Origin of the sequence: Desulfovibrio sp. TomC, assembly GCF_000801335.2 — a bacterium.
Classification (GTDB): domain Bacteria; phylum Desulfobacterota; class Desulfovibrionia; order Desulfovibrionales; family Desulfovibrionaceae; genus Solidesulfovibrio.
In genome coordinates, this window is record NZ_JSEH01000002.1 from 1 (window position 1) to 57,671 (window position 57,671).

Annotated in this window: 44 protein-coding genes and 3 pseudogenes (1 of these 47 running past the window's edge); 19 read left to right on the forward strand and 28 right to left on the reverse strand. The window is 55.6% G+C overall.

Annotation, left to right across the window (positions count from 1 at the left end; genetic code table 11):
• Positions 1 to 287 precede the first annotated feature (287 nt).
• The 7 genes from NY78_RS01740 to NY78_RS01765 all read right to left on the reverse strand — a co-directional run bounded on the left by NY78_RS01740 (position 288) and on the right by NY78_RS01765 (position 8,136).
• Positions 288 to 1,067 (reverse strand): hypothetical protein, encoded by a 780-nt coding sequence (locus NY78_RS01740; RefSeq protein ID WP_156180835.1) that lies wholly within the window; start codon positions 1,065 to 1,067, stop codon positions 288 to 290.
• A complete protein-coding gene (locus NY78_RS24435) occupies positions 1,068 to 1,703 on the reverse strand; it encodes a hypothetical protein (RefSeq protein ID WP_156180837.1) in 636 nt (211 codons plus the stop codon).
• Positions 1,704 to 1,881: 178 nt separating this feature from the next.
• Positions 1,882 to 2,088, reverse strand: coding sequence for a hypothetical protein (locus NY78_RS24440; protein ID WP_156180839.1), 207 nt, complete (start codon positions 2,086 to 2,088; stop codon positions 1,882 to 1,884).
• A gap of 80 nt (positions 2,089 to 2,168) precedes the next feature.
• Positions 2,169 to 4,568 (reverse strand): EcoAI/FtnUII family type I restriction enzme subunit R, encoded by a 2,400-nt coding sequence (gene hsdR / locus NY78_RS01745; RefSeq protein WP_197084187.1) that lies wholly within the window; start codon positions 4,566 to 4,568, stop codon positions 2,169 to 2,171.
• On the reverse strand, positions 4,568 to 6,202 hold the full coding sequence (locus NY78_RS23425; protein WP_082139846.1) for a restriction endonuclease subunit S: 1,635 nt from the start codon (positions 6,200 to 6,202) through the stop codon (positions 4,568 to 4,570). The genes hsdR and NY78_RS23425 overlap by 1 nt, the downstream gene beginning before the upstream one ends.
• Positions 6,202 to 6,627 (reverse strand): nucleotidyltransferase substrate binding protein, encoded by a 426-nt coding sequence (locus tag NY78_RS01760; RefSeq protein WP_043630904.1) that lies wholly within the window; start codon positions 6,625 to 6,627, stop codon positions 6,202 to 6,204. Before NY78_RS01760 ends, NY78_RS23425 begins: the two co-directional genes overlap by 1 nt.
• Before the next feature lie 3 nt (positions 6,628 to 6,630).
• The gene (locus tag NY78_RS01765; RefSeq protein WP_043630906.1) at positions 6,631 to 8,136 is read right to left on the reverse strand and encodes a class I SAM-dependent DNA methyltransferase; all 1,506 of its coding nucleotides are present in this window, start codon (positions 8,134 to 8,136) and stop codon (positions 6,631 to 6,633) included.
• Between the two features lie 397 nt (positions 8,137 to 8,533).
• Between NY78_RS01765 and istA the strand changes: the two are divergent.
• The 8 genes and pseudogenes from istA to NY78_RS01795 all read left to right on the forward strand — a co-directional run.
• Positions 8,534 to 9,640 (forward strand): annotated as a pseudogene (gene istA, locus NY78_RS01770) (IS21 family transposase); the annotation flags it as partial.
• A 13-nt stretch (positions 9,641 to 9,653) separates the two neighbouring features.
• The gene (gene istB, locus NY78_RS01775) at positions 9,654 to 10,430 is read left to right on the forward strand and encodes an IS21-like element helper ATPase IstB (protein ID WP_043630908.1); all 777 of its coding nucleotides are present in this window, start codon (positions 9,654 to 9,656) and stop codon (positions 10,428 to 10,430) included.
• 393 nt (positions 10,431 to 10,823) lie between these two features.
• The gene (locus tag NY78_RS23430; RefSeq protein WP_156180840.1) at positions 10,824 to 11,942 is read left to right on the forward strand and encodes a C1 family peptidase; all 1,119 of its coding nucleotides are present in this window, start codon (positions 10,824 to 10,826) and stop codon (positions 11,940 to 11,942) included.
• 24 nt (positions 11,943 to 11,966) lie between these two features.
• A complete protein-coding gene (locus NY78_RS24445) occupies positions 11,967 to 13,010 on the forward strand; it encodes a hypothetical protein (RefSeq protein ID WP_156180841.1) in 1,044 nt (347 codons plus the stop codon).
• Positions 13,011 to 13,572: 562 nt separating this feature from the next.
• Positions 13,573 to 14,583: a helix-turn-helix transcriptional regulator gene (locus NY78_RS23435; RefSeq protein WP_156180842.1), complete on the forward strand. Its 1,011-nt coding sequence runs from the start codon at positions 13,573 to 13,575 to the stop codon at positions 14,581 to 14,583.
• A 449-nt stretch (positions 14,584 to 15,032) separates the two neighbouring features.
• Positions 15,033 to 15,419 carry a hypothetical protein gene (locus NY78_RS01785; protein ID WP_043630915.1) on the forward strand — a complete coding sequence of 129 codons (387 nt, stop codon included), beginning with the start codon at positions 15,033 to 15,035 and terminating at the stop codon, positions 15,417 to 15,419.
• Between the two features lie 2 nt (positions 15,420 to 15,421).
• Complete coding sequence (locus NY78_RS01790) at positions 15,422 to 16,441, forward strand: hypothetical protein (RefSeq protein ID WP_047959980.1); 1,020 nt, start codon at positions 15,422 to 15,424, stop codon at positions 16,439 to 16,441.
• Between the two features lie 19 nt (positions 16,442 to 16,460).
• Positions 16,461 to 17,927 carry a hypothetical protein gene (locus NY78_RS01795; RefSeq protein ID WP_156180843.1) on the forward strand — a complete coding sequence of 489 codons (1,467 nt, stop codon included), beginning with the start codon at positions 16,461 to 16,463 and terminating at the stop codon, positions 17,925 to 17,927.
• A 622-nt stretch (positions 17,928 to 18,549) separates the two neighbouring features.
• Here NY78_RS01795 and NY78_RS24450 read toward each other — a convergent pair.
• Positions 18,550 to 18,990: a transposase gene (locus tag NY78_RS24450; RefSeq protein ID WP_082139849.1), complete on the reverse strand. Its 441-nt coding sequence runs from the start codon at positions 18,988 to 18,990 to the stop codon at positions 18,550 to 18,552.
• Between the two features lie 107 nt (positions 18,991 to 19,097).
• Between NY78_RS24450 and NY78_RS24455 the strand changes: the two genes are divergently transcribed.
• From NY78_RS24455 to NY78_RS01815, 3 genes are all read left to right on the forward strand, one after another.
• A complete protein-coding gene (locus tag NY78_RS24455; protein ID WP_156180844.1) occupies positions 19,098 to 20,087 on the forward strand; it encodes a hypothetical protein in 990 nt (329 codons plus the stop codon).
• Positions 20,088 to 20,290: 203 nt separating this feature from the next.
• Complete coding sequence (locus tag NY78_RS25370; protein ID WP_269430847.1) at positions 20,291 to 20,569, forward strand: lysozyme inhibitor LprI family protein; 279 nt, start codon at positions 20,291 to 20,293, stop codon at positions 20,567 to 20,569.
• A gap of 34 nt (positions 20,570 to 20,603) precedes the next feature.
• The gene (locus tag NY78_RS01815) at positions 20,604 to 20,918 is read left to right on the forward strand and encodes a hypothetical protein (protein WP_043630921.1); all 315 of its coding nucleotides are present in this window, start codon (positions 20,604 to 20,606) and stop codon (positions 20,916 to 20,918) included.
• A gap of 332 nt (positions 20,919 to 21,250) precedes the next feature.
• Here the strand turns inward: NY78_RS01815 and NY78_RS25155 are convergent, their stop codons facing one another.
• On the reverse strand, positions 21,251 to 21,538 hold the full coding sequence (locus NY78_RS25155; protein ID WP_197084188.1) for a hypothetical protein: 288 nt from the start codon (positions 21,536 to 21,538) through the stop codon (positions 21,251 to 21,253).
• Between NY78_RS25155 and NY78_RS22955 the strand changes: the two genes are divergently transcribed.
• From NY78_RS22955 to NY78_RS01835, 5 genes are all read left to right on the forward strand, one after another.
• Positions 21,488 to 23,128 (forward strand): site-specific integrase, encoded by a 1,641-nt coding sequence (locus NY78_RS22955; protein ID WP_082139851.1) that lies wholly within the window; start codon positions 21,488 to 21,490, stop codon positions 23,126 to 23,128. The genes NY78_RS25155 and NY78_RS22955 overlap by 51 nt on opposite strands.
• 604 nt (positions 23,129 to 23,732) lie before the next feature.
• Positions 23,733 to 24,311: a hypothetical protein gene (locus NY78_RS24460; RefSeq protein ID WP_156180845.1), complete on the forward strand. Its 579-nt coding sequence runs from the start codon at positions 23,733 to 23,735 to the stop codon at positions 24,309 to 24,311.
• Between the two features lie 169 nt (positions 24,312 to 24,480).
• Positions 24,481 to 24,957, forward strand: coding sequence for a KilA-N domain-containing protein (locus tag NY78_RS01825; RefSeq protein ID WP_043630923.1), 477 nt, complete (start codon positions 24,481 to 24,483; stop codon positions 24,955 to 24,957).
• A 74-nt stretch (positions 24,958 to 25,031) separates the two neighbouring features.
• Complete coding sequence (locus NY78_RS24465) at positions 25,032 to 26,117, forward strand: HNH endonuclease (RefSeq protein ID WP_156180846.1); 1,086 nt, start codon at positions 25,032 to 25,034, stop codon at positions 26,115 to 26,117.
• Positions 26,118 to 26,682: 565 nt separating this feature from the next.
• Positions 26,683 to 27,051, forward strand: coding sequence for a hypothetical protein (locus NY78_RS01835; protein WP_043630926.1), 369 nt, complete (start codon positions 26,683 to 26,685; stop codon positions 27,049 to 27,051).
• A 160-nt stretch (positions 27,052 to 27,211) separates the two neighbouring features.
• Here NY78_RS01835 and NY78_RS01840 read toward each other — a convergent pair whose 3' ends face one another.
• Together NY78_RS01840 and NY78_RS01845 are read right to left on the reverse strand one after the other, a co-directional pair.
• Positions 27,212 to 28,573 carry a hypothetical protein gene (locus tag NY78_RS01840; RefSeq protein ID WP_043630928.1) on the reverse strand — a complete coding sequence of 454 codons (1,362 nt, stop codon included), beginning with the start codon at positions 28,571 to 28,573 and terminating at the stop codon, positions 27,212 to 27,214.
• A gap of 314 nt (positions 28,574 to 28,887) precedes the next feature.
• Positions 28,888 to 29,454, reverse strand: a complete 567-nt coding sequence (locus NY78_RS01845) for a recombinase family protein (protein WP_043630929.1) — start codon at positions 29,452 to 29,454, stop codon at positions 28,888 to 28,890.
• Positions 29,455 to 30,397: 943 nt separating this feature from the next.
• Here NY78_RS01845 and NY78_RS25850 point away from each other — a divergent pair.
• A pseudogene (locus tag NY78_RS25850) lies at positions 30,398 to 30,589 on the forward strand (hypothetical protein); the annotation flags it as partial.
• A gap of 48 nt (positions 30,590 to 30,637) precedes the next feature.
• Here the strand turns inward: NY78_RS25850 and NY78_RS23450 are convergent.
• From NY78_RS23450 to NY78_RS01895, 9 genes and pseudogenes are all read right to left on the reverse strand, one after another.
• Positions 30,638 to 30,802: pseudogene (locus tag NY78_RS23450) on the reverse strand (transposase); the annotation flags it as partial.
• A 161-nt stretch (positions 30,803 to 30,963) separates the two neighbouring features.
• The gene (locus NY78_RS01855) at positions 30,964 to 31,713 is read right to left on the reverse strand and encodes a hypothetical protein (protein WP_043630931.1); all 750 of its coding nucleotides are present in this window, start codon (positions 31,711 to 31,713) and stop codon (positions 30,964 to 30,966) included.
• A 99-nt stretch (positions 31,714 to 31,812) separates the two neighbouring features.
• A complete protein-coding gene (locus NY78_RS01860; RefSeq protein WP_043630932.1) occupies positions 31,813 to 33,813 on the reverse strand; it encodes a CHASE2 domain-containing protein in 2,001 nt (666 codons plus the stop codon).
• A 6-nt stretch (positions 33,814 to 33,819) separates the two neighbouring features.
• The gene (locus tag NY78_RS01865; RefSeq protein WP_043630933.1) at positions 33,820 to 37,281 is read right to left on the reverse strand and encodes a tetratricopeptide repeat protein; all 3,462 of its coding nucleotides are present in this window, start codon (positions 37,279 to 37,281) and stop codon (positions 33,820 to 33,822) included.
• A gap of 294 nt (positions 37,282 to 37,575) precedes the next feature.
• A complete protein-coding gene (locus NY78_RS01870) occupies positions 37,576 to 40,029 on the reverse strand; it encodes a S8 family serine peptidase (protein ID WP_197084189.1) in 2,454 nt (817 codons plus the stop codon).
• Positions 40,030 to 40,391: 362 nt separating this feature from the next.
• Entirely contained in the window at positions 40,392 to 41,150 is a 759-nt protein-coding gene (locus NY78_RS01875) for a hypothetical protein (RefSeq protein WP_043630936.1), read from the reverse strand.
• Between the two features lie 15 nt (positions 41,151 to 41,165).
• Complete coding sequence (locus tag NY78_RS24470; protein WP_156180847.1) at positions 41,166 to 42,215, reverse strand: hypothetical protein; 1,050 nt, start codon at positions 42,213 to 42,215, stop codon at positions 41,166 to 41,168.
• 12 nt (positions 42,216 to 42,227) lie between these two features.
• A complete protein-coding gene (locus tag NY78_RS01890; RefSeq protein WP_043630941.1) occupies positions 42,228 to 42,863 on the reverse strand; it encodes a DUF2491 family protein in 636 nt (211 codons plus the stop codon).
• Between the two features lie 65 nt (positions 42,864 to 42,928).
• Positions 42,929 to 43,336: a hypothetical protein gene (locus NY78_RS01895; RefSeq protein WP_043630942.1), complete on the reverse strand. Its 408-nt coding sequence runs from the start codon at positions 43,334 to 43,336 to the stop codon at positions 42,929 to 42,931.
• Positions 43,337 to 43,612: 276 nt separating this feature from the next.
• Here NY78_RS01895 and NY78_RS01900 point away from each other — a divergent pair, with 276 nt between their 5' ends.
• Both NY78_RS01900 and NY78_RS01905 read left to right on the forward strand, forming a co-directional pair.
• Positions 43,613 to 44,107: a hypothetical protein gene (locus tag NY78_RS01900; protein WP_043630944.1), complete on the forward strand. Its 495-nt coding sequence runs from the start codon at positions 43,613 to 43,615 to the stop codon at positions 44,105 to 44,107.
• Positions 44,108 to 45,063: 956 nt separating this feature from the next.
• Positions 45,064 to 47,328 (forward strand): multicopper oxidase family protein, encoded by a 2,265-nt coding sequence (locus NY78_RS01905; RefSeq protein WP_197084190.1) that lies wholly within the window; start codon positions 45,064 to 45,066, stop codon positions 47,326 to 47,328.
• Between the two features lie 514 nt (positions 47,329 to 47,842).
• Here NY78_RS01905 and NY78_RS01910 read toward each other — a convergent pair.
• The 8 genes from NY78_RS01910 to NY78_RS01945 form a co-directional block, all read right to left on the reverse strand.
• Positions 47,843 to 48,382 (reverse strand): nitrous oxide reductase accessory protein NosL, encoded by a 540-nt coding sequence (locus NY78_RS01910; protein ID WP_053062111.1) that lies wholly within the window; start codon positions 48,380 to 48,382, stop codon positions 47,843 to 47,845.
• A 219-nt stretch (positions 48,383 to 48,601) separates the two neighbouring features.
• Complete coding sequence (locus tag NY78_RS01915; protein ID WP_047959982.1) at positions 48,602 to 52,507, reverse strand: efflux RND transporter permease subunit; 3,906 nt, start codon at positions 52,505 to 52,507, stop codon at positions 48,602 to 48,604.
• 23 nt (positions 52,508 to 52,530) lie between these two features.
• Entirely contained in the window at positions 52,531 to 54,180 is a 1,650-nt protein-coding gene (locus tag NY78_RS01920; RefSeq protein ID WP_043630945.1) for an efflux RND transporter periplasmic adaptor subunit, read from the reverse strand.
• A gap of 6 nt (positions 54,181 to 54,186) precedes the next feature.
• Positions 54,187 to 55,182 (reverse strand): hypothetical protein, encoded by a 996-nt coding sequence (locus NY78_RS01925; RefSeq protein ID WP_043630947.1) that lies wholly within the window; start codon positions 55,180 to 55,182, stop codon positions 54,187 to 54,189.
• A complete protein-coding gene (locus NY78_RS01930) occupies positions 55,172 to 55,861 on the reverse strand; it encodes an ABC transporter ATP-binding protein (protein ID WP_043630949.1) in 690 nt (229 codons plus the stop codon). Before NY78_RS01930 ends, NY78_RS01925 begins: the two co-directional genes overlap by 11 nt.
• A 4-nt stretch (positions 55,862 to 55,865) precedes the next feature.
• Positions 55,866 to 57,002 (reverse strand): ABC transporter permease, encoded by a 1,137-nt coding sequence (locus NY78_RS01935; RefSeq protein WP_043630950.1) that lies wholly within the window; start codon positions 57,000 to 57,002, stop codon positions 55,866 to 55,868.
• Complete coding sequence (locus NY78_RS01940) at positions 56,999 to 57,313, reverse strand: hypothetical protein (protein ID WP_043630952.1); 315 nt, start codon at positions 57,311 to 57,313, stop codon at positions 56,999 to 57,001. The genes NY78_RS01935 and NY78_RS01940 overlap by 4 nt, the downstream gene beginning before the upstream one ends.
• On the reverse strand, positions 57,313 to 57,671 hold the 3' portion of the coding sequence (locus tag NY78_RS01945; protein WP_043630953.1) for a nitrous oxide reductase accessory protein NosL. The gene runs 130 nt beyond the window's last position; 359 of the gene's 489 nt are visible here — the last part of the coding sequence; the start codon falls outside the window, past its right edge; the stop codon is at positions 57,313 to 57,315. The genes NY78_RS01940 and NY78_RS01945 overlap by 1 nt, the downstream gene beginning before the upstream one ends.

Below are 57,671 nucleotides of genomic sequence, written 5' to 3' on the forward strand. Positions count from 1 at the left end.
GAAATCGTTTACCTTGACCAGAAGAACGTAAGCCTTCACCTAACCAAAGCAGTTAACTTATTGAAAAAGACTTCATTTCGTTGTTTTGCTATTGACAAAATATTTTCAAATGAGTTTACAAAGATCAGCATATTGTCTCGCTGAGAAACATATCCATTCATAAATGGTCTAAGCGAGTTTTTGTGTGCTATACGCCCCCACTTTTCGGTATGACGTACTTCGTTAAGATCAAATATTACATACCCATAAAACATAGCTTCCGGCGATACTCTTAGTTTTTTGGAAGTTTATTTGTACTTACCATCCTCCAAAGCCAAGTGCAGCACCTTTGAATTCTTAATATCGAACATATAGTTACTAATTTGCGTCACTGGATCGTTGCTAAGTGTAAGCGGTCGCTTAAAATCGACAATATGAATTTCAGAATATCCAGACTCTGAAAGGACATTCGCGTTGTCAGTGTAAGCCATGTTGTAAAAAACTATATCCGGCTCCTTCGAAACATCTGTTCCAGTCAGAACTTCATGTTTGTTTATAGGAATATCGCTTGCTATCCAGTCAACCATAGACAATCTATCGTCGATCAGCCAGAGATTATGATTAGAGCCAAAGTCAGCAGGAGAGCCTTGCTGGCGCATAGGAAATATTAGGTTGTGAATGAAATCTTCTTTTGCTGCCTTCTCTCCGGAAAACACTGTAAGTGCTTTCTCATACAATTTAAGCACGTGTTTTCTATACAGAACATATGAAATCACATGGGACTGATTAAGCAGTGCGAAACGCTTAACTTCTTCGTCGAATTCTCTCCTAAAAGAGTCAAAATCAATGGCACACTCTGTCTCAACTCTTGATATTAGAGCCTCAATCTCTTCCCGAGAATCATCGAGGTGCTCATAAAGCTTTTCACGGAATTTCTTTTTTATTTCACTCTCGCCGGATGACACGAGATCCTTGATATCTTCATCTGAAAATGGAACTACCCTTAGTTCAGGATTTTTATCTAAGACTCTTGAGACTGACGCAATCGTCTCTCTTTGGGCATCCTCCAATGAAGAAGTCAAATACAATTAAATAATATTTCTTATCGCTTCATCAATTTCCTCTAGTGAGATATCCTTCACGTCGTCAAGATGCAGCCTTCCGTCATTTTTTTCTGGTATTAAAAAAATATTTCGCTCTGCAGATATATTGTCAGTAAGATACTTCGAGGCAACTAGCCCCATATACCAATACCGATTTCCGCTTTCATCCAGTAGCTGCCTTTTGGGGATAATGTTTGAAACAGGACTCTTATGCTCACTCACAACTCTCTCAGATGCACAATAATAAACCCTATGGCGGTCATGTTGGTAATTCTTAACATGAAACAGGCTAAAATCATGCTGACCCAGAGTGAACGTCTCTGTGTCGCTGACGTAGTTTGCACAGTAACAAACATTGAATTCGCTTTCACCACTGTCCGTGAATGAGACAGTAAATGTACTAGGCCATCCGTTTAATATGAAATAAGGAAAAAATTCTTCAACAATCTCCTTGACCACCGTTGTCGCCAATTTATTGTAATATTTTTTATACTCTGGCCTTATACCAGAAACTTCAACAACTTTAGATGTTTCTCCATTTTTTTTCGCATATATCGGTTTTGTGTGTAATTCTGCTGGCACCAAAAGAAATGTGCCTTTTTTTGAACACACCGTTGTCATTATACGTACTATTAATAGTCACGGTAGAAAAAGCATTCAGCCAAAACAGCCTGCCGACACCCTTGCCTCCACGACTACATTTATGCCTTGTATCTATCGTTTTAAACGCATTAAAGTTTTCTTCGTTGAATCCTACACCGTTATCCTCAACCCGGAACCCAACAATTGGCCTTTCTCTTTACTTGTCCGTTATAAGCTCACATTGATCATCGCCTTCGCGTATCAGAGTGATTTTTATAAGTTGCTTTTCATTCTTTGCACTTGACACCGCATGAAGAGAATTTGACACAGCTTCTAAAACAGGCAATGCCCATTGGCTTGCAGGTTTCCAACTAAGATTTGCTATTCTGCCATCAATGTCTTGTAGAAGCTGTAGCTGTTCCATTGATCCTTCCTGGCCGTGGAAACGTTTGTCAACTAACTTTACAATTCTAGCACACAAACAACAAGTTTTGTTTGCCAGTATTACCTTTGTACGGTGGAATATAAGTGTTCCTGAAACCCAACAAACACCTCTCGTATCCCTCCCACACTCCCCAGCTCCGCCACTGCATCACTCATCGAATGGTATTTCAATTCAATAAACCCAGGCAGCTTTTCCTGGTCCAGCTCACTCACCCCTAGGGCCACGTAATGGTCAAGGACAAAGGCCAGGAATTGCCGCTCCTTGGATGAATACTTCGAGAAGATGTGGTCCTTTCTGCTCTCCACACGTTCGGCTCGACTCATGGGAGCAAGTGTGAAAGCGATGTAGGCGAGAACGTCGAACAGGTCGCTGTCCTCGGCATCAATCATCTTACTGACCTCGGCAAGCTGTTCACCACCGAAGCCTTTCTCCTCAAGACCTTGAAGCAGTCGCTTCCGGGTATCCGGTTTGCTCCAGATGGCCCGCAGCTCGTCCTCGTCCTTGAAGAGTTCGGGCAGTTGCCCGTACAGGCTTTCAATGAACTGGGCTGCCGAGAGGGGTTTTCCGTCAGGACTCCAGAAGGTGGTGGCGGTCATGTGCTGGATCATCCGCTCTTTGCCATCCGCCAGCTTGATCTTCGTCTTCACCCTTTTGCCGCATATGCACGGAATCCGACCGCACTCAGGACAGGGTTCAGGCTCTCGGACACACTCGCATGGGAGCTTGCCGCATACGGGACATTCCTTGGGTGGCTTGCCCGGTGGACGAGGTTCAGGCTCGATGGGGTCGCCGTCCCACTCAGGGTCATTGAAATGCTCATATGCCTTCACGAAGTCGTAAATGGTGAAGTAGTCCTTGCCCTCGAAGAGGCGGGTACCGCGACCAACGATCTGCTTGAACTCAATGATGGAATTGATCGGACGCATCAGGACGATATTCCTGACATTGCGAGCATCTACCCCGGTGGAAAGCTTTTGGGAGGTGGTCAGTATGGTGGGGATGGTCTTGTCATTGTCCTGAAATACCCGCAGCCAGCGTTCCCCCTCCGACCCGTCATTGGCGGTCACGCGGATACAATAGTCGGGATCGCTGCTCTGCTTAGTCTGATTGACGCAGTCCCTGACCGCCAGGGCGTGTTCCTGAGTCGCACAAAAAACGAGCGTCTTTTGGGTCTGGTCGATCATATCCATGAAGAGCTTGACCCGGTAGCGCTCCCGCTCGGCGATCTCGATGACCCGATTGAAATCGCTCTCGGTGTAGCGCCTGCCTTCCTCGATGTCCCCTTCAATGACATTATCGTCAGCGGTGTATACGTACTCATCCAGGGTGGTGGCGATTTGCCTGACCTTAAACGGAGTCAGGTAGCCATCGTTGATCCCCTCTTTGAGTGAGTACACGTACACGGGGTCGCCAAAGTACGCATAGGTATCAACGTTCCCTTTGCGCTTGGGAGTCGCCGTCAGACCGAGCTGCACCGCTGGCGAAAAATAGGTCAATATCTCGCGCCAGTTGCTTTCGTCATTGGCCCCACCGCGATGACACTCGTCGATGATGATAAAATCGAAGAAATCGGGAGGATAATCCCCAAAGTTCGGGGCAGGATTGCCTGCCGCGTCCCGACCCGCCATGAAGGTCTGGAAGATCGTGAAGAAAATGCTGCCGTTTTTGGGAACCATCCCTTTCTTGCGAATCGCGTCAGGGGAGATGCGGACCAAGGCGTCTTCGGGAAATGCCGAGAAAGCATTGTATGCTTGGCTGGCGAGGATGTTTCGATCCGCCAGGAACAGGATGCGAGGTCTGCGACTCGGTTCTCCCCCGCATTTCCAGTCCTTGAGGTTCCAGCGACTTTGGAAGAGCTTCCAGGCGAGTTGGAAGGCGATGAAAGTTTTGCCTGTGCCGGTGGCGAGGGTGAGGAGGATGCGATCCCTACCTGCCGCTATGGCTTCCAGGGCTTGATTGATGGCATTGTGCTGGTAGTATCTGGCTTCCCAGCTTCCGCCTTTATCCTCGAAGGGGATGGCTGCGAACCGATCCCGCCACGTATTCTTTTGGGCAAAGGTGGATTGCCAGAGCTGGTCCGGGGTCGGGTAGGAGTCGACATAGCCTTCGGCCCCGGTGTGCATGTCTATCTGGTAGATTCCCTTCCCATTGGTGGAGTAGGCGAACCGGGCTTGCAGCATGGTCGCGTAGCGTTTGGCCTGTCCCACTCCTTCCGTGTCTGGAAGGCTGACCCGCTTGGCTTCGATAACGGCGAGCTTCTGCCCTCGGAACACCAGCACGTAATCGGCGATATCCTGCTTACTGCGCTTGCCACCCCCGATGAGCCGACCGTTGGTGATCTTTTCCCGCCTGATCCGGCTTCCTTCGACAACACCCCATCCCGCCGCCGCAAGAACTGGATCAATCAGCTCCGCCCGGGTTTCCGCTTCGTTCAGGTCATGGGGTATGGGGGAGGACATCAGTGCTCCAGGGCGTCCGGGTTGAAGTCAGTGGGGAGCTCGCCGGAAAAGGCTTTTTGGAGGAGGGATTGCTTAAGCTCATTAAGGGCTGATAGCTTGCTCTGGCAAACTTCTGCAATCGACAGTATGCTTTCACGAACTGCCAACGACTTGTCCACAAAGACTATTTGTTCATCTAGCCTGGGGAAAGGAAGCGTAAAGTCATTTATTTGTTTTGTACTTAAATTAGGTTGAGCTGATCCAGCAGATATTTTGAGGCTTTCTTCTTGCTTAGTCAGCAAGAATAAAAATAAGTAGTCAATGCTAAGTCCTATTTTGGGGACAAACCTCCCTACACGTTGATTCAGCAAGTACGTTTGGCCTGTACGATTAAAACCGACCTTGCCAGTTGTGGCCCCTGACATTGCAATAAGTAAATCACCATCATTTACTTCGTACTTTCTTAAGTCTTCCTTATAGTCTTTAGGGTCAGCAAAAACTGGTCGATTGTCACAAACTAACTCGTCCTGAATACTGGAAATCCGAAGGACTGGCATTCCTGACTGCTTAAACAAATTGCTTTTAAAAACAAACCCATTTTGCAGCTTACAGATTTCACCAAGTCTGCAGGTCTTCCAAGCACTTCCGGCTCGAAAAAAAGCATCTGTCAAATAGCTCTCGAACAACTCCCTGGCATTCGCAATATTCTTCTCAGTGTTGGCGATGGCGGCGTCGATGCGCTCAAAGGCATCGTCCAAGATGGCGACGATACGTTTTTGTTCTGTGATGGATGGTAAAAGAATCTGCAAATTAGCAATAAATTCTTCCGGTATGCGTTTATGACCGACCGCTCCAGTCATAATCCTCGCCCCAATCGTCCTGATTATTTTTTGAGACAAATAGTAAAAAATGTACTCTGGCAGAACATCGCTTTTAGATCTCAATACAATATATTCGCTTGATCCAAAGCCGATCCCGTTAGTAAGTCCCCGGGCAACTCCAACTTTTCCATTTTCGAAACAAGGAGTTATCTTTGCCAATAGTACATCATGGTCTGCAAAGTATGTATAGCTCTTGTATGCGTCGGCTAACGCTTTTTCAGAACCAAGAATTAAATCTTTAGTGTAAATTCCAAGACTATTCATGGGGACAAAAGAAACTGAATCGGAGTCTTGAAGTTTTTTCTTTGCCTCCTTCTTTGGCGGATTGATGATGCACACATCACCCATTGAAACGATAGGCCAAGAAGCCACAAAACATCCTTTAATCTCTCCAGAAAATCCGAGTTTTACACTTTCATCGCATGAATCCTGCCCGCTACTTTCAACAAATTCCCCAGAAATATTGTCTTCATCACGTTGATAAAAAACAACACCAATTCGAGCAATGTGGTCGCGAAATTTAGCGTAAGTAATATCCCTAAACACTGTCAGGTCAATCGTATAGGGTAGATCAAGCGCATCAAGCTCGTCCAGAATCTGATTCACCTCCCTCTGGGAGATGTCCTCTCCAAAAAGACTCAGGTCGATATCCGAGCCGGGCTTGTAGTTGCCTTTGGCCCGCGAACCATACAGCACTGCCTGTTTTACAACAGGATGCTTTTCGAAGACGGAATTAATCAGCTGAATCGTTTGCTCAGTGAGCCCGTAGCGCATTATTCACTCTCGGATTGTTCGTAGAACGCATTAAATTTTTTGGCCATCTTCAGAAAAGCAGGGTGGTGCTCGTCAAGGATTCTCTCGACAATCTCCTGGGCTCTTTCAAGATCGTAGGTATGGGACGAGAGGTTCCTGTCCTTGATCATCGTCATCCACGTCTCGCCGTCTTCAAGCAGACCATTTTTAAACGCCTCGCGGACAGCACCCCTTGAACCGACGATATCGCTGACCCCTTGATATTCGAGGTAGTCCTTCAAGACATTCCAGGCCAGTTCATGAGTAAATTCAAAGGACTGGATCACTCCCTGTGCTTCCAAGGTGGAAAGCTCCCGCTCCTCGGCCAGCTTGACAGCGTCGGTCAGTGTCTGGAGCGCCTTCAGGTAGTTATTGAAGCGCTGCTTCCAACGGATGTCTTCCGACATGGCTCAGCCTCCTTGCGTCGCTCCAAGAAGTGAACGGATGGAACTCAACAATTCGGCGCTCTCCGCATCCAGCGTGGCAATCTCGTCCAGAATTTCCACGGGATCGCGCAGGGGAGCTTCCTCAGGAGCATTGGGGTTCTTTACCGAGAGGTCAAACGTCGCCCTGTCAATGTCCTTCACGTCCTTGGTCCAGGACTTCTCGGAATCCGCAAAGGTCGCTTGCAGGGTCACGAACTCTGCCAAGTCGTCGTCATTAAGGGCGGTGGTCTTGCCCATCTTCCTGCCGGGATCGAGCGTGTAGTACCAGACCTTCCGCGTCGGCGCTCCCTTCTGAAAGAAGAGCACTACCGTCTTCACTCCCGCCCCGAGGAACGTGCCTCCGGGACAGTCCAGGATGGTGAACAGGTTGCAGCTTTGAAGCAATTCCTGACGTAAGGCACGAGAAGCATTGTCCAAATTGGACAGAAAAGTGTTCTTGATGACCACCGCCGCTCTGCCGCCCGCCTTCAGGTATTTGATGAAATGCTGGAGAAAGAGAAAGGCGGTCTCACCGGTCTTTATCGGGAAGTTCTGCTGAATTTCCCCACGCTCCTTGCCACCAAAGGGCGGATTGGCCAGGATGATGTCGTAGCGGTCCTTCTCCTGCACATCGGCGAGATTTTCCGCCAGGGTGTTGGTGTGGATGATGTTGGGGGCTTCGATCCCGTGCAGGATCATATTCATGATGGCGATGACGTAAGCAAGGCTCTTCTTTTCCTTCCCGAAGAAGGTGGAAGTCTGGAGCGCACGAAGCTGATCCACCGTTAAAGTCGATCCATTCCCGTTCTCACTCTCTTTCCCGTCCGGCCCATAGCGCAAGTAGTCAAACGCCTCGCACAAAAAGCCCGCCGACCCACATGCGCCATCATAAATGGTCTCACCGATCTTGGGCTTGATGACCCTGACCATGGCCCGGATGAGAGGGCGGGGAGTATAGTACTCGCCGCCGTTTCTCCCGGCATTCCCCATGTTCTTGATCTTGGCTTCGTACAGGTGGGAAAGCTCGTGCTTTTCCTTCTGGGAGCGAAAGTGAAGCTGATCCACCAGCTCCAAGGCATCCCGTAAGGAATAGCCGCTCTGGAACTTGCTTTTTATCTCACCGAAGATCTCGCCGATCTTGTATTCGATGGTGTCCGGTGAGGTGGCCCGCTGCTTGAATCCTCTGAGGTAGGGGAACAACTCGTCATTGACATAAGCAATGAGGTCGTCGCCAGTCAGAGCGTTATCGTGGTCGAAGCTGCCATCCTGCTTCTTGGGGGCTGCCCACTTGGACCAGCGATGCGCCTTGTCGATGATGTAGGAGTAGTCCTTGCCAAGAAGCTCTGCTTCCATGGCACGTTCAGCTTCCAGGTCATCGAGGTATCTCAGGAAGAGCATCCACGAGGACTGCTCGGTATAATCCAGCTCCGACGAGCACCCGGCTTCTTTCCAGAGCACGTCGTCGATATTTTTAAACGTCTGCTCGAACATGTCGCCCTTGGCTGGGTAAGCGCCGTCTTGTCGGCGTTGCTCCCCAAGCTGTCTTGGAAGGTTCGCAATCCCGACTTTTTATGTCGCGATCTATATGACTTACTACCGTTTCTAAGTACCCTGGCCCTGACAGGTTTACAAGGGCTGACGCGGTTCCCCAGGCTATTTGTCCAAGACTTTCAATTTTACGAAGCCCCATTCCCTTCCAGAATGGGGCTCCTTCCTTCCTATCTCAGTTGACCATCCCCAGGATCATCCCGCCGACACGCTGCAGCCGATACCCACTCTCCGCCATCACCAAGAGCACTGAGCCAACTTGGTGTAAGCGTTGATGGCGTGGTAAATGGCCATGCCCTACGCCTGCGGCCACCCCCACTCAACACCAGCCTCAACTGTGCAGGTGGATTTTAGTGCCGGCCCCGAGATTACTGACGCTTTTACGGGTGAAGTCACCAAGACGCATTTCTTCGTGATGACACTGGCTTGGAGCCGGCATCAGTACGCGGAGATCGTTCGTGACCAAAAGATCGAGACGTGGCTTGGCTGTCACCGCCGGGCTTTCGAGTTTTTCGGCGGCGTCCCGGCCAGGGTCATCATCGACAATCCCAAATGCGCCATCACCAAGGCCTGCTACCACGATCCCGAGGTGCAGCGATCCTATGCCGCCTTCGCCGAGGGTTGCGGCTTTCTGGTTTCACCTTGCCCACCACGCGATCCACAGGAAAAAGGCCGAGTGGAATCCGGCGTCAAGTATATCAAGAACAACTTCATGCCGTTACGTGACTTCCGGAGCTTGCGGGACGCCAATGAGCAGTTGCGAGACTGAGTCATGGGAATAGCTGGCAACCGCATCCATGGGACCACCAAGGAGCAACCTTTGGCGCTGTTTGCCGAGACGGAAAAACACATTCTACGTCCCCTGCCGGACGTGCCGTTGGAGCTGGCCGTCTGGGCCAAGGTGAAGCTGCACGGCAACTGCCACGTCGAGTTCCGCCGCTGCTACTACTCCGCCCCGCACCGTCTGGTGCGTCAAACCCTGTGGCTGCGCGCCACGGAAACAACCGTCCAGATCTTCCACGACAACGAACTGGTCGTCATCCACTCTCGGCTGTCACGGCCGGGAAGCAAAGCCACTGTCCAGGAGCATCAGCCGCCTGAAGCCCAAGCCTACATCATGCACGATCCGCAATGGTGTCTGGCCCAGGCCGAGAAGGTCGGTCTGGCCTGTCGGGAGTGCATCGACGCGCTGTTTGCCCACAAGGTCCTGGACAATCTCCGGGCCGCCCAAGGAACACTTCAGCTCAAGAAGAAGTATGGGGCCAAACGCCTGGAAGCCGCCTGCCGCCGCGCCTTGGACCATCACGATCCCCGCTACAACACTGTCAAACGCATCCTGGAAAAAGGTCTGGATGTCCTGCCGCGTCCCGTTTTCCATGAGGAGGTGAAAGAGGTCTACAGAGGAAAGTCGAAATATTGCCGTGAACTGCGAGGAATACTGCAATGAAAAGGAGGAACTCATGAACCCTATGCCAGCGCTCGAACCCGCGCTCAAGCAACTCCGTCTCTCCGGTATCCTGGATTCCATGGAGGTCCGCAACAAACAAGCCATCGAGGACGGCCTGTCACACGTGGAGTTCCTGGCCATGCTGATCCAGGACGAGGTGGCCCGCCGGGAACAGAAGAAGTTCTCACTGCGCGTCCGCCGGGCCGGTTTTCGTAGCGAAAAGACCTTGGAAAGTTTCGACTTCAGCTACAATCCGTCCGTCAACAAAGCGCTGATCCTGGACTTGGCCACCTGCCGCTTTCTGGAGGAAAAGGCCCCGGTGCTCATCGTCGGTCCCTGCGGCACCGGCAAGAGCCATACCGCTCAGGCCCTTGGCCATGCCGCCGCCAGAAACGGCTACGAGGTGCTCTTTACGCCTATCGGCAAGCTCCTGGGGATGCTCCAGGCGGCCAAGGCGACCAACACCTATGACAGGAAACTGTCCACCCTGGCCAAGACGGACCTGCTCATCATCGACGACTTCGGTCTGAAACCTTTTAAATCCTCGGAGGATGAGGATTTTCACGACCTGATCGCCGAGCGCTATGAGCGCTGCGCAACGGTCATCACCAGCAACCTGGACTTCGCCGAATGGGGGGAGGCTTTCAACAATAAACTGCTGGGGGCGGCGACCTTGGACCGGATTAGGCATGGAGCCTACAAGGTCATTCTTGAAGGAAGGAGCTATCGAAGCTCCCGAGAGGAAGCGGCGCTCAAAAACCTCGTTGCCGGTGCGGAGGAAAACACCTAACTTTTCGATGCGTCCGAACCCCGGAATCGCCACCCAAGGTGGCTTCATTAGGGGTGAACATCCCTGGCTCCATTAGGGCGGTCAATGACACGCCCGCACAGGTACATCATCCCTTGCATAATTGTGCGCAACCGGCGGCGCGTTGCCTTCTTCAGCCCGATAATCCCGGAGTCGAGCAGCGACTCGCCCATCACGCGGAGCATGTTGTTTCCCAGGACCCCGAGTTGGAAGAACGACTCGTTAATGTGTCCGGCAAGAGCAGGGCCCTTCTTTTTAAAAAAGGCTCCGAAGATTTCGTATGGTGAAATCATCTCATGTATCAATGGGGGCCGTTAGGGCGGTCAAGGGGTCGCGAAAGTGTCTGGGTACTGAATTTTAATCGTGGCGGTTATTGTGAAAGCCTATCTGCTCAATTTGGATAATGGTTTGATTTTTGTTTGTTGCTTAAATAGTAACGTCAAAAATTCCATATATAAGATCATTATTTTTCTCGTTTTGCGGGTGTTGATGACGTCTGCATCCTATGCTGATGGTATAAACAACATCCCAGCGGTAGATGAAATCAACTCGGCCATTCAAAAGAAGGGTGCATCTTGGGTAGCTAAGGAAAATAAATTCACCCATATGCCCCAGGAACAGCTTGATCTGTTGGTCGGCAAGGAAGCTGATGCACTTAAGCCCACTACTAATATCAAGACTATGGATCAGATAAATTCTGGTCCTACCCGTGGTATTTCCGGTGTCTCCGATTATCCCACCAAATTGGATTATCGGAATATCAATGGTAAGGATTACACCACTGCCGTAAAACAGCAGAGTTCGTGTGGGGCATGTGTGATGTTTGCGGCATTGCGGACACTTGAGAGTTTGGAAAAGATCAAGGCTGATCTCCCACAGTGGAAGCTTAACTTGTCCGAGCAGTATCTTTTATCATGCCCTGAAGAAAAAAACTGCTCCGGCAATGCTCCCGATGGGACTCACCAACAGTTGATCGATACGGGAGTAGTACAAGAAAGGTATTCTCCGTATCTTGCACAAGTTAAGCCATGTAGTGAAGTCTTTACTGCAGACATGAATACAATTGGCAATTACAGAATCGGTGAATTCTTTACGGTCCGTATTCGGATTGATACTCCCGATCCGGTGGGAGATTTTAAAAAAATTCTAAATGTATACGGCCCATTCATTGCTATCATGTTCGTGCCTACTGAATTCTATGCTTATGGTGGAGGAGTGTATACCGTGGTTCAAAGTCGGTTTTCTGGCATGCACGCAGTGACCGTAGTTGGATATGATGATGACGCGCGATGCTTTATCGTGAAAAATTCGTGGGGTGATACTTGGGGTGAAAAGGGGTACTTCATAATTGCATATTCGGAAGTAGATGTTTACTCGGGCACCATGTTTGCGGTAGACAATTATGTTCTTGGTGGAACATATGTGCATCACCCAGAGCCGACAGTGACTCCATCTGCTAAGTTAACATATACTCCGCCTGCAGCATTCCGCTAGTCTAGTGTTACCCTGAATTTGGTGGTGGGTGATACTGATACGTACAAGTATCGATTTGATGGTGGGTATTTCAGTGATAACATCGCTGCGGCTACGCCCATCCAATTAACCAATATGTACGAGGGTCAGTACACGCTAGAACTCGCAGCTTGTACGGATCTGGGGGTATGTCAATCCACCAGTAGTCCGACTGTGTATACTTGGACAGTTGATACAGTACCACCCGTAATTCAATTCGTGGGTACTCCGGATAATAATGAAAATTATTACTCGGATGCCATAACCATCCAGATCGTGGGAGAGGGAGTTTCCCAATATCAATATCAGACCTTGACTTCTGAGTTGTCAAATCCGATATCGATTAATACGCCCATTAAGATTACGGGAATGGTCCGGGGGACACGTTATTGTGTTACAGTCATAGCCACCGACAATGCTGGGAATACGGGTGGTTTCTCTACATGTTGGTGGGTGAGTTTTTTGAATCCCAATCCTCCTACGATAACGGGATTGTCGTCAAATGTGCTCCATGAGAGGGATCTCACCTTGACTGTTTCTTCTGACAACCCTGAAGTTATTGGCTATTCTTATTTTGTTGATGGTCATGGATTAGTTGAACGAGTGCCCATGTCACAGCCCATAAAGATCATCAATATGACCAATGGTGGACATTGGGTGGGTGCGTATTGTAACACCGCTACGGGTGGAGGTTATACAGCCGAGTTGTATTGGGTGGAGGACGTTACCACGGTTGCAGTGCTTACGGGGTTACCAAATAAGATCACCACAAATAATCAGCCCCAAATATTGGTGGGTGGTATTGATGTGGAGGGTTATCGGTTTAAACTCGACTCCAATGAATACAGTCCGACTTGGGCGGCGAACAATGGGAATGCTATTTGGTTAAGTAAGCTAGTCTTGGGTAAACATACCTTGTATGTGGTGGGAGTCGATAAAAATGGAAACATCCAGCAGACACCCACTACATATACTTGGACCATAGTTAAGGCTTTGCCTAAACCGGTGCCAATGGCAGCAATAAATCTGCTGCTAGGTGCGGGGAGTTGATGTGCTCGAGTTAGAGTATCCAGCATGGGACATGGGTGTACTACCCATGTCCCATGCTCTGTATCTAAACCTTTTACTAAAGGAGAGTTACTGTGGCTGGAAATGTTGTATCAGTTATGGCTTTGACGACTTCTGGACGTAGATTGTAAGACTATGGCGGCATGGAAGGAATCGCATGGGAAGCCAATCCATTGATGGCTGCATGAACAAGCTCCAATGGCCAAGGAGAGTTCCTGAATAAATCCCACGTATCGGGGGAAAAATGAACAAAGCGCCATATTCTTGTAGGCTGGAGTGGCGTCCAGTTTCGGTCGTCGTTACGGGAGCAAACAGGCATGATGTCAGCCAACTGTAAACAGTGCTGGAAAACAAGATTGCCGAGCCGAGCATGGAGTCAGAGCCAAAAATTTATGTGCTGATGCTGGATGTGCGGGAGAAACTTCCTGCAAAGTAATTTGTAAAATATTTTTTATTCTACAAGATTTTAACCGCGATATTTTTTGTTGACCTGGGCAATTATTTTTAATATAATTCATTTTTACTAATTTGAGGAGAAACTATTGTGCCTGTAAGATTAAACTCAGATGCTTCAAGTTCTAGTAAAATGCTTGATTTGTATAGTTTGCTTGTTTTTTCTGCTAGGAAACATACGTTGTCAAGCCTCGCATCAAGGCTTCGGTGTTCTAAAGCTACAATTATGCGTTTTATTACTGATATTGAGTTGGTAGAAGTGATTGAAACCGGTAAGGATGGAAAAGAAAGGTGGTATAAAATAAATAAGTTGGCAAATATGCGTAATAAGATTTTCACTCACGAAGATATTCAACAGCTTGTCCTTTGCAAAGATATTTTATTTAGCCTGCTCCCCGACGACATGCGGATTGAACTAGGTAAAACTGTTGAGGGAACTGCAGAATTCCTAGTAGATAAATCTGTCAGAGAGTATGCCTTGACGCCAATTGCACAGTCACGTGTGAAAGGGTTCATTGACTATACGCCATTTCAACAAGAAATTAGCAAGATAATGCAGGCAATTCCAAAAAAACGTATTTGTACAGTAGTTTATCATAGTGCAAAAAGTCAACAAACTCGTGAATTTACTGTTGCCCCTATGCGTTTGGTTGCTTATCATGAAAGCTTGTATGTGGAATGTTGGAGAATTAAGGAGCAGGATGGTCAAGAAATCGTCCAGCCTATGACCTTGGCTGTTCAGCGAATTAAAAATTTCAATCCATTGGCAAAGAAACATAAGTTTACAGAGTATCCTTCTGATGAGTCAAATTTATTTGGTCTTATGAATAAGAAAGCCTTACGATTGAGGGTTCACTTCGACGCTTCAGTCTCACAGTATGTTTCAGAACGACAGTGGAGTAAAGATCAGGTTATTAGTCTTGGTACTGATGGGTCTGTGGATTTAGTTTTTACAGCAAATAATAAAGAGGAATGCTTTTCCTGGCTGCTTAGCTTTGGGATTTTTGCTGAAATTGTCGAACCATTAGATTTAAGGTGTGAGTTTGCAAACCGACTTATCGTTTTGAAGAACAAGTATTGCCTAGGTCCTGGTGTTGATTAGGTCGTTTGGTTTTAACTTAATCTAGCTTATTGGTTTTTGATTTGTTTGATTCGGTTTGGTCTAGGTATTGATTTAATATTGGGAATGTGGTGGCAGATCTTTTTTTGGGGTTGTTTGTAATATTTTATTGGCAAGTAAGTATTTTGAAAGCATGCAATCATTTTTCGTGTCAAATGTGTGGTAGTTGCTGTTCGCAACTGCTATTGTTCGGAGGATTGTATGACGACCTCGATAGAGGCGATGGAATTTGTTTACATTACGATCTGTTGCAAAAAACTTGTAAAATATATAAAACAAGACCAGCGAAATGTCGTGTGGAGGTCCAGTTCGTTTTTTTTTCTAATATAATGACCTATGAGGAGTATCTCTTGCTTTGCAAGAGAGGGTGTGCTTTTTTGCGCTTAAAACTAAACTTATCAAACAAATGTTGCCAACAAATGGAGGCAAAAATGTTTATTCAAAACCTCAGTGGTGAACAAAAAGCTGTATTTTTATATCTTGCACATGAGGTTGCCTTGGCGGATGGAAACATATCTGGGAAAGAACAACAGATGATGAGTACATTTTGTGCTCAGATTCCTGGCGTTGAGCCAAAGAAGTGCTCCCTGTGCGACCTCGCCGAAGTATTTGAGTCAAAGCGTGCACGCGTTTCTGCATTTCTTGAACTCGCTGCCATAGCCCAGGCCGAGAGCGGCGTTAATGAAGAAGAAAGAAAATTTCTTGATTCTTTGGCCAGTGCTTTCGGGTTAAGTAATTACGAGGTTAACGACATGCTGTCCTGGGTGGTGCGCCAATTTAATCTCTTTAATGAAGCGCAAGCTTTCATGGAGGACTAGTCATGCCTCTACCGCTTATCCCCGTATTTCTGGCAGTAGCTGCTATTTGTTCAGGAGGTTACGGCGTCAAAAAGGGTTTTGACGCTAAAGAAGATTTCGCTACGGCTAAGGATATCAATGACAAGGCCGTTACGATTTACGATAAGGCTTGTAAGCAGCTACAAAAATCACGTAACGCAGCAAAGGAAACTTTGACTGCTCTTGGCAACACAAAGTTCCTTGTTTATAAAAATAGCCTTATTCCATTCGTCGAAGCGTTTTCACAAATCAAAGCCGTCGACTTTCAGGACAAGGCGATCGCTGACGAATTAAAGGAGATGTCCATATCAAGTGACGATCTACAGGAGATCACTCAGTCAGCCTTGAATATGCAGGATGTTGTTGGAGGCGGCGTGGCGGCCCTTGGTGCTGGCGGTTTAGCGGGCTTGGCTGCCTATGGTGGCGTGGGTACGCTGGCTACTGCGAGCACCGGGACAGCCATCGCTTCATTGAGCGGTGTGGCGGCCACAAATGCCACGCTGGCTTGGCTCGGTGGTGGCGCTCTAAGTGTTGGCGGCTTAGGTGTCGCTGGTGGAACTGCGGTTCTCGGTGGTATTGTGGCGGCCCCAGTATTAGCGATTGGCGGCATGATACTCGCCGCCAAGGCCGAGGAAGCCAAGCATAATGCTTTTGCTAACCGGGACAAGGCCCGTGCGGCCGCACAACAAATGATGACGGCCAAGGTAGCCACCAACGCCATCCAAAAGCGCCTAGCTGAAATTGATCACCTTCTGCTAAAGCTGGATCAGTTATTCCAGCCACTGCTTAGCGGACTTCGATCTCTAGTTTCCTCGGGATGCTACGATTACAATGATTACTCTCTTTCAGACAAGAAAGGGGTGATGATGGCTGTTCTCCTGGCTAAGACCATGAAGAACGTGTTGGAAACGCCAATTTTGGATAAGGATGGTGCCATAACCCGTGCTTCCAGAAATGTTCTCGTGAAGACGGGCCAGGAACTCGATAATATCAACCGGATGTAATAAGCGGGTGGACTACGAAATGTCAGACGCAGACCAACTCGTCGACAAGGTCTCTATTGACCGAAAACTACTTCAGTATGCCTCGACTATTGTTTCCGATCATAGGACTCAACATTTAACTGAACACACTAGGCGCATTTTCGTTGATTCTGACCGCCTCATGGATCTGGCGTCAAAATGGCAGAACTGCGCAGAAGTCCTTACCCAAGGACGTATGTTCGAGCAGCTTGAGGTCATCAAATATAATCTCGACAGTCTAGGTAAGGGCGCTGCCACCCATGCCGTTACTTCTGACGCCCTCGGAGATCCGCATGCCTTTGAAGATATCCTAATCCGCAAGGGCAAGAAGGTGTTGCGAGAGGTGCAAGCCAAATCGTGTGACAACGCTGCTCAAAGTGTTTTTGCCCTTTCGAACCCCAAATACAGGGAGATGGATCGGCTCTTACCCAAAGACCAGCACGTGAAGGCAGAAGATCTTCTTGATGAGCGTATCGGTAAAGGTACTTTGAAGTCCGAGGACTATGTCCAGACCAAGCGGCATCTCAAGGGCGAGCTTAGTCACGGCGACGTCTCCTCCGGTGGCACGACTCGTCAGGAGGCTTTGGACGCGACAAAGATTGAGACTGCCACCGATATGGCTTCGGATTTTAAGTGTAAAGGAGTCTTGGGCGACATACACCACTCGGGGATGGAGGCCGCCAGGGTGAGTGGGGCGGTGGCAGGTGGCTTTTCGGCTGCTGGAGGTCTGTTCAGGATCGCGCACGGGGAAGCCACTGTAGGGGAAACATTGGCCAAAGTGACTATGGACGCAGCTTGTGGCGCAGTCGTGGGTTACGTCACCACGGCCGCGAGCAAGGGACTTCTTCACGGATTTGGCAAGTGCCTGAGCGAGTGCAGCGTAAAAGTTATAGCTAAATCGAACGCTCATATTGCCATCGCAACTGGGTTTATCCAGTCATGCAAGTCGGTGACGTCTTATTTAAAGGGAGATATTGAAGAGGAAGAAATGCTTTCGGAAGTTAGCCATACCGCGATTACTGGTGCGACGGCATTTTATTATGGAGCACTAGGACAGATTGTTATACCTATTCCGGTTGTTGGCGCTTTGGTTGGATCTACAGTAGGGTACTATATTGGCAATATGCTACACCAATCTGGCTTGGTCAGTCTAGGGGAATGTGCGACTGTCAAGACAGCCCGATTGAGGAGGGAAAGGATCCACGATATGACCTTGACGGCAATTCCCCTCATGCGGGCCAAAAGGCTCGAGCTCGAACAGCTCATTAATAATCATATTGCCGAGCGAAAGGCTATTTTGCTCACGTCCATGGACACTCTAGAAATGTCGATGCTTCAATGGGATCCTCTGGGATTTATACACGGATTGGAGAATATATGTCAGGTTTTCTCCGCGCACTTACCGTTCATGAGTTTTGAAGAGTTTGACTCTTTTATGCAGGACAGAGAGTCCGTCTTCATCTTATAATGATGTACAGGTATCAGCCAGTAGGCTGTTTGCGAACAGGTTCATGTGAGCTGATAGATTATATTTCCCAGGTTTTCGTGGGTAACCCCAATCAGTAACTTTCCAGATAGAGGTCCAAGCCGCCGCAGAAGAATTAAATAGCGGTTTGAGACCGTTGCACAATTTCCTTAGGCAGCTGCGTTGGCCTTTTTTTAAGCTCGAAAACGGGTTTTTCGCCTTCAATGAGGCGCGTGCAGTGGCATTTTATCGCCTGAAAACGGCTTACACCGCCTTTCAGGCGCAACTGCCCTTAGCTTCCCGCCATGAGGACCGCTTTTTTCAGGTTGAAGGCCAGGGCATTGAGCAGAGATTTCAACTCGACCTTAGCAGCCCGTTGTAAAACTCATTTTTGGCCAATGAGGCAAAATGATTCCAGCTAGTTACGACGAAAAAATTTGCTAGAAACGGCTTTTTCAACGGGTGTGCATGATGCCGTCCATGAGTCCCCGAGTCTGAAGCACATGCAGATTCAATTGACTGCTGTGCCCCTTGTCCGAATAAATGCAGCCTCCGGCCATGGGGCTGATTTCGTCCAAAAGGTCTATAAATTCAATCCTTCAGGGTTTCCCGTGGGTAGTTCCGATCAGGAACTTGTCGGATATAGGTCCAAGCCGCCGCAGAAGAAGTAGATAGCGGTCTTGAAGTGGTCCCGGTTTCTGTAGCCGCAAGCCTTCCGCTTGATGGCCATGATCTTGCTGTTGAGTCCCTCGGCTACGCCGTTGGTAATCCGGTGGCGACAGAAGGTCAGGATGTTTTCCAGATGTCTCTGGATCATCTCCCCCATCTTGCGCATCGGGGTCACGTCCGACTTGTTCACCCCCACACCAGCCACCGCTGCTTCACGAAACGCACCCAACCAGATCCGAGGTGCTTCCAGACGTCGTTGGGTCACTCCTTCTGGCCCAGGGCTTAGCCAACCTTTAGATTCCACCTTCGGATTCGCCGCCTTCAAGGCCTCCAGGCCAGCCGCACTTTGAGGTTTTCCGTTATTATTATTTTCTACGATTTCGCCTGATGAAATCATCTTCTGTTATGCCGTACTTCAAGATTTGCCAGTTTAATAGAATAGGGTTCAGTGTGTGTGATTTTTGGTGTCCTCGAATTTTTTTAGTTGGTATAAGGAGGAGCGAAATGAACTTTCATCATCATTCCAGCATTGTCTCAAATGTTGGTGTTTCTAGCACATGGTCTTTGTTGTCGAGCAAAGTTTCTGAGAAGGAGTGCTTGACATGTGTTAATGGTATATTGTTTTCGCTTGGGTCAAATGTTGAGTTTTCTAAAGACGGAATAGATTGGTCGGTGTGTGGTTTGGTTGTAAATGACAACTGGGGGCGCTTGAAATTTGAGCGTATTATTTTTTTCAAAGGCCAGTGGTATGTGTTTTCAACATATTTAAAAGATATAACCTTACAAAAGTCAGGCTGGATTTTTGATTCGGAAGAACAAAAATTGTTCTCGGCTGTCGTTGTTTTTTCTTCTTCAGATCTAAATATTTGGGTTGCGACAGATTTAAGCGAAAAATTTGAAGGTCATGATTTCGGTGGAGTGTGTAGCACTAGTGATTTAATGATGCTGAGCTTCACTGATTGCCAAGACAATGCGCCTATGCTCACTGTTTCAAGAGATGTTTTGAGTTGGAGCTCTGTAAATATTGAGTATCCCATGGAAAGTGTTGAAGGTATCTTTAGTTATAGAGAGAAACTGTTCGTTATTGACGATAACAAAGATTTATTCTGCTCTGTAGATGGTGACAGATGGAAGCGGTTTGTATCCGATAACGACTGTGTAAGCCTGTTGTCTGGTGATATGAGCTATATAGATCAAGATAGCGGTTGCTGTGTTGTTTGTTGCGATGGTCGGTTGTATGTGACAAGAGACATTGTTGAATGGATAGCTGTTGATGAGCCTTTCCCATTGTTTCACGGCAAGGAGACACGGCAACGAGTCTGTGCCTTTGCAGGGGTTATATTCCCGAGCGTGAAACCACAATGTAGAAAATTGCAATTGATGATTGTTGACCAATCTGTTGTGTTGATACAGGATAAAACTATTGCTGTTCTCAATTTGTCCTCAGTGACGATGAAGCCTTCGGAATTGTCTTTCGAAAAAATTCTAGTTTAACATGATTTCATGTGCGCTGCTAATTCCAAAATGACATATATGATTTGTGGAGTGTCTAATAGGGAGTTCAGATTTCAAATTCACTTAAGGAGTTAGCGCTAGTGGCAACTTTTACAAGATTATTGCTTTCAGTGTCCTTGATGTTAATATCTAGCGTTGGTGCCTTGGGAGCAGGTGGCAAGTCTCCGTGTTCTGACGATAATATGAGTTTTTGCGAAACTGTAGCGTGTCTTAAGGGGGAGATGGCAAAGCACGACACCTTGCTGAATAGCTACTATAAGTCGCTGATGAATTCTTTGCCGCAGGAGCAGGCAGCGAAATTAAAGACCGAGCAGATCCAGTGGGTAAAAAATTATGTGAAGCTTAGAAAAGATTTGGAAGATGGCGATACGGGGGCTTGCTCGTCTGTCTTGCAATACTTGGGAGAGGAGGTAGAATACGTCAAAATCCGCGCAATAGAATTAAAAAAGATGGCGAAGTGAAATATTCGTACAATTAAAAAAAAGGAGAAACTCCATGTGTAGCATTCTGTTTGTTTTTCTCTTGGTTATGAGTGTTGGTTTCTTGTGTCAAGAGGTCAAGGCGGACGAGCTTTTAAAAGAAAAGTCTATTGTAAAAATAGAAATATTTGATGGGCCGGCTGGTGAGCTGCATGGTGTTTATGTTGATGCGAAAAAAATGTATGTTTTAGACGCGCATTCAAAATCAGGATTAAATATTCTTGGAATTGTTCAAGCCGCAAGTGGTGACAAGAGTAAGCGTTTTTGTCTAACAGTCAAAAAGGATATGATAAAGAAAGTTTCTCCTTTTGTTAATGGTTCTTGCCAGTAAATTAGTGGCCCTAACACTGGGGTGTACCCAGTCTGGTGACAGATTCGACTTGAACCATCATTAGGCGTGCTTACTTGTCTAAGCGAAAAGCATGTTGTCAGGTGGAGTGGAGTGGGGGACGTGGAATCGAGTTGCCGGCGTTCAGACGGGCCGAATACTAAACTGGTTTGAGCGACTGAAATATGCAAGCCTCCGGCTTTACCGGCGGCTTGCTGATTCATTAAATCTGTCTTGGCATATCGTGATTTCGGGGACTCGAACCGGCGTGATGAGCCGTTCTTTGAGCTTGTGGAAGAGGGGTCAAACTGATAGGTCAAAGTTTGGACGAATTTTCAATAAATATTTTTGAAGTCATATAAAATCAAGCTGTTACTTCTGGGCTTGGTTCCGAAGGTGCCGAGTCCCCCCTTCGGCACCATACATCTGGAAAAGGCTGGGATAACGTCCCGGCCTTTTTCTTTTTCTTTATCGGGACGTTTCGCTCTTTTCACCGGGCAACCCGTCATTTGGGTAATTGGTACGAACTGCTGGTCCGAACCGCTGGTACGGACCGAGGGCAGGGTATCCCGATGGCTGGTCGCGCTCCCTCGTATCTGGTGTCCCGTGCTGGCACCGTTCATTTCCGGTTCTGTCTTCCTGTTGATCTTCGCCCACGTCTTGGGCGCACGGAATTGCGAATGTCGCTGGGGACTGGACGATTGCGAGAAGCGAGGGTTAAAGCCCTTGCCCTGGCTGTCGTCGTGTTTGCGTTCGTCAACGAATTGAGGGCTGGGAAAATGTCTGAGTTGAGCAGTGACGCCGTTTACGAGCTTGTTCATAAGGAACTGGTCCGCATCCTTGAGCAGGACAGGCTTAACAGGATTCGAGACCCCTGGTCGTACAAATTCACCGTGGATCTCCCGAAGCCTGATGGCCCGTATGATGAGCTTGTGCAAATCGATGACCCAGACGAAGGGCAAATGATTCTGGACGGGCTTGTCAGAGAGAAGCGGTGGACGCACATGTCTAAGCCAGTGATGGACTTGCTGGAAGAAAATAAGGCCGACGTTTCGCCCTGGGAGCCAGAGTTCAGCGAAGCTTGCTACAATTATACTCAAGGGCTGGCTCTTGCCCTGGACGTCATTCGACGCAGGAACGACGGGGATATTGAGTACAATATTAAACCATTTTTCAGTCCAGACCCTATCGTTCAACAGGCTGAAGCCGCAGCCGTCACTATTGATGGGCGTAAGTTGTCAGATGTTATCGCCTTGTATATCCAGGAAAAGACTGTTTCCGATGCCTGGGGCGAACGGACGCGGTTGGAGTACCCGAGGAAAATCGCCACATTGACTGAACTGATGGGTGATGCTGACATATCGGCGGTGAACCACGAGTTTGCCAGGACGTACAAAGAACGGCTTTTGGCCCATGTTAGCAAAGGGAAGAACCTGTCTCCAAGGACGATAAACAACTTAATCCAGGCTGCATCTGGGTTGTTCGACTATGCCGAGCGACATGGATACGTTGAGAAGAACGTGTTTCGCCGGTTATCTATGCCAGAGAAACGCAGCGCACGGGACGAGAGAGACATGTTTTCCAGTGATGACCTTGCCGTCATGTTCGGTCCGGGCTATCCTGGGGATAGGATGAAAGAACCATGGCCGTTTTGGATTCCATTGCTTGGACTCTACACGGGCGCTAGGATAGAAGAACTGTCGCAACTACACGTTGATGACGTTAAGCGCATTGGTGGCTTGCTTGTTATTGACATCAATGACAACGCCGAGGACAAGAGAGTCAAGACGGCAACGAGCAAACGCATTGTCCCGGTTCATCCATTTGTTGATAAAGAGCTAGGATTTGGTCGTTACGTTGATATTGTTAGGGAATCAGGCACTGTGAGAGTGTTTCAGGCGCTCAATAGAGTGAATTTTAAGTACGGACATTCGGTGTCAACGTGGTTCGGCAAGTACGTCAAACGGGTTGGTATCGCTGGTGCGAAGTCATTTCACAGCTTTCGTCATACGTTTACGACAAATCTGATCCACAAAGAAGTTCCCGTTCAAGTTGTTGACTGGCTGACCGGGCACGCTACACAGGGCGAGACGGCTGGTCGGTACACAAAGTTGCCGACTGACCCGGCTATGCTGATGCCGCATGTGATGAAACTTGACTTCGGTGTCGATCTCTCGCACCTGAAAAAGACGCGGTTTGCGATGATAGAGTAACATATCTACTGCCACGCATGGAGATGGACTGATACGCCTGACGGACCTGTGGGAGGCGTCGGGAGCAACGGACAGACTTAGAACGTCCCTCTGGGTCCGTAGCGAAAGGGTCAACGATTTTATCAACGACGTCGCCCAGAAAGAGCGAGTTGAGAAATCTAAACTCGCTTTCGTAAAGTATGCTGGCGCTGGCCAAGGAGACGCCGAAGAAAATCACGACCTGACCGATATGGTCTTGCACCCACCCTTGTGTGGCCTTGCACCCATCGAAAAAGCTGGGAACCATTGCTGTACCTCGCTTCCCAGCCCCCTATAGGTATTAAAAGGAGTAAAAAGGTTAAGACGCGCGCGCGATATTTTCCACCCGGCCGACTTGGAAACGCCCCCCATTTTTGATCCTGCTCCAAGTCCTTCCCTTCCGTCGATCCTACCCACCAAACCGACACGGCGTAGATCAGCCCCATTATGTTGAACCCAGCGGCTTCGCCGGGCCTATGAAAAGACAAACTCTACCCTAGAGTTCTACAATGATTGAAGATTTCTTGACAAAAAGCCGCCTTGCCGAGACATTGGGTAAAGATATTTACCAAACAGGGGGAGACAAATGAACATCAAAGTGCTGCTATGCCTAGCTATTCTCTGTTTTTTTGTATGCTCATACGCCTTTGCAGAGCTTCCCCATACGTTCCAGGCAGGCCAAACAGCAAAAGCTTCAGATGTTAATGAAAATTTTCAATATCTACAAAAAACAAAGTACGTATTGAAATCAAACGGAATAATCATAGGAGACGTAGTGTCATTTTCAGCACACTCTGCAAATATCATTAACGAAAAAGGGTTCCTTGTCTGGGTTCATGTTTCTGGTCAGGCTGTAGAAAGTCAGAGCATGCTAATGTATGATGGAGATAACTGCACTGGACAAATATATGTAAGCGCAACACTGACTGACACAGTTTTTGTTGCCCAGCTTTCAAACGGATTTAAAACATATTATACCAGAAAGTCTTTAGACGCACCTGCCGAGCTAAAATCGTATTGGAACGGATTACAATGCTATCCATACGGTTCTTCTACGCATGCCGTAACAAAAGCTTACCCTAATGATTTTAACGTGACAGGAGTTCGTGATTCCTATCCGGGAAGCGATGGTTTCGACACTCCAATAACAATGGAAGAAAGATAAAATGAGATACATTATTTTGTTCATTGTTGTTCTCACACCTCTTGTAGCCTCCTCGTCTTCAAACCGATGGGATTCTTTTAATTGGGATCAAGCAACCTGGGGCGGTGGTACTACACACTTAAGTACTGGAGTCACTGTACTACTGCTCGCAAACTAATGGATTTTTCCTGTGCGTCTGGGTCTTGAGGTCAGTGTCACTTTCAATCATCCGGCCGTGCTGAAGCCTGCCGCTCCGATCTTCAACCTTCCGGCCGTGCGGAAGCCTGTCCAAGTCCAGCCGGTTGGTGACGCTGGTGCGGTCACGCCCCCAGGCCTGCCGTCGAAGTTCCTGATTGGCAACAAGCTGGTGGCCACGAATGAGGACGGGCTTATCAGTCTGACGGACCTTCACCGAGCGTCTGGTGGGCAGCACCGCAACCGTCCAAGCTATTGGCTTGAAAGCGAAGGGAATAAGGCGTTTGTCGCTGCCCTGTCAAAAAGCCGGGATTCCGGCCTTTTCCTTCAGGTCGCCCGTGGACGACGGGGCGGGACTTACGCCCACTGGCAGATTGCCCTTGCCTATGCCAAGTACCTGTCTCCCGAACTCCACATGCAGGTCAACGAAGTCTTCATGCGGTACAAGACCGGAGACGCGTTGACATCGTAGCTGAAGGTATTTTAGCTAAATATTTTGTCTGAAGTCCCAGCAACTCCAAGAACACTCTAGCTTGGCAGGCAGGTATGGCAAACAAAGACTGGTCCTCCGAAGAGGTCAGGCTAACCATAGACGACTACTTTGAAATGCTTCAGAAAGAGTCCACTGGGCAATCATATAACAAGGCTGAGCATAACAGAAATCTACAAGTCAAATTGAGTGGACGCACTAAGGCTGCTATAGAGTTAAAGCATCAAAATATCAGTGCAATACTTCACCAGCTTGGATATGTGTTCATCAATGGGTACAAGCCTAGAGGTAACTTTCAAAAGTCAATGGCACACGCTGTAAAGAAACAAGCTGAGCGTCTAGGTATTCATCGGCAAACAAATATGGCGATTTATCCTTTGATCGTCCATTCATGGACCGTTTTTTCCGATATAGTTGCGGTGAAAACAATGGATAGGTCTGCATTCATTCACCATGGGACTGCTGTCCCCAGAGAGCTTATTTCATTTTTTGGCTATGCTCCGGGAGACTCACCGAAACCAATAACTCTTATGCATGGCGAAGTCCGATTTCCCGCTGTTTTAACTCCAGACACTGAGGGTGAGAGTGGACGAGTAAGACTCTTTTGGCGTGATGGAGTTGCCAAAATTATTGCCGACAGATTCCCTCAGCATTTAAAACTGATCAAAGAGAGCGATCAAGCACTAAACACCCCACCAGAGATGCGCTTTGAGAAGTTTTCAAAAGAACAAGACTCTTTTAAGATTGAGTTTATTGCTATAGAAGAGGTTAATTTTGACTCGCTCCCTTCAGATGCAGAGCCTTTACTTTTAGATTCCAGACAAGAGGGCGCACGGAGGCAGATAATTAGCACGGTCTACGAGCGTAACCTTAGAAATAGACTGTCAGCTATACACATTAACGGATTGCGTTGCCTGGTTTGTGGCTTCGATTTCGGCGAGACTTATGGAGTCTGGGGTGCTGGATATATCGAAGTCCATCACCTCTTCCCTCTCGCAGCACAAGTGCAAGAGCGTGTAGTTGACCCAGCTACGGAACTTATCCCTGTGTGTGCCAATTGCCACCGCATGTTCCACAGGAAGAAAGACAGGGTCTTGAGTCTCGAAGAAGTTCAGTTGATGGTTAAAAGCGCCAAAGGATAACTCTGCCAAGGACGCTCTTGCCTGGTTGGCTGACGCCATGGAAGCCAAGGGGCACCCGGAAGCTGGCAAGTTTCGTGAGGCTAGGGAAGAGTTCAGGATTCTGAAATCAAGCCAAAGGCCCCCAAAGAAAAGGCGAAAATCCTCGCATTTTGACCCAACCAACTACCACTACTGATAAAACTTGTTCTATCGAGCCTGTACCAGCCGAGTCGCCCCGCAAGCCCCCCAAAAAAAATCGCCCGCCAAGTCTGCCCTGGCCCGGGACAAAGTGCCGGAAGTGGAGTCGGAGGGCGAGAGAGAAAAGGTCACCCACAGAGACCTTTTCGCAAAGTCCCTTCTGATTCCAAGGGGAAACCGAAGGCTGAGGGTAGGAGTGCGAAATTTGGCACTCCCCAAAAGTCCACTCCCAAGGGTGCGAAAGCTGATTCCTCAGATTCGAGGAATACCCCCACCACTCCCGAGCAAGAAGCCAAACAAGCCCTGTGGAAGTTCCAGGCTGCACACGCCGAGGTTGCTTGTCGCCTACTCTTGATCTACTCAAGAAATCTGTTCAAGAGGAGGGCGCATGGGCAAGAACGACTGGCGGAAGAAGCAGGAAGAGGCGGGCGGCAAGACCATTTCAGTGACCCTGACGCCCGAGGCTGCGACGGCTCTTGAAGAACTCCAGAGGCGACTCAAGAAGCCAGATCAGTCCAAGGCTCCTAGTCAAGCCGAGGTGATTTCCAGGGTTCTGGTCTGGGGCTTGAAAGAGGTCGAAGCCGGGAAGAAAGGCAGCAACGACAAGGGAACTACGATTCAAGAGGACGCCACAAGAGTTGCTCAAGAGCAGGGGTTGCCGGCGTCAGTCGAGGAGCGTTTGGCCGAAATCGAGTCCCGGTTGGCCAGGGTGGAGACAGGGATGCTGTTCGGTGCGGAGAACCATACGGCGATATGACAGGGCAGGAGGAAGGGTTGAAATTCTACTACCCAGTAACCTTCTCTCTCATTCCCAATACCCACCAACACACCCATTCCACCAATCCGTACTTCCATATGTGGTCCTGTTTCACCCGCCAACCCGCATGAATGCTGGATTTAGCTGACCACCTTGCCGACTAGAACTTGTCTTCAATGATCGGTTCTACGTCGGGTACGAACCGCTTCCAGGCATCGGCCATCGTCTGCCGCAGAAGTTCCCTGTCCTGGTCCCGGACCACGAAGCTGTCGTGGATCGGCACGATGGGCCGGCCCTGGCGCACGAAGACAGCCAGGATCGCATCAGCAATGTCAGAGTCTAGCCGTTGAAGCCTGATCCCCTGGTCCTTGCCGATAAAGTGGGCAATGGCCGGATGGCGGTCCTTCAAAGCCTTTAGCAGATGACCCAGCACGGCCTTGAACTCGCGTTCCCTGTTCTTGTCCACCCGAGCAAGCGCCGGATCGTCGGTCGATTCGGTTAACTCCCTGAGCGCAGCGGAGACGGTGGCCGTGTCGGTCTTGGCATTGATGCCAATGAGCAAGAGCTTTTTCAAAACGCGGCGTAGACTCATGCCCCACTGCTTCTGGAAGCGAACCACGCTCAGTTCATCGAAGCCCAGGTCGTAAACGTCTCCAATGGCTGGAATAGCGCCAGCCTTGGAGTATAGAAGCCTGATGTGCATTCCACCGAAGTCGAGTTCGCAGACAGGCTGGCCGTCAATGCGGACAAATTTGCGGTAGCCAGACTTGATACTCTGGACGGCGTGACCATAAAACCGTCCACCGAAACAGAATTTGCCCCGGTTGAAAACGCGATAGAGCGTCTTTCGGTGCATCTCCGGGACGCGGCCAACCTCAGAGATGTACTGGCGGCGTTGTGTTTCAGAGAGATTAAGAGTTACTTCGTGCTTCAGCAAAAGCTTGTTTAACTCAACGATCCGGTTTGCCATCTGCGTGATGCGACGGCTTTCCTTGAAGTCGATGTAACGCCCGTCGCTGTCCTTGAGGTAGAGTGGTTCATGATCCAGAAAGACCATGCGTGGTTCAACGTGGCCGCTCTGGATAGCTTCGATGAGTGCGGTTGTTGCCCTCATGCTGGACTGCAAGCCAAGGAAGCGGTTGCCTTCGAGGTGCTCAATATAGCCAAGGGCAAGCAAAGAATCGACTACGGCAAGGAACGGCGTGCGACCCAGGCGCATCCTGGACATGGCTGTGCCCTTATTAAACTGTGGCTTCCGTCTTGGATAATCAATCCACTGGTCAGGGTGGCCGCTGAAGGCCATAAACAGGTCGAGAACGATTTTTCTTACGTGCTTCTTCAGCTTTGTTCGCTCGACCTTGGCTTGCATGACAGTTGCTATTTCATCTGTGAGAGTGTCAGCAATGGCCTGGACTTCTGGGAATTGGCTCTCAATATGAACGCAGAAAGGACGGTGAATGTCGTAACCTTGTCGGGCTACGGGCAATAGTGCTTCCACTGGAAGCTTTTCGGCTGCCTGCATTGTGGCCCTCCTTGGCCTGGGTGGTTGGGAAGCGGGAAAGGTAAGGACGGCTGTCAGGTTGGCAAGGTCAAAGCTTTGTTAAAGTTGTCTGCAACTGCTCTTAGAAAGCTTTTCCGTCTGCGCCGTCAGCCTCAACCCTGACGGAACGGTCAATGAAGGTCGAAACGGCTTACGAAGCGATTGCAAATTTTTCTACCATACTTCAGGTCATGTCTGAATCTAAAAGAGCGTTCAACCCCCATTAGAAGCCAGTTGTAATTTCATATCGGCATTTAAACGTCCTACTGAAGCGGGGATTATGCGGGGAGGGAGGATTAGCGGGTCTGGGCCTTGGCGATGGCGTTGTAAATCGTGCCGCGAGATACCCCGAAGGCCTGGGCGATGGTGGTTTTGTCTTCGCCGGCTGCGACACGCTCCCGGACCTCGGCAACCTGTTCGGCTGACAGCGTTGCCTTCCGACCGCAATGCTTCCCCGCCTTTTTGGCAGCGGCCACGCCTTCCCGTTGACGCTCACGAATCATGGCAAGCTCGAACTGGGCAACCGCGCCCATGATTTGAAGCTGTAGCTCCTGCATAGGGTTCTTTTCGCCTGTGAACGTCAGTCCTTCCTTCACGAACTGGACGGTCACGCCGCGCTTTGTCAGGTCGCCCACCAGGGCCAGCATATCAGGCAGATTACGGGCCAACCGATCCATGGAGTGAACCACAAGGGCATCGCCCTCACGGATGAAATCCAGACAAGCCTTCAGGCCAGGGCGGTTCGTGGTGGAGCCGGAACACTGGTCAGAAAACTCCCGGTCGAACTTCATTTCGGCAAGCTGCCGGCTGGTGGTCTGGTCGGTAGTGCTGACGCGACGATAGGCGACGGTCTGGCCGGGCATAAGTGCTCTCCTTGTTCGTGTTAAACAAGTTCTAGACCTTTCGTGAATTAGTGTCAACAATTGATTTGTAGACTTGTTGAACGCCGGGAAGCCAGCAGCCACGGTCGGCCTGGGAGTGTTCGGAAAGTATACCTTGTTGAACGGTCGAAACGGCTATCCGGCATTTCACCTTCGGGAGAGGTAATTGCCACCAGGGCCGGCATTTGTTGCTTGAATCCTACGCCGAGGCCCGGGGCAGGGAGCAAAAGGGGCAGGGCGGTAGGGGGGAGCGGCCGGGGGTAGGCTAGGCGTGGACCTAGCCGTCAGCCTCCCTCATGTATGGTACCTACCCGACGCACTCATTTCACGACTGGAATCGACCTCCCCCCCAAGATCCTAAGAAGCCACCCCCCGCTCAAAAGGGTGAAGGCAAAAAAAATTTACAAGGAATTTTCTCGGAATAGCTTATATTCCGCAGCTTTGGGCTACCTGTAAGGTACCGCAACGCATGGGTTTAGGCATCGGCTAGTTAGTTTGGCTTAGTAATTTCAACTGTTTAGGTGCAAAGTCAGTGAACCTCTGGCGTGGGTGTCGCTCTGTTTTCTGCCGCGCCTTGTCCGCCAATTAGAGTCCCTCAATTAGAGTCCCTGTACGGCAGTAGGGTGGTTGCTTCTGATCCGAGGGACTGGTACGAAGTGGGCTACTGACTGAGGCTGACGGATTGCCTCGGTGGAAAGAATTCCCAGTTATGACTGTGTGTTGCTGGAGACGAGCGGTGGTGGATGGTCATCTCCCCCCTTCGGCACCATTTTGAAGGGGTTGCAGCTAAACGGCTGCAACCCCTTATTTTTTTTGTCCAATAGGTTGTGGCTAGGCTTCAAAAAGCCCTGTGTTTTCCCCCTGTTTGCCAAAAGGGGTCAAAGCGCGGGGTCGAACATGCCGCATAGCGGCGTGGGCCGCAGCCATGTTACAAGCCAGCGCATCACTTCAGAGCCAAAGGGAAGCACTCACATCTCCACGGCCAGCTTCACGAGACTTCCTCACGGAATCCCTACCGGAAGGGCGATCCATCGGCCGTTCATCGCCGACCTACCCTTACCTCAAAGGAAATATTTACTATTTTCGATATGCTTTTCCAAAGGGGTATCGTGATCTGCTGGGCCATGCTGAAATTCGCATCAGCTTGCAGACAGGATATGTCCGGGAGGCCCTCATGGGCGTCGGAGACGACCAGCATTACGCCGCCAAGTCCGCGACGAAGAAAGCCTTTGAGGAAAAAAGACAAGAACGGCTCGGTTTCGCTGGGACCGATGTGCAAGCCCACGATTTCCCGGTGGCCTTCTGTGTTCGCCGCCACGGCGATGATGGCAGTGTCGGCGGGCGCGCATATGGAGCCAAAGCCGGGGCGGGTTCATCGAGCCACCATCGTTTCCAGCCTTCGCCCGGACTTCTGCGACGGGCTATCCACTCCACGAACAACATTGAGGAGGAAGGGATGCCCAAGCGGAGGTTCGCAGTGCATGAAATTCGTCATGTTATCGTCAGCATGCCCCCGGTCGTCGGCTTGGTTGCGCCGGGCCAGGAGAGCACGGGGGTGAGGCCGAAGTCCCGGATAGTGCCGGAATCGGCGTAGAGCGCATGGAGGGCGGCCACATCCAAGACCGAGAAATTGGCCTTGTAGGTGTCTGTCTCGTAGTACGACATGACCGTGAAGTCGGTGTTGTCGAGCAGGGTCGGCAGTGTTTGGGTGTAGGCCGTGTCGTCAAGCCCCAGGGTGTGCCCGGCCTCGTGGAGAATCGTTTCATAGCCAAGGCTTCCGGGCACGGGATTGGCCAGCACGTCGCCGAATTCGACGTTGTCGAAGTAGACGTAATCCTTGATGTCCAAGCTGGCGATGGAGCCGTCGGCCTTGTAGCTGACGGAATAGTCGAAAAAGGTCAGGGCCATTGTGGAAGAATCGGGGATGTCTGCGTTGCCAAAAACGATGTCCGCGCCAAGCGTGTCGGCGGTTTCGAGGAAAGTCAGGCCGGTCAGGGACTGCGACGTGCCGTAGATAAGCCGTACTGCCGACTGTTGCGTAGCATTGAGGGGCGCAAAATTATCGAAGACGTCTTCGGCGTCGCTGGGCACAAGCGGCGTCGTCAGGAAGGCATAGGTCACGGTGAGCGGGGTCGAGGTCGTCTGGCTGGTCCATAGCGGCAGTCCGACATAGGTTACCGAGTCGGTCAGGACGTTGCCGGTTTCCTGGGCAAAGGCGTCAGAGACGTTGTTTGCGGCCATGGCGTGCCTCGCTGCCTGGGTATCTGCTCGTTTCTTGCGCCATACGCCCAAACGACAGTCCGGGCAAGCCCGCCGGGTTGATTGGGGCGCACAAGCGCGTTACTTTCCTTCCGGCACGAACACGCCGTCCCAGTCGGGCGGCGGCGGGCTTTTAAGCCAAGCCCGGCAGCGTCCGGCCAAAACCCGGGCGGGGGGATCGCCTCCCCGGGTCGCGTCCACAGCCAGAAAACCTTCCAGTGCCTGATCAAATTCCTGTCTTAGGTAGAGCTGCCGGGCGTTGGCGTAGACGGCGGCGAAATCCGGGAGACGCTCCCCGGCTGGTCCCAGAGGTTCATAGACCGTCACCGCCCCTGCCCGACCCTTAACGCGCACGGTGTCCACGGCCCGGCAGGGAAAGGCCTCGCCGGCCGCGAGTCGGGCCGGTTCGCTCAATAAGATATCCGTGCCGTAGTATTTGTTGAGCGATTCCAAGCGCGAAGCCAGATTCACCGTGTCGCCGAGGATGGTGTAGTCAAAGCGCTCTTTGGAGCCGACGTTGCCGACCACGGCCGTTCCGGTGGCCAGCCCCATGCGGGCGGCCAGATGCGGTAGTCCCCGGGCAGCGAAATCGCGTGACAGCGCACGCACCGCTTTGCTCATTGCCAGGGCCGCGCCAAGGGCTCGGGCGGCGTGGTCGGGAGCCGGCAGGGGCGCACCCCAAAAGGCCATGACCGCGTCGCCGATAAACTTGTCCAGTGTGCCGCCGCTGGCCAGGACGATGGCCGTGGCCGGAGTGAAGCAGGCGTTTAAGATGGCGATAAGTTCTTTGGGGGACAGCTTTTCGGAAAAAGTGGTAAAGCCGGCCAGATCGGAGAAAAGAACGGTGACTTCGGCCTCTTCGCCCCCCAGTTCCAGGCGTTCGGGGTGGGCCACGACGGCGCGCACCACCTCGGGCGAGACGTAGCGGGCAAAGGCCCGGGTCAGAAACCGCCGTTGCTTTGATTCGACCACGGCCCGGTAGAGCGCTCCGGCCGCGCCCACGCCCAAAAGACTCAGGCTGTCCAACGCCGGCGGCAGCCAGACAAAGCGCCAGAGAAATAGGGCGGCCGCGCCCCCGAAAAAGGCCAGCGCCGCTCCAACCGCCACCCCCGCCGCCGCCAGCGGCCGCAGCCCGAAACACAGCGCCCCAACCAGCGGCAGGAGCAGCCCGGCCAGGGCCAGACTGACGCCGCGCGGGACTTCATGACCGGCCGAACCAGCGAGCAGCGTGCCCAAGATGGCGGCATGGATCTCCGGGCCGGCCATGGGCAGGCCCGTGGTATGCGTGCGCGGCGTGGAGAAACTGTCGGCCTGGCCCAGGGGCGCGCCCGAAGCGGTCATGGACCGGCCGACAATAACGATGCGGTCCCGGATGCGCGCGGCCGGCAAGGGATGCTCCGGGTTGATGATCTGTGCATAGGACACGGTGTCGATGGTGCGGGCCGGGCCGGGGAAATCGATCAGCCCGGCCGTGTCCGGGGGCGGGGCGCGGCCGGTGAGGGTCCGGGCGGCCACGGCGGCCAGGGTGGGCAGACCGTCGAAATCAGCAGCAAAGCGGCGCACCGTGCCGTCAGGGTCCGGGGTGAGGACGGCCAGTCCCACCCCGGCGGCATGGGCCGCAAAAAGCGGCAGGGGATCGATGCGGATGCGCCGGACAAAGGCCGCGTCGTCCACGGTTTCCAGGGCCTGGGCCAGGATAGTGGGCGGACCGTGGGCCAGGGCCTGGGCCAGGGCGCCATCCTGCTCCGGGGCGCTTGGCTCGGCAAAGACGATGTCGCAGACCACAAGCTTGGCTCCGGCCTTGGCCAGTGTGTCCAGGAGCCGGGCATGCAGCGCCCGGGGCCAGGGCCAGGGCAGGCCGATTTCCTGAAAAGAGGCCTCGTCCACAGCCACAACGAGCAGGGCCGGGGGATTGCGCCAGGGGCCGCGATACGCCTGCAAAGCGTCCTGGGCCATGGTTTCAAGCCCCCGGCCCAGGGGCGTGGCCCCGGCCAGGGCCAGAAGACACCAGAGTCCGGCCCCGACGGCCAGACCCAGCAGGGTGCTGCGCCGTCGGGACTCTTGGGGCGCGTCCTGCTCCATGGCGGCCTAGAAGTACCAGCCCAGTTTGAAGACAATCTGGCGGTCGGGATAAAAGGCGTCCAGGGCCACGGCTTCGCGCTGGTAGGTGAAACGGGTGTTGGTCAGATTTTTGCCCTCCACGGCCGCAAAGCCGCGCTTGCCCGGGAATTCGTAGGACACCCGGGCGTCCAGCAGGCCGAAAAGCGTCTCGGTGCGCCGCTCGCCGAATACGTTTTGGTAGCGGTTGTCGTAATAGTACTGGTGCACCAGCGTGCCGCCGATGCCGGCTCCCAGGCCCGAGGAATGGAGGAAATTAAGGGCCAGCGCGCCGTCGGCCTCGAAGAAGTCGTCTTGCGGGTAACGCCGGGCCGTGGCCTCGTGGGGAAGGAGCCGCTTGGCTACGCCAAAGACCGACAGGCCGAGATACGGGGCCAGGAGGCGGTTGACCCCCAGAGTGGCCATATATCGGGCTACGTTGACGTCAAAGACCCGGTCGTAGGACGCATAGGGGTCGTACTGGGGATTTATAACCTGATCCCAGGTGAGCCGGGCCACGGTGAAGGTGGCGTCGTCCCACTGGGCCTCCCAGCCGGCCCCCAGTTCGCTGATGGTGGAGGCGTCGTCGGCGTTTAGGCGGCCTGGGAAGCCGGCCACTTCCGAGGGCGCGATGACGGACTGAAAGAGCGTGTGGGTGTTGAGGTAGCGCTGAAAGGCGAGGCGCAGGGTGTGGTCCTCGCTCGCCTGCCAATTGAGCCCGAGGCGGGGACTGACCAGTTGGCGCTCGATGGGGTCGGGCCAGCCAAAGCGCGAGGAGGCCACGGCGTCGTAGCCCAGGCCCATTTCGGCGATCAGTCCCGGGGCCAGCTTCCAGTAGTCCATGGCGTAGACGCTGCCGGCCCGGTCGGCTGGGTTGTAGTGCCAGCGGGTGGATTTGTCCTCGGCCAGTCGGCCATAATAGGTATAGAAGTCCCGACTTTTGCGCATGTAGTCGAGTTCGCCGCCAAAGTAGTCGCCGCCGACCATGAGGGTATGCTCGCCGAGGACAAGCTGCTGCTGGGCTTGCAGGCTGACAAACCGGCGCTCGGTGCGGCGGTATTGCAGATAGGCTTCCTGGGCCGGGGCGGTGTTGTCGCCAAGACTTACGGCATTGTAGCTTCGGTCCTTCCAGTTCCAGACATTGTCGGCCACGGCGGCGTAGGTAATGAGCGTGGCTTCAGGGCCGAAACGGTGGACGTAGCCGGCCTCGGCGATGCGGTTGGCGAAGGCCTGCTTTTGATCGGGGGAGTTTTGATAGAGCCAATCGCTGGCGTTGGCGTTGTCGCCGGTCTGGGTGTCGTTGGTGGTGAAGGCGGCCAGGATCGCGTCGCGCACGGTGGGTTCCCACTTGAGCTGGCCAAAACCGTAGAGCGACCGTGTGCCGCTGTTTTGTTCGCGCATGCCGGCGTCGTCGTCCCAGGCGCCGTAGAGGTCGCCGGCCAGCCCCGGCAGGCCGCCGTAGGCCTCGGTCGAAGCGGAATAGGCCCCGTGCCCGTTGCTCCAGACCCCGGCCGTACCGATGGTTTGCAGACGCAGGTAGGGGCTTTCGAACATGGGCGTGTAGTCGTTGGACTGGGTAAAGGTGTTCTGGTTGGCCGGGGACAGGAGCCGGAAAAGGAGCAGTTCCGTGCCCGAAGCCCCGACCCGCTGCCGGGTGGCCCGGTAGGCGCTGCTCATGAAAAGATGGGCCGAGGGGTTGAGCGGATCATTTTTTACGGCCGTGACCGCTTTGGCATAAGCCCAGTCGCCAAGACCGAGCAGGGTGAACGGCCTGGCCAGGTCGGCGTTTCGTACGGCCAGATCGCGGTCCAGCGTCAGGCGCGAGCGGAAGATGGCCTGATTGTCGTTTTTGGCGATGGAGGCGTTTATTTCCCGGATGGCCTCGCCCGGACGGTTGAGGTCGGTCAATGCTATGCCTTTGTAGAGATGGGGCGTTGGGTCGCGGGGGTCGAGGGACGCGGCATAATCGTAGGTGGCCAGTGCTTTGTCAAAATCGCGATTTTGGTACAGCGCCTTGCCCAGGGCCGACTGGAGGAGTGAGAGGCGCGGGGAGAGCAGGGTGGCGACCAGCATTTCTTCCAGTCCCCGGGCCTTTTTGCCTTTGGAAAAGGCCACGTAGCCAAGGCCCAGATGGGCCTCGCCAAGGCCGGGATCAAGGCTGGCGGCCCGAGTGAAAAAGTCCTCGGCTGCTTTGAAATCGCGAAAACCCAGGCGCACGAAGCCGGCCCCGGCCTGGACGATCGCCTCGTCCGGGGCGGCGGCCAAGGCCTTGGCAATGGTGGCCCAGGCGGCTTCCAGCTCGTCGGAACCAAGCTCGATGCGGGCCAGATAGACGGCGGCGGCGGTAAAGCCCGGGTCCAGGGTCAAGGCTTGGCGATAGCAAGCCTTGGCCCTAGGCAGATCAAAGGTCGAGGCGGCAACCAGTCCGGCCGTAACCTGGACCAGGGCCGAATCCGGGGCGCGGGCCAGGACGTCGCGGGACAGGGCGGCAGCCTCGGCCAGTCGGTTTTCAAAAAGGGCCATCTGGGCGGCCAGACAGGCGGCGGCCACGGACTGCGGTTCCCGGTTGCGGGCGGCGGCGATCCAGCGTCCGGCGGCTTCGGGTTCGCCGGCCATGAGCGCCACGTAGGCCCCGGTCGTCAGGACAGTCGCGTCGTTTAAGCCCTTGTCCAGCAATTGGGCCATGGCCGCATAGGCCCGGCCTACCTCGCCCTTGCCGGCCGTAGTCAGGGCCTGCCGGGCGGCAGTAGCGGCTGGACCGGCTCCTTCCCCGACCAGCAGCGAGGTGTCGGCTACGGCGGGATAGTAGAGCGTCCATTGGACGGCGTGGGCGGGATTGACCAGCACCTGCTTGGTGGGCGCTTGGCCCGGTCTGGCGGAACCAAGTTCACCTGCGGCCAGGGGCAGTTCGCCCTGGGCATTGAAAAGGGTCAGGGCTCCGCGCAAAAGAGCCACCGTGGACAATCCATCCGGGGCTACGCGCACCACGAATTCCGTGCCGCGTATGGCGGCGGTCATGGCCGGGGTGGACAGTTCGAAACGGAAACGCTCGGCCTCGTTTTTCAGCCACACCTCGCCCTTGGGCACGTCGTAGAGGCTGGCCGGGGCGGCCTTGGAGGCAACCGGGACCAGACCGCCTCCGGAGAGTCGTGCCGACGGCGCGGCGGCTTTGAGGACCAGCACCGTATTTTCATTGAGCTTGATCTGGGATTCATCGACGCACAAGATGGCGGCCTTGGAGGCTGGGCCGGTGGACAGGGCGTCGCCGGGGAAAAGCGACTGTCCGGCCGGGGCGGCCCGCCAGTCGCTGGCTCCGGCCGGCCGCAGGTTGACGGACCCCTGGACGGCCACGAGCCGACCCACCGGGTCGGCGGCGGCCAGGGCTGTGGCGGCGGCCAACAGCAGACAGGCCATGACGAGCCACGGCAAACGCGCAATGCGGGCGTACTGCATGGCATTCCTCCTGTGCGGATGGGGTGCTGCAACATGGGGATGAGTTGCTGTAGCGTGAATCAGGGAGTAAATCCATTGTTTCGCTCGGCCGCAGCCGAGGACCGTGCAACAACTTGTTGTCTCATTGAGGCAGTTGAAGATCGTCGAAGGGAAGTGTCGGTTGGTGCGGTAGGGCCGAAACGCAGCAGCAGTCACTGGGCTGAATTTGAGCCGAGTGCGGGCCTTGATGTTGCGATGGCCAAGGTCAAGGCAACCGGCCGGGCCCAGCGGTTATCGAGCGGGCCGCCACATCGTCTACCGACCCGAGCCTGCCTCGTCGCCTAAGGTAGAAGCCACTGCCCCTGCCTTTTCGGCAGCCTGGGCCGCCGAGACAGTACCGCCAGGGATGGGCGTGAGCGTCACCCTCTTGACGTCCAGAGTCCCGCCAGTTCCGGTGTACATGGCCACGCCGGCCTGACCGGCGCCGAGCGATGTATCAGTGGCTGCGAAGACCTGCGTTCCGTTGATGGAGAAGGTGAGGCTCGATCCCACGGCCTTGATGGTCAGGGTGTTCCAGCCGTTGGCTACGATGGCGTCGCTGGCGGTCCAGTTTTGCAGCATGGTCAGATACCAGTCGCGCAGGACGAATACAGCGTAGGAGCCGGAATTGGTGTAGCCGAAGACATAGCCGTAAAACCAGTTGCTATTCCCGGCGGTATTGAGGGGCTGGGGCGTGCCGCGCACAATGAGCGCATTGGTGCTGTTTGCCGCGTCGCTGCGCCGCAGGGTCGCCGAACAGGTGAAATCACTGTAGACTCCGGCATTGGACGACAGGCTGTACCAGGTTGCGGTCTGGGAGCCGTCGGCCGTGACGCTGGCCATGCCGTTCGCGACGCTCCAACTGCCCTGCTGCTGGATCCAGTTGGCCAGTGTCCCGGTGAAGTTCTCGTTTATACCGTGGGAGTTGGCGAGTAGAGCGGCAGGAATATTCAGCGGCAGAAGGTTTGTTCTGGAAAGGCCGTAGCCGCTCGACAGGCTGGTGGTCTGGTTGGCGGCCACGGCGACGGTCCGGCTGGCCGGCGTGGTCCAACCGGCCACGGGCTTGAAGTCCACGGAATGGGCTCCGGCCGTCAGCCCTCCGGCGACGTTCTGGCTGGCCCGCCAGGTTCCACCGTCCACCCGCCAGGTTCCTGCCCCGCCGGTCGGCGCGGGAGAGGCAATGTTGACCTGCAAATAGCCCGTGGATGGGACCGGGGTGATCGATGCCACGGCCGCTTGGAGGTCGATGCGTGGTTTCGATAGGTTGGACTTGGGGTCCAGGACGGCGGTCCCGGTGGTCGCAAGCTTGGAAAAAACCTGATCCGGGGTAAGCCAGCTGCCGGTTCGGGCCTTGGCTGCGGCCTGGAGCACGGCTCCGGCCCCGGCGGCATAGGGGCAGGCGGCGGAGGTGCCGCCGAAGTTGGGGTTCCAGGTGTTGGACCCGATGCCAAGGGTGAAGGCCATGTTGGCCGAGGCAAGCAGACCGACCAGGGGCGATGCGTTGGAATAGGAGGGGACCTTGTCGCTTTGGGTGACGTCGGTGGCGTAGTAGCCGGTGTCGCAGGAGCTGGAGGCGGTCTTTTCGACGCAAGAGTCCGCGCTCACGCAGGGCAGGTAAGTTCCTACAGCCGCGTCGTAGACCGAGCCTACGGCGATAACTGAGGATATGCAAGCCGGGCTTGGCAGGGCATTGCAATAGCCGCTGTTGCCGGCGGAATTAAACAGTGTGATGCCAGCCGCCTTGGCCGTCGCCGCCGCGTTGGCGATGGCCGTCTTGGCGCTGTCGCACACGCCGTCGTATTTGCCGCCGCTAAAGCTCGTGCTGATGATCTTAATGGGTGCGCTCGAATTGTCGTTCTGATGGGTCACACACCAGTCCCAGGCTGCCACGTAGGCGTCTTCGTTGCAATATTTCCCCGTGGCGTCGTAGGTGATCTTGAGCGCATAGAGCTTGGCCCCGGGGGCCACGCCACCGACGTAGTCAACATTGTTGCCGACATCCCCGGCGGTGATGCCGGCGCAGGCCGTGCCGTGGCCATTGCCGTCCATAGGGTCGGCCTTTTGTTCCCCCACGTCGTAGCCGCCGATGACCTTGGCGTTGGGAAAGGCCGCGCCGCCGAGATAGGGATTCAGGTAATTGATGCCAGTGTCGCACACGGCGATGGAAAGGCCAGTACCGTCGTACTGGGAGCGCGGGAGGGTGGCGCGAATGAGGGGCAGGCCCTGACGCATGTCGGCTTTCATGACGCCGACAGGCTCCACGGCGTCCACCTCGGGATTGGCCAGGATGACGGCCAGCTGCTCCGGCGTGACGGCCACGGACAGGTAGAAGAGGTTGTCATAGCGGTGGCGGATCACGCTTTCAGGCAGGGCGGGCATGGCCGCCAGGGCCTTGTCGCGGCTTTCCCGCACCAACTCCCTCCGGGCGCGCTTTTGGGCCTCGTCGGCAAGTGGAGCTGAGGCGGCGACGCGCTTGCCCGAGGCGAAGCTGACGAAGAACCGGCCCACCCCGTCACCTTGAGCAAAGGCCGCCAGGGCCTGCTCCTGGTCTGTAACTTTGACACTGGCCGTGACGGAACGAGCGGCGTTCGTCCAATCCGCCTCGGCGGCACGCACTGGCGTGGCCCAGGGCCAGACCGCCGCAAGCAGGGCAAGGCATGCCCAAGCAAGGTGGCTCTGACGCCGCAGGGGAGGGTCGTGCTCGTGGGAAGGTCGGTGCGATGGTGCCATCAAACGCCTCCTGGAAGGGAAGGGATGGTGCAGGGGAGTCTTTGGAATCCAAAACAGCATCCCCCGTTTCATCGCGTCAAGTCAAGAAGCGCTCGCCTCGGGGACCAGAACCGGCTCGTATATCCTGCTTCTTTTTGATGATTTCTCGCACTGGCCGCCGCCCGGTTCGGCTGTGTCGCTACGCCCTCTACAGATCCGTGTCCTTCATGGGCGTCCTCCGGGGAGGAGCAGAATCGGTCAGCTCCCCACGGGAAACCCGGAAGGGCCAAAAATTGAAACGGGCGGCCGCAGCCTGGGCTGCGACCGCCCGTTGGCGGACAACGAGAGGCAAGGCCGGACCGCCCGGGGCGATCCGGTCCTGGTTATTTTTTTTTGAGGGCGGCCAGACGGTCGCCTAGGGACTGCTGCGGCTGGACTCCGGCCGCATCCTTGAGGGCCTGGGCAATGAGCGGGTCTTCCTCCTCCTTGGGCTGGGCCAGGAGCTTGGCCTTTTCCTGATGGACCTGCGCCTGCGTCTCCAACTCCTGAGCCCGGGCGGACATGGCGTCAAAGGCCGTGCCCATGGTGTCGGCCTGCTTCTTGATGCCGGAGAGCACTTTGGCCCGGTCTTCCTGCTCCTTGGCGCGCTCGGCCCGGATTTGGGCCATGTCCATGCGGCGCTTGGCTTCGGTTAAGCGGGAACGGGCCGTTTTCAGGCGTTCGGAGGCGGTTTTGACGGCGGTGTTGAGTTCGTCGTAATAGAGTTTGGCTTCCTTGGCCTCGGCTTCCTCACGCTCCACTTCAGGGACCATCTTTTCCAGTTCCGCCACCAATTTGCCCAGGCTCGTTTCAATCAGGGTTTTCTGATCGCCCTCGGCCACGTCCATCTGGGCCTGCAACCGCTCGGCGGCGCCGACGCGCAGGGTGTAAGCCTTGTTGATGGCTTCGGCTTCCTGCTGTTCCTTGTCCCAGGCGGCCTTGGCCCCCACCATCTGGCGGGTGAGCTTGGTGAGGATTCCGTCGAGTTCGCCGATCTCGGCTTCCGAGGCGCTTTCCGGGTCGAACTCCACAATGAGTTTGAGAAACCCGGCCTGGGCGTCCTCGGTCTTTTTTACGACGTATTGTTTGAGAAACGACAGCATAATAAGCTCCTTGCGTTATCTTCTTCTGGTGTTTGGGGGCCGACGGGTCAGCAGCATGAATAGGACCGCCACCGCCACACCAGCGCCCAAAATCCACACCCATGATCCCATTCCCGACGCCTTGGGGGCGTCTTCCCTGACCACATGTTCGGCCGCCAAAGCCACCGATGGATCGACGCCGTTCAGGCTCTTGGGGTCTACCGGCGTCCCGTCTTTGCGCATCTGATCGATCTTGGCGTCCATGTCGGCGAGCTGTTTCTTCAAATCCGCATTGGAAGCAGCCAGTTTGTCGGCTTCCTGGCGAAAAGCCTGCACCCCCGGATCGCCCTGGTGGTTGTACATAAAGCTCGGGCCGCTGGCCTGACGCAGCATGAACCACAAAAACATGGCATCCCACAGGCCAAACGACGGTGCGCTCTGGTAGGCGTAGTTTGGCGCGCTCCAGCCCTGCCCGGCGTAGTAGTTGTCCCGATTGCTGCGGTAATCCCGGTAATTGTCCCAGGTGCGCGAGGGTTGCGGACCGGCGGCTCCAGGGCTGTCGTGCACCGGGTTGTCAGGCTTGGCGAACTTGCCCTTATATTCGTTGTAGGCCTTGACTGAGGCCTCTTTTTGGACGGCCGCCTGTCCGGACGTGGCGAAGGAGGACTTGGACCGGCCGCTGTCCGTGCCTGGTGCGGCGCTGGTGCCGGAACTGTTGCTCCAGGCCCCGCCGGTCGACGGCTTGGACGAGGCGTTTGGGGCCGCAGGCGTGCTCTTCGGGGCGCTGTTGCCCCAGTCCGAAGATGGAGTGCTCCCTGATTTGGCTGGGCTGGGCGAGCTTTGGGTGGAGCTGTTGCCCCAGCCGGAGGATGAACTGCTGCTGGGTTGGGACGGGGCAGGAGCGGTCGAGGGCGTAGACGAATTACTCCAGCCAGAACTCTTGCCGCTGGAAGACGATGACGACGACGAGGATTTGCCGCCGCTGGAAAAGGACGATTTGCTGCTTTTGGCCTGGGCCGGCTGGCCGCCGAGGACAAGAACCAGAGCCAGGAGCAGGAAAACAATGTGCCGTACGCTGGGGGGCATGCCGGGGCCTCCTTAATAAATCTTGACCCCGTAGGGCGTGAGATCCAGGCCGATCCAGGCCCGCACCAGGGCCGCTTCAGGCTCTGTATCGGCGCTGACCAGCATGTTCTCGTTTTCGTCCCCCACCTCGCGGGTATAGAGGTGCATCTGGTGGGCAAGGCAGCGCGGCGGGGCTTTAGGGTCTGTAAAGAGCAATTCTTCCGCTTCCACCGGGGGCGCATAGTCGCCGTCCCCCCATTGGCGCAGATAGGTCTGGCCGTTGGGGGCGTTGAGATCCTTGCCGCCGATAAGCCCGCCGGCATCGAGCCACAGACTCCAATCTGCGGCAGTAGCCGGGCGGATTTCCTGGAGCAGGCGAAAGAAGCTGACGTCGAGCAGGGCACCGGCCCCGTCCTGGTTGAACTGGAAGAGATAGGCGTCCTCGCCTTGTTTGGCGTAGGCCCGGACCAACGTCAGGCCGAATAGCGAGGTGGACGACAGTGCTTCCACCAACAGTTCGCCCTGGGGCGGGGCGATGGTTAGACCCAGGCCCTCAAAGCGCAGGGCCTCGGCCACATCCACGGCCAGGATGGCCCCGATGCGCAGATCAAAGGGGAAATGCGGATAGGCCGGATGGTTGTCCGCCTCTGACCGTTTGCTGAAAAACATGTCCTACCCTCGGGAGATGGTTGGCGTTGGTGACGGCTACGCGGCGCCGGGCGGTCGGCGGGAGCTTAGGCTGGCGCCCCCTGGGACCGCAGGGAACTGAGAAACAGCCCCAGTCCGCCGAGCAGCAGCGTCAGGATAACGAGCAGGTCGAAAAGTGACATGCCGGCCAGGGAAAAGCGGATAGAGGCAATGACGCCCACGCCGACGGCCAGCAGGCTGCCCAAAAACAGCAGCCAGCCCAGGATATTGCGGGCATTGTAGAAAATCATGACGATGCCGAGGCCAAGCGGCAGGAGCGTCATGCCGGTGGTCAGGCGGACCGGGCCGAATGCGTAAAGCGAGTAGCCCATGGTGAAGAAGTTATAGACCCGGATGGAGCTTAAAAAGAGGTAGCCGCCGGCGACCATCATGGCCAGCCCCAGGAAAAACCGCCCCAGCCCCCCAGGCGTGCCGCCTGCGCCGTTTACTGCCATACCGTCCGTTTATCGAATCGATTGGTCGAGGGCAAGACCACGGGTGGCTGCAGCACGATTCTTAATCAAGTTTCATACAGGGATTGCCGGGCTGTGGCCCGGGCGACACGGCCCGCTTCCGTGATCCGGGTCGCCCGTGACACCGTCGGCCCGGTATCGAGCGAGAACGGGGTCTGGTCGCTGACGCAATGTCTTTTGGGTGGGGCTGCTTCGGCCACCTAGGATGGTGCCGACCAGACCGCTCCTTGGAAATCCGATTCTTATATCTACGATACCTTGGGCAATCTGATCGCCACTCGCGGCAAAAGGACCTTCGATGCTGTCTACGGCCACGAAAACCGGTCCACAACGCTGATCTTGGGAGGCAAGACCAGGACCTATGCCTATGACGACCTGGGCAACCGGGGCCGGATCCAGACCGGGACGGCCACGCGCAATTTCCACCATGCCCATTTGGGCCGGGTTATCTTCGAAACCGACGGTTCAGGCCAAGTCACGATCAATTCTATCAACACTGGAAATTTTCTGGTGGCCTCGGGCACGACTGCGGCTGGCTTTCGGTTTCATCACCAGGACAAGACCGGCAATACCATGGCTCTGTCCGAGGCCACAGGTGCGGTGGTCGGCCGGTATGGAGAGTGTGGTCAGTTTGTCCTTTATTTGATTCCCCAGGGGACATGTCGTCGTGGTCAGGGGAGTGCTTTAAATCATTCGGTTTTGTCGGAAATGCTGTGCCTGGCACATCGACGCCAGGGACTCGAACCGGCGTGAGGAACTGTTCCTTTGGGTTTGTGGAGGGTACCAATCGAGCTGTATTTCAATAATGTCAGGTTTCATGCTTTAGTCGACTGGCGAGGGTAACTAGTAAAATTCAATAATTATAATTAATTATCGCTGATGTGTTAATCGGACAGAAATGCAAATAAGAATTGCGAAGACAATTTTTTTTGTGATAGAAGCCTTAAGAAGTCATAGGAAAGAACATGTTGCGATTATAACCAATTGTTATGACGTCCCAAAAATAAGATGGCACGGAAAATGTGGTTGCAACATGCACAGTATGTCATGGAGAAATATTTTTCGATAGTCAATTATGCACATGGAAAATATTGTAGGTTAGTATGAGCTTGGCATGTTCAAAAGTATATTGTTTGTTAGAGGGCGATGGTGGAATGTATAATATTTTGTATTAAGCTATACTATTTTTGTCCGTTTATTGCGTTCTAATTCTATGAATGGTGTTGTTTGTTGTAGTAGATTGGATGTATTAAATAGAAGTCAAGGTACATTTTTGAGCTTCCCATCATCCTGCAACGGGATGAGTTGTTCTGCCGAAGCTGTTTCATAGAGCTCTCGTGAGATACTGTTCTAGGTCGAGAGCAATGATGAATTCAAATTTTCGCTTCACTCGCTGCAGGCGACCCATGCAGTGGCTCTGATGTGTCGGAGCAAGGTGCAGCGAATTACGTGCCTCGAGCACTGCTGTTGAGCTTAGGCGCGCTATTATCATCCACCAGGGTCGCTTTGATCTGACGGAGGGCGTTGCGATGTGTTTTCGGAATTTCACGAAATGGTCCCGATGGGCGGGGCTGGTTGTTGTCGTGGCTATTTCGACCTTGTTGCCCTGCCGGTTTTCCCAGGATCGAGGGGTTGTCCCGGGAATGGCCTACGGCCAGGTCGACGGAGGATACGCCCGTTGGGCTCAAAGTCCTATATTGGACAAATTCGTGGACTCCCTGACGCCTGTGTGCAACAGCAGTGCACCGGTCTTTAGCTCTCTCGGATACTGTATCCCCATTGCCCAGCCGGTCACATCGGACAGCACGGGAAAATACTACAACATCGGCATCGTTGATTACACGCAGCAGATGCACTCACAGCTCTATGACCAGAACTCGAACGACCTTCATCCTACCAAGCTGCGCGGGTACGTTGACCAAAACCCCAATGCCCAGCCCACCTACACGACAGATGGGGGAGTGACGTCTTCCGTCGCGCCTTCTTACCTTGGCCCGATTATTGTTGCCCAACACGACACGCCGGCCATCGTCACATACGAAAACCTGCTCACCGCCCCCTTCTTTCTGCCGGTGGACACCACCTACATGGGATTGACCGTCATGGGCATGGCCCAATCTCCCAACCGCACCGCTGTCCACCTGCACGGCGGCTTCACGCCCTGGATCAGTGACGGCACACCCTTTCAGTGGTTCACGGCGTCTGGCGACACGATGCAGCCAAATGTCCGCGGCCCCAGCTATGTGCAGGTGCCGGGCATGAGCGACCCCGGGGCCGGCAAGTGGACCGCCTACTATACCAACGACCAAAGCGCCCGGTTCATGTTCTACCATGATCATGCCGTGGGCACCACGCGTCTCAACGTCTATGCCGGCATGGCCGCCGGCTATCTCATAACGGACTCGCAGGAACAGAGCCTCTACGGCACGGTGCTCCCCAATAATGCAGCCAACAACGGCGGCCTTGGCATCCCGCTCATCATACAAGATAAGACCTTTGTCCCCAGCTCCGGAGACATCACCGCCAATGACCCCTCCTGGAACGATAATCCGGATTGGGGCACGCAGGGGGACCTCTGGCTGGCCCATGTCTATAAGGCCAACCAGGACGATTCCGGCACGCCCGACCCCAAGGGGCGTTGGGACAATGGCAAGTGGGTGTATCCTCCGGTGCAAGACCCCCTGCCCAAACCAAGCATTTCCGGCGTCGCCGAAGCCAACATGGATACCCCGGTGGTCAACGGCGTGGCTTACCCCTATCTCCAGGTGGCGCCCCGTCGCTACCGCTTCCGTATTCTTAACGCCGCCAACGACCGGCATGTAAACCTGCAGCTCTATTATGAAGGCAACACGCCAATAACGACGTCGCCGCTGCCCAGTGGCCAGACCTATGTCGGCGACGCGGATTTGACCCGTCCCGGCCCGCCCATCCTTCAAATAGGCAACGAAGGCGGCTTCTTGCCTGTCCCGGTGGAAATGAACAATCCGCCGACCCAGTGGGGCGGCGTCCCGACCTCCACAACCATGCCGACGCCCTACACGCTGTGGATGGCGCCGGCCGAACGGGCCGACATCGTCATCGACTTCTCCAACATCCCCACAGGGACCAGGCTGATTCTGTACAACGACGCTCCATCGCCCGCGCCCATGGGGGATCCGCGCCTGGACTATTACACCGGCGATCTCGACCAGACCGCCAGCGGCGGGGCTCCCGCGACCCTGCCCGGCAAAGGCCCCAATACCCGGACCATTATGGAATTCCGGGTGGTGGGCACTGGTGGCGAGACCATTGATTACCCAACCTTCGTGACCGATATGACCAATGCGCTGGCGACCATCTATCCCGCCACCCAGCCCCCGGCCATTGTGCCCCCGGGGACCTTTGTGTCCACCCGCGACACCAAGGTTGGCGGGTATGCCAATCAGATCAAAAGCCTCAATGAGGATTTCGACGACTACGGCCGCCTGAAGCAAAATTTAGGAACTTTTGCCCAGCACCTCAACAACCAGGGCATCAATGTGTCCGGGTTCGCCTATGTTGATCCTCCAACTGAAATAGCAACGAAAGGACAAACGCAGGTTTGGACCATCGCCAACAACACCGGTGACGTACATCCCATCCATTTTCACTTGGTAAATGTGCAGGTTGTTGCCCGTACGGATTGGGCCAACAATCCTGTTCCGGTCGATCCTAATGAACTTGGCTGGAAGGAAACGGTCAGAATGCTGCCTGGAACAAACACCACGGTGGCGATGAAGTTTTCTCTGCCTACGGTCCCGTTTATTACTCCAAGCAGTATCCGGTTACTGGATCCTACTATGGCTGAAAGTAGTGTGAATAGGTGGCATAATTTTGGCTCCGAATACGTATGGCATTGTCATATGTTGGAGCATGAGGAGCATGACATGATGCGAGTTATTGAGGTGTACCAAACAAGTATTTCGCCTGAGAACTTCCTGCTGTTGCAACAGTAATAAGCAAGAAAGGCATGCTCTTAATGCGTTAGCTAGGTCAATGGTGCGATGATGTGTTGTCGCAAAGGGGAAAGGTTATGATGCGAGGACAAATAGCAAAGGGAATGTTGGTTGTCATTGTCGTTGTCTGTCTGGGCATTCCTGATTGTGTCATGGCTCAGCAGCCGACTGTACAGATGCAATGCACGCGAACGTATGTCACGTGCGTCAATAGCAAGCCGCCAACTGACGACGAAGCCAAATACATATGTGTGCAGCAGTACCACCAATGTCTGAAAGGTATTGGAATACCATTGTCTACGCTGCCTGGCGGAACTCCCACATACATTCCTGATCAACCGAGACCTCAATGACCATACACTATCGGGGAGGGGTGTTCCCCTCCCCGATAGCCGCCATTCTGTCCCTGTATCTCGACACGAATTGCTGATGCATCGTCTCATGGTGAAGAAATGCAGCGCAAAATATCCTCAACTCGCGTCTCCTCGCTTGCCGGGCCTTCTTAACCCGGAGGCTAGGATGGATGTTGCATCGCCTTCATCTTTCTTTTTTCCCGGATCATCATGGTGTCAGACGCCATATCTTCAAAAGCCGCCTTAATGGCCGCGTCAAAATCTGCCAATTGTCCGCCATGCGCCTTGATAAAGGCTTCGGCCTCGGCCTTGGAGGCGAAAGCCCACTTGGCCCGCTTGGACATGACCCCCATCTGGTCGCCCCCAATAACCCAGAAGGCCTTTTCCGCATCGATGAGTTCCTTGGTCTTGTAGTCGGCCACCAGACTCTTCGTCGGGGTCTTGTCCAGATTCACCGCCATATCCAGAACGGCGCAATGCAAGGAACAGGCTGGGAAAACAGTGCCGTCGCCGTATTCGATGAGCATGCGCGAATGAGCGAATTTCCCCCGGTCCATGCCGCACAGCGGACAGGAAGCGTGGTCATGGACGTCCTGGCTTATGGCAGGGGGAGTTGCCGGCGAGTTGCCCTGGGCCAAGGCCAAACCGGGGAGCAGGCAACAGGCGAGCGTGACGACGGTGAGAACAATACGGAATCGCATGGGTTTTCCTCCTGGGTTGTTTCGTGAATGGGCCATCACAACAAGACATTCCACGACCGGGGACAAAACCGACCATTATGACGTTGTGCGGCCTACGGCATTGCCGCAGGTCGACGAGTCCCGCCAGGCCAAGCCTATTCCAGGCAAGAGTTATCTGATGTCACATGCTGCTACAAGAGGGAGAGCACATTTCTTCTCGAAGAAATGTTAGTTCCCGGATCAGTCCGTCCCCACTCGCGTCAGTCGCCGTTCTTCCAGCCAGCACCAAAGCACAGGCACTACGAACATGGTCACCAGGACGAAGACCATGCCGCCGAAGGGCGGGATAGCCATGGGCACCACCAGATCTGAGCCCCGGCCGCGGGAGGTCAGCACCGGAATCAACGCCAGGATGGTGGTGGCCGTGGTCATCAGACAGGGGCGCACGCGCTTGAGGCCCGCCTCGATGGTTGCCGCCCGCACCGCCGCAACATCTCCAGGGGCCAACTGCCGGAAGCGGTCCCGAAGATAGGTGCCCATGACTACGCCGTCGTTTGTGGCCACCCCAAAAAGGGCCAGGAAACCGACCCAAACCGGCAGCGAGAGGGCCAGTTCGTGCATCTGGAAGAGCTGACGCATGTTCACCCCGAAGAGGTCCAGGTTCATAAACCAGGGCAGACCGTAGAGCCAGAGCATGACGAAACCGCCGGCCCAGGAAACGGGGATGGCCGAAAAGACGATAAGCGAGGTGCGCACCGAGGCGAAGTGCAGGTAGATGACCAGGAAAATGAGGGCCATGGCCAGGGGCAGGATGAAGGCCAGCCTCTTTTCGGCCCGGGAGTGGTTCTCGAAGGTCCCGGTGAAGTCGTAGGAGACGCCGACGGGCAGTTCCAGCAGGCCGGCATCGCGCATGGAGTCCAGGTAGGTTTGGGCGGCCTCCACTGCGTGGATGGGCGTGATCCCGGCCTTGCCGTCGAAGATGACGTAATCCACGGTGAAGGCGTCTTCGCCCCGGATCATGTTCGGGCCGGGGGTGTAACGGATATCGGCCACCTGGGCCAGGGGCACCTGGACGCCGTCAGGGGTGGTCAACAGCAGGGAGCCGATGGCTTCCGGGCTGTCGCGCAGTTCGCGCTGGTAACGAAGACGCACGGGATAGCGTTCGCGTCCCTCTACGGTGGTTGTCGCCACCCGGCCGCCCACGCCGGTCTCGAGGGCCTCCTGCACCGCCTGGACCGAGAGGCCGTACTGGCCGGCCCGGCCGCGGTCGATGGCGACCTCCAGATAGGGCTTTGCCGTGATGCGGTCGGACAGCACCGAGGCCGGTTCGATGACCTTGACGTCGCGCAGGAAGCGCTCGATGAGCCCGGCGGACTGCTCCACGCTGGGTACGTCCGGACCTTTGACCCGCACGGCCACCGAGGCCCGGATGCCGCTTTGGAGCATGACCAGACGAGCGGAGATGGGCTGAAGCTTGGGGGCTGTCGTCACGCCGGGCATGCGGGCGGCGGCGGCGATGCCGGCCCAGATGTCTTCGGGGCTGCGCACGCCGGGCCAGGCTGTCCGGCCGGGGTTCAGATCCGGGTCCAGGGGCCGTCGCCAGAGGCGAAACGGCTGGCCGGCGTCGTTGGGGATGAGGCGGCCCTGCTCGTCGCGGGCGAAGACACCGCGCACGAAGTAGCCGGCTCCGTCGCCGGCCGGCATGGGCAAACCGTCGCGGTTCACGGCCAGCCCCACGGCCTCGGGGGCATAGAGGAAGCGGAGCAGGCGACCGTCCGCATCGGTCAGGTATTCCGGGTGATAGGTGATGACGGTCTCGATCATGTTTATCGGGGCAGGGTCCAGGGGCGTTTCGGCTCGGCCGAGCTTGCCAACCACTGCGGCCACCTCGGGCAGGCTGCGAAGGGCTGCGTCCTGGCGCTGGACAATGTCCAGAACTTCGGCGGTGGAAGCGTGGGGCATGGTGGTTGGCATGTACAGGAAGGATCCTTCGTCCAGGGAGGGCATGAACTCTTTTTGCAGGCCGGGAAAGGTCCGGTCTAGGGCAGCTAGGGGCGGGGAAACGCGCAGAAACTCCGGCAGCCAGCCGAAGAGGCCGGCAAATCCCAGCCAGACCAGCCCGCCCAGGAGCACCAAGGTTGCCGGCAGGGCCAGGAAGGTCCGTTTGTGTTCCAGGCACCAGGCAAGCATCCGGGCGTAGCGGCGGTGGAAGAGGTGGAAAGCCCCCAGCCAGACCCCGAGGATCAGGGCCACAAAGACAAGGTTGCGCACGATGCCGCGCTCAGGCCCCAGCGGCAGCCAGTGCCGGGTCAGGAGCACGGCCACGGCGGCAATGGCCGTCCAGATGGCCGCGCGGGTGAGCAGGGCATTGCGCTTTTGGGCCACGAAACGCCGGGTCAAATACAGGCCGCCCACGGCCGCCATGGCCAAGCCGACCACGGCGTCGAGAAAGAAGGCCAGGACTGCTCCGGCGTAAACGGCTATTTCATAGGGCGAGAAGTACTTGGTCCGATCCCAGTTGCGGCGGCGCAGGAGGAGTTCGGCAGCTGGCGGGATGAAGCCCAGGGCCACCACCAGGGAGGCTGTCAGGGCAAATGTTTTGGTGAAGGCCAGGGGGCGGAAAAGTTTGCCCTCGGCCCCGGTCATGAAGAAGATGGGCAGGAAGCCGATAATCGTGGTGGCGATGGAAGCCAGCACCGCACCGCCGACCTCGCTCGTCGCCGAAAAAACGGTTGCGGCCAGGGGCTCTTCCGGCGGGGCCTCGTCGCGTCGCCGCAGGATATTTTCGGTGAGGATGATGGCCATGTCCACCATGGTGCCAATGGCGATGGCAATGCCGGCCAGGGCCACGATATTGGCCTCGACCCCGAAGGCCTTCATCGCCAGGAAGGTCAGCAGTACGGCCAGGGGAAGCAAGGCCGAGACCAGCAGTGAGGCTCCCAGGTGTTGGACCATAGCCAGGACCACCACCACCGTAACCAGGATTTCCGAGACCAGGGATTCATCCAGGGTGTGCAGGGTCTCCCGAATCAGGCCGGAACGGTCGTAAAAGGGCACGACTTTGACCTGGCTGACAGTGCCGTCGGCCAAGGTGCGCTTGGGCAGACCCGGCTCGACTCGGGCGATGGCCGCTTTGATTCCGGCGATGACCTCCATGGGGTTGGCTCCGAAACGGGTCACCACCACGCCGCCCACGGCCTCGTGGCCGTCTTTGTCCAGGGCTCCCTGGCGCAGGGCCGGGCCGAAGGACAGCGTCCCGAGCTGGTTGAGAAAGACCGGACGGCCATCCCGCGTCGCCACCAGGGTTTGCCCCAGATCGTCCAGGCTCTTGATGAAGCCCAGTCCGCGCACCAGGTACTCCACCCGGTTGATCTCGAGAGTCCGCGCCCCCACGTCGAGGTTGGATTTCTGGACCGCCGCCCCGACTTCCTCCAGGGAGATGCCGTAGGACTTGAGCCGTTGCGGGTCCAGGTCCACCTGGTACTCCCGGACAAAGCCGCCGATGGAGGCGGCTTCGGCCACGCCGGGAACGGCAAGCAGGGCGTAGCGCAGGTAGAAGTCCTGCAGGGTGCGCAGTTCATTGGGCTCGAAGCCGCCGACGAAGCGGCCCTGGGCGTCGAGACCGTCCAGGGTGTACCAGAACACCTGGCCCAGGGCCGTGGCGTCAGGTCCCAGCCGCGGGGCCACCGCCGGCGGCAGGAGGCCGGGCTGCAGGCTGGCCAGCTTTTCGAGGATGCGGGTGCGGGCAAAGTAGAAGTCCACCCCATCCTCGAAGATGACGTAGACCTCGGAGAAGCCAAAGGAGGAGTTGGAGCGAACGGTCTTGACCCCGGAAACGCCGAGCAGGGCCGTGGTCAGCGGATAGGTGATCTGCTCCTCCACGTCGCGGGGCGACCGGCCGGGCCATTCACTGAAGACGATCTGCTGGTTCTCGCCGATGTTGGGTATGGCGTCCACGGCCACCGGGGTGCGCAGGAGCCAGGGCAGACGCCAGTCGAAAGGGGCCACGGACAGGCCACCGATGACGATCAGGGCGGCCAGAAGGCCGATGACGACTTTTTGGCGCTGACAGAAGGCGAGCAGGGGATCGAGCAAGCCGTGGGACGAGTTCGCAGCGGGCTGTTCAGGGCGTTCGGGAATGTGCATGGTTGCGATCCACCGCGTCCGATCTACTCGTTCACGGGCTTGGTTGAGGGCTGCGAATCCCGGGAAGGCCCAGTGCCGGGCAAAAACGTGACCGGGGGGGCTGGCTGGACGTGGCCGTCTGTGGCGGGTGGAGGAGCGGTCGTGAAGATCTCGGCCGGGGGGAACACCGGCGCCGGCGAGGGGCCGGGCGGATGTTCGCTGTGCGGGCCGCTCCTGGTGGTGGGCGGGGCGGCGGTCAGGCCGAAATCCTGCTGCCGGACGAGACCTTCGGGCTTGAGCAGACTCGGTTTTGCCAATATCTGACGCTCGCTGTCGAGTTTGAAGGCTCCCTGGACGACCACCTGTTCGCCTTTGGCCAGACCGGCCAGCACCACGTAGGCCCGGTCGGCCTTGGGGCCGAGGACGATCTCACGGCCTTCGAAGACGCCGGGCTTGCCGGGCACGGCCACGTAGACCACGGCCCGTTCGCCGGTGATGAGGGGGGCCGTGTCCGGGATGACCAGGGGGGCGCGCTCTGGGGCGGTGCCTTCCGAGGTGGGACGGCCCTCCTTGTCCAGCAGGGTCTTGACCTTGCCGCGCAGGCTCATGTTCGGCCGAAGGAGGGTCTTATAATCGTTGTAGCCCACGCCCACGCGAAAGGTCCGGCTCTTCTCGTTAAAAACCGGGTCGATGGTCGTAATCCTGGCTGTGAAGACCTCGCCCGGCCGGGCCGGGGAGGAGAATTCGATCCTCTGGCCGGCGCGCAGCCAAGGGAAGTCGTGCTCGAAAGCGTCAAAGTTGATCCACAGGAAGTACGGGTCGGCGATTTTGGCCAGGAGCGTGCCCTTGTTGGCGTACGCCCCTTGGACGGCGTTGGTCTCGAGGATCACTCCGCCCACTTTCGAGGTCAGGTTGGGCATGCGCACGGAAACGATGCCCGGGGGCTGCTCCAGGCGCAGCACCTGGTTGATGTCCCGGTCGAGGAGGCCAAAGCTGCGCAGGCGGGAGCGCAGGACGGCGAAGCGACGCCGGGCGTCCTGGATCTGCTGGGCATCGGGAGGCGGGCTGGCGGGATCCCGCAACGACGGGTTGACCGGCACGCCGATCTGACTGGAGACGAAGTCGGGGATAACCCGCACGAGGTCCAGGAGCTGGGTCTCCAGGTCGTAGAGCTCGGCGGAGTAGAAATCGAAGAGCTTCTGCTCGACGCGGATGTATTCCCCGACCCGGCGGATGTAGACCCTGTCCACAATGCCGTTGGTCGGGGCGATGATCTCGTTGATGAAGGCGTCGTCGTACTCCACTTGGCCGTAGAGTTGGACCGTGGCGGTCACGTAGCGGCTTTCCACCGGCGCGGTGCGGATGTCGGCCAGCTGCATCTGGGCCGGGTCCAGGTGGTTTCTGGACACAGCGCCCGGCTCACTGTCGCCCATGATAACCGGCGTCAGTTCCATGCCGCAGACCGGGCATTTGCCGGGAGCGGGCAGGGGCGGGATGTCGTTCATGGGGCAGGCGTAAAGGACCAATTTGCCTTCGGTGGATTCGCCGGCTCCGCTCTTGGAGGCCTCCGGCCCTTTGCCTGTTTCGGGGCTTTGGGAACAGGCGGCGGCTATGGCCAGCAGACAGAGGGCGGCCAGGAGGACCAGGAGGCGGGCCAGGGGCGCGGCGGACGGACGGACGATGGAGGTGTTCATGATGTCCTATCCCAAGGTGAAGTCTGAGACGAGCAGAGGCCAAAGGGCGATGGCCGCCAGCAGTCCGGCCCCGACCAGGGCCGCCTGGCAGAGGCGGCGTTGCAGACGCGGCAACGTCGCGGCCAGGGAAGGGATGCCGGCGGCCTGTTCCACGGCCCCGACCCCGGCCCCGCAGATGCCAAGCAGGAGCAAGGCGGCGTAGAGCGGGTAACCGATCCAGTCGTACTCGGCCTTAAGCAGGCAGAAAGGACAGTGGTGGGTGGGCAACTCGTACCAGTAGACGGAGATAAACGAGAGCACGGCCAGGATACCAATGACGAACATGCTTGCGGCGATCCAGGCGAAGAGGCGGGCGCCCTGGCCGGTGGCCAGGAAGTGGATGCCGCTGCGGATCAGGGCCAGCAGGCCGCCCCAGAACAGGACCTGGGTCAGGGCCGGCGGCAGGTGGGCCAGGGAGGCGGTCAGGGTCGTTGCCTCGTCGCTGAAGACCGCTCCGCAGCAGGAGGTGATGCGGTTTGGAGCCATGTGGGCGAAGAAGCCGAACTGCACATAGGCCTCAAAGAGCACCAGGGCGGTCAAGGGCAGGAGGAAGGCATATTTGGTCCGGATCAGGGGGTAGTCGTAGCCTTGGTTGTCCAGGTGGTTGATGATGAGCCAGATCCCGCAGCCCAGCGAGGATGCGATCTTGAGCAGCAGGGCCGTATAGCCGTAGCTGTTGACGGTGAAGGTTCCCACGGCGCACATGGCCCCCACGAAAAGGTGGTGGAGGTCCTCGCCGGCGTAAATGAAGAGGAACAGGGAGAGCAATTCGAAGAGCATGACGTAAGAGAGGATGGTGGAAATAAGGTAGGTCTTGCGCTCCAGGGCCAACTGGCGGGGATGGCTGTTGGCGAGGTCGAAATGGCGCAGGATGACCACCCCCTGCCAGGCGGCGTAGATCATGGTCAGACCGATGAGGCCCGAGACCAGGATCAGGGCGAGGACAACGGGCTTAAGCAGCATGGCGGTCCGTGGGCACGACCAGACCGTCGCGCAGGCTGACCACCTCGTCGACCACCGCGGCTTCGTGGACCAGGGCGTCGTGGCTGGCGATGACGAATGTCTTGCCCTCGGCCCGCAGCTGGCCGACGATGTCCAGAAACTCCAGGGACAGCGCGGTATCCAGGTTAGCTGTGGGTTCGTCGGCAATGATGGTCGCGGGATCGTTTATCAGGGCGCGGGCGATGGCTGTGCGCTGCTTCTCGCCGCCGGAGAGGTTCTCAATTTTCTGGTCGATCTTGCTCCCCAGGCGGAATTTTTCCAGGAGGGCCGCAGCCCGCTCCCGGACCTGGCCACGGGGCTGGCCCAGGGGATAGGACGGGACCATGACGTTCTCCAGGGCGGTCAGGCCGGCTATCAGATTAAAGCTCTGAAAGATGAAGCCGAAAGCGGTTCGCCGCAGTTCGGACAGGAAACGCTCGGGCAGGGAGGAGATATTGCGCTCGCCGAGGTAGATGCGGCCTGACGTGGGCCGGGTCATGCACCCCATGAGTGAGAGGAGGGTGGTCTTGCCCGAGCCGCTGGGGCCTCGCAGCACCGTAACCTTGTTCTCGAGGGTGACCACGCTGACCCCCCGCAGGGCGGTGTACTCGCTGGGCCGGCCGGGATTGAAGACTTTGGTGACGTTCTCCACACGAATCATGGCTTCAACTCCCGCGCATGACCGTGTCCGGGTCGGTGATGGCCGCCCGCCAAGTCGGGATGACGGTGATAAAAGTATACGGGGCCACAGCCAGGAAGAACAGGGCCAGGAGTTCTGTGAGATCGATCTCAGGGCTTAGGGGGAAGTCGACGTAGAGGACGCTCCAGCCCTTGAGCGCCTGGGCAAAGAGGCCGGCGTTGGCCAGGAAGACGTGGTAGTAGGCGGCAATCGTTCCGAGCAGGAAAGCGGTCAGGGAGATGGCCAGCCCCTCCCAGAATTTCATGGCCAGTACGTCGGCGGTGTCCCAGCCCAGGGCCTTTAAGATGCCGATTTCGTGGCGCTCCTCGGCAGAGAGGCCGGTGGCTTTGTCCCAGGCGAAGATGAAAAAGGCCAGGGCTGCGCTGGCAAAGAGGACGATGACCAGACCGCCGCGCCACTCAAAGACCGACTCGTAGGTCCGCAGAATCTCTTCACGTTGGATGGGCCGGGTGTCCGGGAAGTCGCGCTGGATCTTCTCGGTCACGGTCTGCAGTTCCTGGGGATTGCGCACGCTGACCGCCAGATCGGTGTAGTGCCCTTCGGGCATGCCAAAGACGCGACGGAAGGCGGCTTCGGACATGAGCAGCAAATCGGCAGAGACGAGCCGGCTCTCTTCGGGCAGCACCTCCACCGGCTTGAAGCCGGCAGAATCGCCCTTGGCCGTGCGCAGGAGGTAGCGGCCGTCCTGGAGGTTGGTCCAGGCTTTGGCCGCCACGGGGCCGACCACGATCTCGTCATCGGCGTGGGCGAAGTCGGCCCGGCCCAAGACAGTGAAGGTCGCGCCAACGGCCCGGTTGAAGTAGTAGCCCCAAAGGCGCGGCTCCACTTGGCTGACGCCGCGGATGGCCCGGATGGTGTCGGCGTACTCCGCGCGGATGGTGTCGTAGCGGCCGGCCAGGAGGCGTTGAACGAGGAGCTCCGGGGTCCCGGCCAGGATCGTCTGGCCCTCGGTGCGCAGGGCGCGGGCGAAGAAGATGACTGAGGCCATGAGGAACACGACCAGGGCGTAGGCCAGGACCAGAGCGCCGTTTTTGCCCTTGCGCCGGACAAGACTCGACAGGGTGTAGTCCAGGAAGGCCCGCTGGCGTTCGATCGCGCTCATGGCTCGGACTCCGTGCTGCCGGCGGTCAACAAGCGGGGCGGCGGCAACAGAGCGCCGCTTGGGAAATGCTCCAGGCTTCGCGGGTGATCCTGGAAGGCTGCAAAACGGTCAGCCTGGGACAAGTGGCGGGTGTAGCGGGCCTCGGTGGACAGGCAGAGGTCGGTCAGTCCCAACTCGGCCACCAGCCGGGCCTCCAGGGACTGGCGGGCGTCGCGACGCCCGGCGTCGGCCAAGGGATAACCGGCCAGCAGGGTCGCCAGGAGCAGAATCAGGCCGCCGGTCACGACCAGGAAGACGTCGGAGGGGCGCATCAGTCCAGGGCCTTGAGCAACCCGGGGGTGATGTCGGCAAAGCGCAGCACCCGCTTTCCCTTATGGTCCTTGCGGAAGGCCTCGGCGTCGGCCTGCGTGGCCAGGGGGACCAGTTCATGGCCCATGGGGCCGTATGCGTCGCTGCCGACCACGTAGAAGGCCTGCTGGGCCGGCAGGGGCTTCACGCTGTAGAATTCGCTGACATACAGGGCCGTGATCTGCTCCTTTTTAAACCCCGGCAGGTAGTGGGCCGGGTCGGCCGCGAAGCGGAACATATCCTTGGGACCATCGAAGTAGAGGACCTTGCCGTCGGCCAGCACGGCATAGGCCAGCCAATCCGTGTACTTGGCCACAAACA

Excerpts from the sequence above, each read along its gene's own strand:
- NY78_RS24440 (WP_156180839.1), bottom strand. The coding sequence starts at position 2,088 with ATGGAACAGCTACAGCTTCTACAAGACATTGATGGCAGAATAGCAAAT.
- NY78_RS01785 (WP_043630915.1), top strand. The coding sequence starts at position 15,033 with ATGTTTATTCAAAACCTCAGTGGTGAACAAAAAGCTGTATTTTTATAT.
- NY78_RS01890 (WP_043630941.1), bottom strand. The coding sequence starts at position 42,863 with ATGTTTTTCAGCAAACGGTCAGAGGCGGACAACCATCCGGCCTATCCG.
- NY78_RS24460 (WP_156180845.1), top strand. The coding sequence starts at position 23,733 with ATGAACATCAAAGTGCTGCTATGCCTAGCTATTCTCTGTTTTTTTGTA.
- NY78_RS01840 (WP_043630928.1), bottom strand. The coding sequence starts at position 28,573 with ATGCAGGCAGCCGAAAAGCTTCCAGTGGAAGCACTATTGCCCGTAGCC.
- NY78_RS01920 (WP_043630945.1), bottom strand. The coding sequence starts at position 54,180 with ATGAACACCTCCATCGTCCGTCCGTCCGCCGCGCCCCTGGCCCGCCTC.
- NY78_RS01925 (WP_043630947.1), bottom strand. The coding sequence starts at position 55,182 with ATGCTGCTTAAGCCCGTTGTCCTCGCCCTGATCCTGGTCTCGGGCCTC.
- NY78_RS01815 (WP_043630921.1), top strand. The coding sequence starts at position 20,604 with ATGTGTAGCATTCTGTTTGTTTTTCTCTTGGTTATGAGTGTTGGTTTC.
- NY78_RS01940 (WP_043630952.1), bottom strand. The coding sequence starts at position 57,313 with ATGCGCCCCTCCGACGTCTTCCTGGTCGTGACCGGCGGCCTGATTCTG.
- NY78_RS01795 (WP_156180843.1), top strand. The coding sequence starts at position 16,461 with ATGTCAGACGCAGACCAACTCGTCGACAAGGTCTCTATTGACCGAAAA.
- NY78_RS01915 (WP_047959982.1), bottom strand. The coding sequence starts at position 52,507 with ATGCACATTCCCGAACGCCCTGAACAGCCCGCTGCGAACTCGTCCCAC.
- NY78_RS01930 (WP_043630949.1), bottom strand. The coding sequence starts at position 55,861 with ATGATTCGTGTGGAGAACGTCACCAAAGTCTTCAATCCCGGCCGGCCC.
- NY78_RS01845 (WP_043630929.1), bottom strand. The coding sequence starts at position 29,454 with ATGCCCGGCCAGACCGTCGCCTATCGTCGCGTCAGCACTACCGACCAG.
- NY78_RS22955 (WP_082139851.1), top strand. The coding sequence starts at position 21,488 with ATGGCTGGTCGCGCTCCCTCGTATCTGGTGTCCCGTGCTGGCACCGTT.
- NY78_RS24465 (WP_156180846.1), top strand. The coding sequence starts at position 25,032 with ATGGCAAACAAAGACTGGTCCTCCGAAGAGGTCAGGCTAACCATAGAC.
- NY78_RS01910 (WP_053062111.1), bottom strand. The coding sequence starts at position 48,382 with ATGCGATTCCGTATTGTTCTCACCGTCGTCACGCTCGCCTGTTGCCTG.
- NY78_RS01835 (WP_043630926.1), top strand. The coding sequence starts at position 26,683 with ATGGGCAAGAACGACTGGCGGAAGAAGCAGGAAGAGGCGGGCGGCAAG.
- NY78_RS23425 (WP_082139846.1), bottom strand. The coding sequence starts at position 6,202 with ATGCGCTACGGGCTCACTGAGCAAACGATTCAGCTGATTAATTCCGTC.
- NY78_RS24450 (WP_082139849.1), bottom strand. The coding sequence starts at position 18,990 with ATGATTTCATCAGGCGAAATCGTAGAAAATAATAATAACGGAAAACCT.
- NY78_RS01860 (WP_043630932.1), bottom strand. The coding sequence starts at position 33,813 with ATGGAGCAGGACGCGCCCCAAGAGTCCCGACGGCGCAGCACCCTGCTG.
- NY78_RS24435 (WP_156180837.1), bottom strand. The coding sequence starts at position 1,703 with ATGACAACGGTGTGTTCAAAAAAAGGCACATTTCTTTTGGTGCCAGCA.
- NY78_RS01865 (WP_043630933.1), bottom strand. The coding sequence starts at position 37,281 with ATGCAGTACGCCCGCATTGCGCGTTTGCCGTGGCTCGTCATGGCCTGT.
- NY78_RS25370 (WP_269430847.1), top strand. The coding sequence starts at position 20,291 with ATGAGTTTTTGCGAAACTGTAGCGTGTCTTAAGGGGGAGATGGCAAAG.
- NY78_RS24470 (WP_156180847.1), bottom strand. The coding sequence starts at position 42,215 with ATGCCCCCCAGCGTACGGCACATTGTTTTCCTGCTCCTGGCTCTGGTT.
- NY78_RS01760 (WP_043630904.1), bottom strand. The coding sequence starts at position 6,627 with ATGTCGGAAGACATCCGTTGGAAGCAGCGCTTCAATAACTACCTGAAG.
- NY78_RS01790 (WP_047959980.1), top strand. The coding sequence starts at position 15,422 with ATGCCTCTACCGCTTATCCCCGTATTTCTGGCAGTAGCTGCTATTTGT.
- NY78_RS01870 (WP_197084189.1), bottom strand. The coding sequence starts at position 40,029 with ATGGCACCATCGCACCGACCTTCCCACGAGCACGACCCTCCCCTGCGG.
- NY78_RS24455 (WP_156180844.1), top strand. The coding sequence starts at position 19,098 with ATGAACTTTCATCATCATTCCAGCATTGTCTCAAATGTTGGTGTTTCT.
- NY78_RS01765 (WP_043630906.1), bottom strand. The coding sequence starts at position 8,136 with ATGTTCGAGCAGACGTTTAAAAATATCGACGACGTGCTCTGGAAAGAA.
- hsdR (WP_197084187.1), bottom strand. The coding sequence starts at position 4,568 with ATGTCCTCCCCCATACCCCATGACCTGAACGAAGCGGAAACCCGGGCG.
- NY78_RS01935 (WP_043630950.1), bottom strand. The coding sequence starts at position 57,002 with ATGAGCGCGATCGAACGCCAGCGGGCCTTCCTGGACTACACCCTGTCG.
- NY78_RS01895 (WP_043630942.1), bottom strand. The coding sequence starts at position 43,336 with ATGGCAGTAAACGGCGCAGGCGGCACGCCTGGGGGGCTGGGGCGGTTT.
- NY78_RS01855 (WP_043630931.1), bottom strand. The coding sequence starts at position 31,713 with ATGGCCGCAAACAACGTCTCTGACGCCTTTGCCCAGGAAACCGGCAAC.
- NY78_RS25155 (WP_197084188.1), bottom strand. The coding sequence starts at position 21,538 with ATGAACGGTGCCAGCACGGGACACCAGATACGAGGGAGCGCGACCAGC.
- NY78_RS01875 (WP_043630936.1), bottom strand. The coding sequence starts at position 41,150 with ATGCTGTCGTTTCTCAAACAATACGTCGTAAAAAAGACCGAGGACGCC.
- istB (WP_043630908.1), top strand. The coding sequence starts at position 9,654 with ATGAACCCTATGCCAGCGCTCGAACCCGCGCTCAAGCAACTCCGTCTC.